The sequence below is a fragment of the Lysinibacillus sphaericus OT4b.31 genome (assembly GCF_000392615.1).
Taxonomy (GTDB): domain Bacteria; phylum Bacillota; class Bacilli; order Bacillales_A; family Planococcaceae; genus Lysinibacillus; species Lysinibacillus sphaericus_B.
In genome coordinates, this window is sequence record NZ_KB933398.1 from 974,419 (window position 1) to 1,032,089 (window position 57,671).

The window sequence follows — 57,671 nt, forward strand, 5'->3', positions numbered from 1 at the left end:
CAATCGAAGTCATGAAAGCTGTTATTGACAAAATGGGGATGACAGATGTGACAATCTGCTATGGGCAAACCGAAGCTTCACCCGTTATTACACAAACGAGAGCAGATGACCCATTCGATTTAAAAGTCGAGACAGTTGGTCGTGCATTACCAAGTCTAGAAGTGAAAATCATGGTTCCTGGCACAGATGAGGAAGCAGCTCCAAATGAGCAAGGTGAGCTCTGTACTAGAGGCTATCACGTAATGAAGGGCTACTACAAAAATCTTGAGGAAACAAAACTTGCTATCGATCAGAAAGGTTGGCTTCACACAGGTGATTTGGCAACGAAGGATGAAGCAGGTTATGTCCGAGTAACTGGTCGTTTGAAGGACATGATTATCCGTGGTGGTGAAAATTTATATCCACGTGAAATTGAGGAATTTCTTTACACTCATCCGAAAATTTCTGATGTACAGGTGGCAGGCGTACCTGATCCAGTTTATGGGGAGGAAGCGGCTGCATGGATAATTTTACGTGAAGGTGAACAGGTAACAGAAGATGAAATTCGAGATTTTTGTAGAGATAAAATTTCGAAACATAAAATTCCAAAGTATATATTCTTTATTGAGCACTATCCAATGACAGCGTCAGGAAAAGTACAAAAATTTAAATTACGTGAGGGCTTTGCTGCAACGGTGAAGTAAAAGGGGGCAGAAAAATGTTTGAGAAAATTTTAATTGCCAATCGTGGTGAAATAGCTAGACGTATTATTAGAACATGTAAACGACTGAATATTCAGACTGTCGCTGTTTATTCAGAAGCGGATGCTGAAAGTTTACATGTTAGGGAGGCAGACCAAGCATTTTGTATTGGAAAGCCACCTGTAGCACAAAGCTATTTAAATATGGAACGTATTCTTGAAGTAGCAAGGGAAAGTGGTGCTGATGCCATCCATCCTGGTTATGGCTTATTATCGGAAAACGCTAAATTTGCTCAACGCTGTACAGAAGAAGGCCTAGTCTTTATTGGACCGAGTGCCGATGTTATTGCGTCAATGGGCAGTAAATTAGAAGCTAGAAAGACGATGAAAGCGGCAGGTGTACCCATTGTAGAAGGTGTAGAAACAGCAGTGCAAGATAGTGCTGAAGCTATTGAAATTGCTTCCCGTCTAGGATATCCCATTATGTTGAAAGCTTCTGCTGGTGGCGGTGGTATCGGTATGCAACTCGTGGAAAATGACGACGAGTTAGCGAAAGCCTTCGAAGGTAATCAAAAACGCGCACAATCGTTTTTTGGTGATGGCACGATGTATATGGAACGATTTATTGCGAATCCCCATCATGTGGAAGTGCAAATTATCGCTGATCATGCGGGTAATGTTGTGCCGTTATTTGAACGGGAGTGCTCTATTCAAAGGCGCAATCAAAAAGTAGTGGAGGAGGCACCATCTCCATTCATCTCAGAAGAAACACGGCTGCGTATGTTAGAAGCTTCTATACAGGCAGTCAAACATATAGGCTATGTCAATGCCGGTACGATTGAATACTTGGTAGATGCTGAGCAAAATTTTTATTTTTTAGAGATGAATACACGCCTACAAGTTGAACATCCAGTGACCGAAGAGATCACGAAGTTGGATTTAGTAGAGGAACAATTAAAAGTTGCAGCTAAGCAGCCATTAACCATTACGCGTGACAGCATTGAAAAAAAGGGGCATGCAATAGAAGTACGAATTTATGCAGAGAATCCAACGACTTTCTTCCCATCCCCAGGTAAGATTACAGCACTTGAGTTGCCAACTGGGGAAGGTATTCGTCATGAATGCGGAGTAGAAACTGGCTCAATGGTGACGCCGTTTTATGATCCAATGATTAGTAAATTAGTCGTCTGGGGTGAAACACGCATGATTGCGTGTGAGCGACTTATTCAAGCACTTAAAGAGTATAAAATAGAAGGCATCCAAACTAATATTTCGATGCTCTTGAAAACTGTAACCCATGAGCAGTTTTTACAAGGAAATACAACGACTAAGTTCGTAGAGGAATATTATTTACCGCAACTAACGGAAACAAAATAACGATACTTGAATGAAGGGCTTCTCTACAGCATTTGCGCCTCATGCCGTATGGCGTTAAAGGTAAATAAGAACGATTTATATGCAGAGCGGAGAATCGTACGCTGTGTACGGCGGCGCAAATGCATACAAAGTTTAAACAAGAGGATGGGGAACATTCCAGGTTGATTCTAGGAGTAGCCTGTTCACTATCAATTATTTGGAGGGATTATGATGGCAATGGTTAAAGCAAGTATGGCAGGAACAGTATGGAAGATCGTAGTAGCAGAAGGCGAGAAAGTAACAGCAGGGCAAGATGTAGCAATCTTAGAATCAATGAAAATGGAGATTCCGATTGCTGCAGAAGAAGACGGCGTTGTGTCAAAAATTGTAGCCAATGAGGGAGATTTCATTAACGTAGATGACGATATTTTAGAAATCGAATAAGGAGGCTTCTGTATGCAGCTACCGAAGCATGTAACGTTAAAGGAAGTTGGTCCCCGTGACGGTTTGCAAAATGAAAAAATACACATTGCTACTGCAGATAAAATACAGCTAGTGAATTTACTTAGTCAGACGGGATTAAATTATATTGAGGTAACGTCATTTGTCCATCCAAAATGGATTCCTCAATTGGCGGATGCGGTAGAGGTATTGCAAGCCATCAAGCGAGAAAAAGATATAACATATGCGGCACTTGTACCAAATATGCGTGGCTTAGAACGTGCATTGCAGGCTGATATTGATGAAGTGAACGTCTTTATGTCTGCAAGTGAAAGCCATAATCAAAATAATATCAATAAAACAATCGCTGAAACATTTCCTATACTACAGGAAGTAGTAACAGCAGCGAAAGCTGAGCATAAAAGCGTACGTGGTTACATCTCAACGGTAATCGGATGCCCATATGAAGGCTACATACAGCCAGAAAAGGTTTTACGAGTAACAGATAAATTACTAGAAATGGGCGTTGATGAAATTTCGCTAGGCGATACAATCGGCGTTGGTGTACCGACACAAGTAGAGTCACTTTTAGAAGAGCTATTCAAAAGGTATCCAGCACAAAAATTTGCCATGCATTTTCACGATACGCGTGGTACAGCACTTGTAAATATCATGAAATCCTTAGAAATGGGGATTACAAAATTTGATAGTGCACTAGGTGGACTTGGTGGATGTCCTTACGCAAAAGGGGCATCAGGCAATATTGCCACAGAGGATGTATTGTATTTATTAGATGGAATGGATATAAAAACGGGAGTGGACATGAGTTCGTTGTTAAAAGCGGCATATTTCATTGAACAAAAGCTAGGGAAATCAGTTGCGTCTAAACAAATGGCAATTGTCCGTAATGAAGGGAGTGCTAATGTGCTATGACACAACTTGTTCGTTTTGAATTATTAGCAGGTAACATAGGACTCATCACGCTATCAAGACCTGAAGCAGCAAATGCAATGTCCGTACAGTTATTGAATGAACTTGGAACTATGCTGGATCAAGTGAACGGAGACCCGGCAGTGCGTGTTGTATTGCTAACAGGCGCAGGAGAAAAGGCATTTTGTGCAGGGGCAGATTTAAAAGAGCGTAAAGGCATGACTGACCGCCAAGTAAAACAAATTGTACACTTAATTGGTGCGACAGTTGCGAAAGTAGAAGCTTTGGCACAACCAGTAATTGCTGTGTTAAATGGTGTTGCATTTGGTGGTGGACTTGAGTTGGCCCTTGCTTGTGATTTACGTATGGCAGCCGCACACACAAAATTAGGTCTTACTGAGACATCACTAGGTATTATCCCGGGAGCAGGAGGCACACAACGTTTACCGCGCCTCATTGGCATCGGAAAAGCGAAGGAATTAATATATACAGCACGTCGATTAAACGCATTGGAAGCAAAGGACTACGGCATAGTAGAGTATGTATTTGACGGCCATGAGCTACAGGAAAAGGCACAGCAACTTGCGCTCGAAATGACGAAAAATGCGCCGTTATCTCTTATGCAGGCGAAAATTGCTATTAATCAAGGTATTGAAGTAGATTTAGCAACTGGCTTGAAAATTGAATCTCTTGCATATAGTGCGCTTATTCCAACGGAGGACCGTTTGGAAGGCTTGCTTGCTTTCCAGGAAAAGCGAGCGCCACAATATTTGGGACAGTAATGTACTTTGATTCATTAATGTCTCGCATTTCGATTGTGGTGAGCATAGGTGTAATGAATTGGGCAAAAGGAGGAATTGGACATGAGCAACGTATCGACAGAAAATACGACAAATACAATGAAAGAACAAATTTTAGCAGGGGGATTGCCGAAATATCACGAAAAAAATGCACAACAAGGTAAGTTATTCGTACGTGAGCGACTCGAGTTATTATTAGATGATGGTCTCCAATCAGAGGATGGCTTGTATGCTAACTGTTTAGCAGGTGATTTACCAGCAGATGGTGTAGTTACAGGTATTGGTAAAATTCACGGTCGCACAGTATGTATTTTGGCAAACGATTCCACAATTAAAGCAGGCTCTTGGGGGAAACGAACTGTAGAAAAAATGATTCGTATACAAGAAACGGCTGAGAAGCTAAACTGCCCATTATTATATTTAGTCGATTCAGCAGGTGCGCGCATTACAGATCAGTTAGAAATGTTCCCAGGGCGTCGCGGGGCAGGGCGTATTTTCTATAATCAGGTAAAGCTCTCGGGCAAAGTACCGCAAATTTGCCTATTGTTCGGTCCTTCTGCAGCTGGAGGGGCTTATATTCCGGCATTTTGTGACATTGTAGTGATGGTTGAGGGCAATGCTTCGATGTACTTGGGCTCGCCACGCATGGCGGAAATGGTCATTGGAGAAAAAGTAGATTTAGAAACAATGGGCGGTGCTAAGATGCATTGTTCTGTATCTGGTTGTGGAGATGTACTGGCAAAATCAGAGCAGGAAGCCATCGCATATGCACGCAAATATTTGAGCTATTTCCCGAATAACTATGCAGAGCGCAGTAAAGTGGCGGAACCGAAACCACCGGCATCTTTTGACAAGTCGATTGAAGAATTAATTCCAAAAAATCAAAACGCTCCTTTTGATATGTATCAGTTAATTGAGCGACTAATTGATGAAGATTCTTTCTGTGAAGTAAAGAAGTTGTTTGCTGCAGAATTAATTACTGGGCTTGGACGCATTAATGGTCAATCTGTTGGGATTATAGCTAACCAACCTCGTGTAAAGGGCGGAGTACTGTTCCACGATTCGGCTGACAAAGCAGCGAAATTTATTTCATTATGCGATGCGTTTAACATTCCACTAATTTTTTTAGCAGACGTACCAGGCTTTATGATTGGTACACAAGTAGAAAAGGCTGGTATTATTCGTCATGGTGCGAAAATGATTTTTGCTATGAGCGAAGCAACTGTGCCTAAACTAACAGTTATTGTACGCAAGGCATATGGGGCGGGGTTATATGCGATGGCGGGACCAGCATTTGAACCTGATTGCTGTATTGCTCTATCAAACGCACAAATTGCCGTAATGGGTCCAGAAGCAGCTGTAAATGCCGTCTATGCAAATAAAATTGCAGAACTTCCAAAAGAAGAGCAGGCAAACTTTATTGCAGAAAAACGTAAAGAATACCAAGAGGAAATTGACATATATCGTTTAGCGTCAGAGCTTATTATTGATGATGTCATTGAGCCGAATGATTTACGTAAGGCATTAGAAACACGTTTAGAATTATATATGTCGAAATATTTGCTGTTCTCACAACGAAAGCACGGTGTAAATCCCGTATAAAGGCATAAAGAAAGAGGACAACGAGGCTACTAGGTGTCGAACAACTGACTGGCAAAGCCTAATTGAAGTTTCACTTTATGACCGTTATTTTTCTTAAGCTATAGGAAAGCACTCCAGATATACGCTGGGGTGCATTTTTTGCTATATTTACCCCCTTGCATGGGCCGAGCGAACATATTAAAATATGGTATGGATAAGAGAAAGTGGGTGGTGAAGGCATGACAAAAAATAATATATCGAATGTTCAAGGTGATGCCAAACTACCATTACCTTATCGAGCTTGGATTGATACATACTATATGCAAGTAAAGATTATAGGCTGGGTGATTTTTAGTGTCTACTCCTTTATTGCGTTTTATAAATTAGTGATTGATCGTTTAGTGAATGTTGTTGTCGTTTTTTTTCATGGCGACTATTCTTTAGGCGAATTAGGCTTATTTGATTATAGTAGTTGGCGAGTAACGACAAATTTTGTGCCTTTTGAAACAATTTTGCGTTATATAAACTACTCACAGTACTTTAATTTAGATTTGATAATAATCAACTTACTTGGAAATTTATTGATATTTACACCGATGGGCTTTTTATTGCCATTACTGTCGAAGAAATTTCGAAAAGCATGGCTAATAATTATTTTAGGCTTTTTCTCCAGTCTTGCGGTAGAGACTGTGCAGTTTATTTTTACAGTTGGCTCTGCCGATATTGACGATTTAATATTAAATACAGTCGGCGCATGGGTTGGCTACTTTGCCTATAAATGCCTTCTAATTATACCTAGGAACAAAAACTAACTTTAAATTGTTAAGACAGTCCGTTTATCAATGGACTGTTTTTTTAGAGGGAAGTAAACACTATTTTACAAGTGTTTAGCATGATAAATATCAATGATAATAAACAATAAAGTAATAGATGAGGTAGGAAATTAGAAAATAATTTAGTTAAACATAAGTCTTTAGGTTTATTTTTTTAAAATTGATTTATTTCTTTAGGATGTTAGTAGTATCTTACTCTTGATTTTAGTTAAGAAAATTCCGATAATTAGTGTACGGAAACTGTTCAGCTGGTATATGTATAGTAATAGAATGTTTAGTCATATCTACTATTTAACTTGCATATTAAGATAAAAAGTTGAGGTGAACCATATGAAATTATCGAATTTAATTAGACAAGAAAGTATTGCAAATAACCATACTCGTAAAAAGATATTACAGCGAAAAGAGGCCGGGGATGCTTATCGAAAAAATGCACAGTATTTCCAACCAAAGAAAAATCCTATATTGCTGGAGCTTGAAAGTCTCTTATTAGGACGTAAAGACCAAGATTTATATGAGCAACATAAAGAAGAGGCGAAGGAAGTAACGCCACAACAGCGAGCGCTAATTAGTGACTTACAGCAAACAGAAAAAAATGTACGTGCGCATGAACAGGTATATAAAGCTGTGGGCGGTGATAAGACCGAAACGTTTTCTTACACACAATCGACCGAACTAGCGGGGAAGCTTAATAGTTCAGATGAGGAAGTGGCTATAACTGACGATGCTGGCATTGCTCCAGATGAAACGCTACAGATTTTAGAGAAAGTTAGAAGTGCTGCACTAGCACCGGTTAATCCATCATCCCAAGATTTGCGCCTGGCAGCGTTTGCAGACGCTCAAATACAGCAAATGCAAACGAAAGTAAATGATTTTAAAGGTGATAATCATGAGCTGATTGAGGAAGAACCTGTTTTTGTACAAGAGATTATTGAAGTAAAGGTACCAGAACGTTTCTCGAATGAATTGAAATTGGACCCATTTGCAGATACAATTTTCGGTAAGAGTTATGAGGAGGCATTCAAGGCACGCTCATTTAAAAATGCGGCGGCTAAGTATGCTACTCATATTCAAATGGCGAAAAATGGCTATCAACCTGGGAATGATTCAATGTTTTCAATGACTGCCTAATGCTGTAGATGGGGGATTTTAAATGTGGCAAAGGCAAAGCATACTAAAACAAATGCTGTAAGATTATTAGAACAGCGAAAAATACCTTTTGATGTTATGGAGTATGAAACGGGAGACGGTCTTGTGGACGGGGTGTCAGTAGCTGAAAAAATTGGTCACCCAGTTTCACATGTTTTTAAAACATTAGTGGCAAAGGCAAGTGCACAAAAGCTCTTTGTTTTTGTTATACCAGTTGCGGAAGAATTGGATTTAAAAGCAGCTGCAAAAGTTGTTGGTGAGAAAAAAATCGAAATGCTTGCTGTGAAAGAGTTACTTGGCTACACAGGCTATGTACGCGGTGGGTGCTCGCCAGTAGGCATGAAAAAACTTTACCCGACAGTCATTGATGCATGTGCACGTGAGCAAGGAAATATTATTGTCAGTGCAGGTAAAATAGGCATGCAAATACATGTGCAACTTGATGATTTGATTGCCGTGACACAGGCACAGATTGCTCCAATCACAACTATCCACGAATAATAATGTGGATAGTTTTTTTATGAAAAGAAACGCTAGGTTGCATTCTTTGCTCATGATCCCAAGTAAACGGAACCTATCGCTCGGATGACTGAAGTAGCTGCTCTGGAAGAGTCAGCCTCCTCGCCTAGTTCTCAATCAAACACGGAGTGCAATCAATCTTTACTCAGGAAACTGCAACAATTTCAAATACTTTGGAGTTCCAAACAGTATTCTTTTATAATCTGGAAAATATGATACAGTTAGAGCAATATCATACATAGAGAGTAGGATTACGAAATGCGAAAAGTTACTGGATGGCGCTGGACGTTCTTTATCGGTGGCATGATGATTATGGCGCTTGGTATTACGATGTCTATAAAGGGGAAAATTATCGGAACGAGCCCATGGGATGTTTTGCATGTCGGCTTGTTTCAAAACTTCGGTTTGACAATTGGGACATGGTCTATTTTAACGGGGTTACTGATTGTTGCTTCGACTTCGTTGGTGTTACGAGAATGGCCAAAAATTGGCACGTGGCTAAATATGCTACTTATTGGTTCTTTTATTGATGTGTTTAATTGGCTACTGCCGTCAACGGATATCTATGGATTGCAGATAACTTATTTTGTGATGGGATTGTTTGTTTTAAGTTTTGGCTGTGGGATGTATATCGCGCCAAATATGGGGGCTGGACCGAGGGACACTTTAATGATGATTCTCGTTGAAAAATTTGGCGGGACTATTAAAACAGCGCGTATGGGGATTGAGGTACTTGTTACGATTCTTGGGTGGCTACTTGGTGGTCCTGTCGGTGTTGGTACAGTATTAATTGCCTTAACGTCCGGCTATATTGTGCAATATTCATTGCCGTATTGCCGAAAGGTTTTAATGAAATGCATCGGCAGTATGGACGGCATGAAGCCGTTTTATTGAAAATTAGCTACTTTTATCGCGATGAAGATAAAAGTAGTTTTTTCATTTTTTAAAGAGATATTTCATATAATGCAGTGCATAAGGCAAAGGGGGAACGACACTGAACGGAAATGTAACCTACTATTTTGGACACGCATTGACAGGGCAAGGGAGAAAACATGTATATAAAGAAATGATGGAAGAAGCAGAGCTAGTTTATGTTCTACAAGGTGCGCCGACTTTTAAAGGATCAGAATTGATGAAAGAACTTGGTTACTTTTATGTGAAGCAGGGGTTTGAAGTGGAGTGGTTTAAACATGCATTATTAGAAGATACCGTAGAGGCTGTTTATGTTAGAGGTTGTAATCGTCTATATGTATGGTCATCGGAGTGGGGGATTGAGCCAACTTTACTCGGCACGAAGCATCGCGTGCTATCCTTTTACGATTGTTTAGAAGAAGAGCAGCTTGAGGGGGTTGGTGAAAAACTTGCTAATGCAATGAGGGACCGGGAGTTATGGCGTGAAAAGTGTATTACAATGCTTGAAATCGCTAAAAAACTCCATGACGATTGGGAGGTTGTGACACAAAGCTATATGGACTGGCAAGCTTTAAATGATCAAGTTGAAAATTTAAAAGCAGCTGTTTTTCAGTCAATAACTCTCAATAAAACCGGTATACGTACACACCGATTACTAGGTACATTAACGCCTCAAGGTGCACAAAATACAGTAGAAAGCATCACGAAAAATTTGGCTAGAAGGTTGATGATTAAAGGCAAGCCTGGCACAGGGAAATCTTCGCTAATGAAAGGATTAGCAGACGAAGCAAACGCAAGAGGGCTAGATGCACAAATTGTGTGGTGTGGTTTGGATGCAGGATCAGTCGATATGGTGATAATTCCAGAATTAAATTTCTGTATTTTTGATAGTACAGAGCCACATGTATATGAGCCACAGGACGGAAGACTAGGTGATGAGATTTTTGATATGGCTAAGCATTGCGCCCTTTCAGAGGAAGCGGAAATGAAAATTGAAGAAATTCGTGTGAAGTACAAAGCTGCATTACAGGATGCGATGGGTTATGCAACACGTTACGAAGAGGCGGAAAACACGATACGCCAGTTAATGGATCGCTGTTTATCGACTGCCATGTGGCGTGAAAAAACGGCACCTTTATTTGAAAGATTAACAAAGTGATTTATTATAATTGTGCGCTTATGCTACACTAGGAGCTAGAATAGATGATTTTCATTCAACAGCCCTCATTTCTGTAGGTAAGGAGATAAATAAGCCTTTTTTACAGGATGTCAAAGCCAACTGAATGTATATCAAACCTCCGGCGGATATCACGGATTTTGGAAGGTTACTGTAAGCTGTTAGCCTTACTTCGTCGAACGGCTAACTGACCTGCATCGGTAAAAACGTCATGTTCTATGACATTACCGACTCCGTGTCAGCTTTGGTGCAGGCCTAACTACGGTTACAATACCACAAATTCGGACATATTTACGTCGAGACGTAATTGATCTTAGAAAGGATGATACACTTGTCTAAAGTATTAAACGCATTTTTAGATGAAAACCTACAAGCCTTACGTGATCAAGGCTTATATAATGAAATCGATGCAGTAGAAGGTGCAAACGGACCAGTTATTCAGGTGCGTGGTCAGAATCTTATTAATTTATCCTCAAATAACTATCTAGGCTTAGCGACGAATGAAGAATTAAAGCGCATTGCAAAAGCAGCAACGGATAAATATGGTGTAGGTGCTGGGGCTGTACGTACGATTAATGGTACACTCGACCTTCATGTGAAACTAGAGGAAAAGCTAGCTGAATTCAAAGGAACAGAAGCGGCTATTTCATATCAATCTGGTTTCAATTGCAATATGGCGGCCATTTCAGGTGTTATGGATAAAAACGATGCCATTCTTTCTGATCAATTAAACCATGCATCTATTATTGATGGTTGTCGTTTATCACGTGCCAAAATCATTGCTTACAATCACTCTGATATGGAGGATTTACGCGCAAAGGCGAAAGCAGCCACAGAGTCAGGTTTATACAATAAAGTGATGGTCATTACAGATGGCGTATTCTCGATGGACGGTGATATTGCCAAACTACCAGAAATCGTTGAAATTGCTAAAGAGTTTGATTTGATTACGTATGTAGATGATGCTCATGGATCAGGCGTAACTGGTAAAGGCAAAGGGACAGTGAAGCATTTCGGCTTAGAAAAAGAAATTGATTTCCAAATCGGCACGCTTTCAAAAGCAATCGGTGTCGTTGGTGGCTATGTAGCAGGTAAGAAAAACCTAATTGACTGGCTGAAAGTACGTTCTCGTCCATTCCTATTCTCAACAGCGTTACCACCAGGTGATGTAGCTGCAATTACAGCAGCAGTTCAAATGCTGATTGACTCTACAGAACTACATGATAAGCTATGGGAAAATGGCCATTACTTAAAAGCGGGTCTTGCGAAGTTAGGCTTTAATATCGGGGATTCTGAAACACCGATTACGCCATGTATAATTGGTGAGGAAAAGCTTACTCAGGAATTTTCGCGTCGTCTATTTGAAGAAGGCGTTTATGCGAAATCAATCGTGTTCCCAACAGTTCCAAAGGGCACTGGGCGTGTTCGTAATATGCCAACAGCGGCCCATACAAAAGAAATGTTAGATGATGCACTAGCGATTTACGAAAAAGTAGGTCGTGAATTAGGGGTTATTCAATAAAAAAGTGGGGCTCCTCAGCTATGAGGTAGCCCCGTTTTCATATAATTTTTTGAAGTGGCGGATAAAATCGTGAAAGTGACGGATAACCTGGTCGAAGTGACGGATAGAACCGCGACACGACGGATAGCACTTCAAAATCGACATTAGGAATGGATAGCGTTCGCTGATTTTAGCTGTTGAATGCGCTCATCTGTCATATTTAATGTCTGTAATATCTCCTCATTATGTTGACCTAATGTAGGTGCGGCACTTGTCAACTGACCTGGTGTTTTAGAGAATTTTGCAGGAAAGCCGAGTGTACGCATTGGACCTGCGATTGGGTGATCATAAGACAGTACCATACCACGTTGTAAAAGATGTGGGTCATACAAAGTTTGATGATATGAATAAATAGGGCTAGAAGGTACGCCATGTTCATCTAAAAGCTCTAACCAATGTGTTGCGCTATGTTTGAAGAGTTCGCTTTCAATTTCAGCTTCTAATGTTTTAACATTTTGCGCACGTAAGTAATTCGTGGCAAATTGCGGATTGTCTAACCAATCTGGTCGATTTACTACGTTGTTTGCGAAAATTTCCCATAGCTTTTGATTGCCAGCACCGATTAAAATATAGTCATCCTTTGTTTTAAAGCCTTGATAGGGTGCAGATACACGGTGTGCGGTACCTGTACGTTCAGGCAATTGCCCTTCACCGAAATAAGCAGCAGCTTCCCAGACTGTCCAAGCAAGACCCGATTCTACAAGTGATACATCCACATATTGTCCTTCACCTGTTCGAAGCTTATAAATATAGGCCATTAATATAGATTGTAGAGCTGTTTGTGCGGCGGCAATATCATTCACGGCAAAACCAACTTTGACAGGTCTGCCATCAGGTTCACCTGTCATGTGCATTAAACCGCTAAGTCCCTGTGCCATAATGTCATAGCCACCTTTTTGACTATAAGGCCCTGTTTGTCCATAGCCAGAAATGGAGCAGTAGATGAGCCCAGGATTAATGGCTTTTAATGTATCATAATCAATACCTAGTTTTTTTGTCACACCGGGACGATAATTTTCTACAAGAACATCTACAGACTGAATGAGTTCTTTGAATAATTCTAATCCTTCAGGCGTTTTTAAATTAATACAAACCCCTTTTTTATTACGGTTGACCATCATATACATATGACTTTCTTCATTAATGAAGGGACCCATTGACCGTGTGTCATCACCATGTGGATATTTTTCAATCTTAATGACTTCAGCGCCCATATCCGCTAACACCATTGTGCAATAGGGACCTGCAAGGACTTGTGATAAATCAACAACTTTTAAGCCTGCTAATGCTTGTTTCATATGCCATCAACCCCGTTATTTTTCACTAAAGTGACATTGCGTAAATCCTTCACAGATGTAGCGCCCGCTAATGCAATTGAAACTTTTAATTCATCATATAAATTCGTCATAACTTTTTCGACGCCTTGTTGTCCGTCAAGTGCTAGGCCATAAACGAAAGGACGTCCAATCGCTACTGCATCAGCACCTAAAGCCAGTGCTTTGAGCGCATCCATACCGCGATAAACACCACTATCTAAAATTACAGGGACTTGTCCTTTCACCACCTCAATAATTGCAGGAAGTGCATCAAGCGAACCAATGACACCGTCTAATTGGCGACCGCCATGGTTGGAAACGATAATGCCATCTATGCCATTGTCTACTGCCAATTTGGCATCTTCAGGATGTAAAATACCTTTTAGCAAAATGGGTAATTTTGTACGGCGCTTTAATTCACGCACATGTTCCCAATTCAATGTAGGATGGAAAACATTTTGTAACACACCTTGCACATACGATTCAAAAGAATCATCTGGTAAAGAGGCCATAAAAACAGGATCATTGACATAATTGCCGCGTGCGTAGCCAAGCTTTAAAGGCGAGAATTGATTACGTACATCTTCTTCACGCCAACCGAGCATCACTGTATCCACAGTCAAGACAATGGCTTCAAAGCCAGCAGCCTCTGCGCGAGCAGCCATACTGTAAGCAATTTCTTCATTAGTAGACCAATATAATTGGAACCATTTCGTCGCATTCGGAGCTGCTTGCGCAACATCTTCAAGTGCGTAACTGGAAACCGTACTTTGAATATAGGGAATTTTTAAACGATTGGCTGCGCGCACAACGGCTAGCTCACCATCCTCATGTGCCATTTTATTCATGCCAACGGGTGCAAATAACAACGGTGTTGGATGTATTTTGCCAAATAATTCAATCGTCGTATCGATGGTTGAAACATTATTTAAAAAGCGTGGGATAATAGAATATTTTTCGAAGGCAGCGCGGTTATTACGTAATGTCTGTTCGCCACCTGCACCAGAGCGCACATAGCCATAAGGACCAGCATCTATTTTATCAGCAACAGCCTTCTCTAAATCAGCAAAGGAAATAGGGAAGGGGGCTTGTGCATTAATATTTTTTAATAGTAAATCGCCATTTGTTGTGTTTGTCATCTTTACTACCTCGCTTATTTATTGAAAATGGGCTTTCTTTTATTTATAAATGCTTGAATGCCTTCGTTATAATCATCAGAGCTAAACGAATCAAGAATTATTTGCGCTAGTTCTTCGCTTTCTTCGGTCTCGCCATCTACAATTGCTTGGATAATTTTTTTACTACCCGCATTGGCAACAGATGATTTACTTAATAAATGATGGGCAAACTGTAATGTTGCATCTTCAATTTGTGCTGGTTCATGTAATGCCGTTATTAAGCCAATGTTTTTACCTTCATCAGCTGTAAAGATATTCGCTGTATATAAAATCTCTTTTGCTTTGGCAACACCAACAATATTAATCAGTCGTTTGGTACTTTCAAGGTTATAGACAATACCAATATTCGCAGCTGTAATACCAAGCTTACTTTTTGGCGTCGCTAATCTGAAGTCACAAGCATTGGCTAGTTCTAAGCCGCCACCAATTGCTAAGCCTTGGATCATCGCAATTGTAGGCTGGGGGAATTTATAAAGTGCATCAATGGCTTTCAAAGCTAAATCGTTGTAGGCTTTCGCATTTTCAGCTGCATAACGAATATCTAAAAATTCACTAATATCAGCGCCAGAGCAAAAGGCAATGTCATTTACTCCGCGCACGATTAATACTTTTACAGAAGAATCCTTACGTAAAATTTCTAGGTTATCTACAATGGCTTGGAACATCGCTTTCGACAAGGAATTACGTTTATCAGGACGATTTAACACTAATGTAGCAATATAGCCAGCTCTCTCTACATATATTTCAGTTGTCATGCGAATCCTCCTATTAGTCTTTTTTTAGTTTTGCAGCAAAGCGGTTACCAAGAGATTGGATACTTTGGACAAGAATTATTAAAATAAAGACAGTTGCATACATCACATCAACTTCATAGCGTAAGTGACCATAACGATATGCTAAGTCACCTAGACCACCAGCTCCAACCATTCCCGCCATTGCAGTTGCTCCGATAAGGCCAACAGTGGCGATAGTTAGTCCTAAAATAATGGATGGACGAGCTTCACGTAGTAATACATGCCAAATTATATGACGACGTTTAATACCCATTGCCGTATAAGCTTCCACGACCCCAGCATCCACCTCTAATAGCGCTGTTTCCATTAAACGAGCAATATAAGGGGCTGTATAAATGACAAGTGGAACAATGACACCCTTTACGCCAATCGTTGTCCCAACGATTATCTTCGTAAATGGTAAGATGAAGAACAGTAAAATGATAAATGGTACAGAGCGAACGATATTAATGAGTAAATTGACAAGTTGATACAAAAATTTATTTTCAAAGGATTGTCCAGGGCGAGTTAAAACAATTAAAAGCCCTAAAGGAATACCGATTAAGATCGAGAAGAATAGGGAAATACCAACCATTTGGAAGGTTTCAATCATAGATTTTCCAATAATGTCAGACCAATTTGTAAAAAAGTTTTGAATGCTATCCATGTAGTTCGCCTCCCAAATCCTCAATGGCTACGCCGTTTTCTGTAAAAAACGTAAGTGCTTTTTGTACGATATGTACTTCACCATGTAAATGAACGACAATATTACCGACAATGCCATTTTTTAATTCAATAATATTGGCTGTTAAAATGTTAGGCTGTACATCGTAAATTTTGCTTACTTCGGCTAGTAAAGGTTTCCCTGTACTTTCGCCTAGAAAAGTTAAACGAATGACACTACCTGAAACATTTAACTGTTCGATTAACGTAGGGGATAAATTCCGTTGTGAAATAGTATTTAAAAATTTTCGAGTCGTTGGATGTTGGGGTCTAGCAAATAGCTCAATAGCGTTCCCAAATTCTACGACTTTACCAGCTTCAAGAACCGATACATCATCGCAAATTTTTTGTATAACATTCATTTCATGCGTAATTAGCAAAATCGTAATGCCAAGCTCACGATTAATTTTTAGCAATAGCTCTAAAATGGCTTCCGTTGTTTCGGGATCGAGTGCACTTGTTGCTTCATCACTTAGTAAAATTTCTGGCTCTTGTGCAAGTGCACGAGCAATCGCAACACGTTGTTTTTGACCACCTGATAATTGACTTGGATAGCTATCTAATTTCTCTGTCAGACCAACAATTTCAGCGTACTTGGCCACACGATTTTTCACTGCCGTATCGTTATAGCCAAGTAGCTTTAACGGTACGGCAATGTTGTTATAGACCGTTGCCGTTTTTAAGAGATTAAAATGTTGGAAAATCATGCCGATCTTTTGGCGTGTTTGGCGAAGATCATTTAATGACAGGGTTGTAATATCTACGTTATTAATGAAGACTTTGCCTGCTGTTGGACGTTCTAACAAATTCACGCATCGAATAAGTGTACTTTTTCCGGCACCACTGTAGCCAATAACCCCATGAATTTCACCTTTTTTCACATGAAGATTAATGCCATCGACTGCTTTGACAGTACCTGTTTTTGTTTTGAATTCTTTTGATATATTTTGTAGTTGAATCATATGTTACTTCTCCTTCCTAAAGGAAAAAGTTACCGTTTAGACGGTAACTTTTGTCGTGTTGTATTACCAGCTTGGAATTACAGAACCATCGAATTCTTCCTCAATAAATTTACGTACTTCGTCAGATTGATAAGCATCTATGAATTTTTTAATCGTTGGGTCTTCTTTGTTTTCAGCACGCACAACAATGTAGTTTACATATGGAGAGTCAGTAGATTCTAAAAGAATGGAATCTGCTTTAGGATTAATGCCAGCTTCAAGTGCGAAGTTCGTATTAATAGCCGCTACATCTACTTCACTTAATTGCTTTGGAATTTGTGCAGCTTCTAATTCAATGAATTTGAAGTTCTTTTTGTTTTCTTCCACATCGTGAATGGATGCTGTCAGGCCAGTGCCTTCTTTTAATTTAATATAGCCTGCTTCTTGCAGAACAAATAAGGCACGGGCACCGTTTGTCGGATCATTTGGCAAACCAAATGTTGCACCGTCAGGAATTTCATCTAATGATTTATATTTTTCAGAGTATACACCCATTGGATTTAAAATTGTTTTTCCAACAGGCACTAAATCTGTATCATGGTCTTTGTTAAAAGTATCTAGAAACGGTTCATGTTGATAGCTGTTGGCATCTAAATCACCTTGTGATAATGCAGTATTCGGTAAAACGTAATCAGAGAAAGATTTTAGTTCAACCTCTAAGCCATTTTCTTTTGCTACTTTCGCAGCAACCTCAGCAATTTGTTCGTGTGGGCCAGATGTTACGCCAACTACGATTTTATTTTCATTAATAGCCTCGCCATTACCTTTGCTGTCTTCCTTACTACCGCAGCCGACTAATGCCACTGCTAATGTGAGACTTGCTAAACCTACTAAAAATTTGCTTTTCTTTTTCATGAAAAATTACCTCCAAAATTGTTTTATCGGTTTTTGAAAATAAAAAAAACTCTCTTACAAACTTAAGAGAGGCTCATGAAAAGATGTCCTCTCTTATCTTTCAAACGGATATCGTTTGCAGGATTTAGCACCTTCCCTAAAAGGGGGGTTGCCGAGCTTCATAGGGCCAGTCCCTCAGCTACTCTTGATAAGAGATTTATAGTATTTTTGTAAATCCGATAGAACTAATATAATTTATAGGTTATATTAAGTCAATGAATATTTTTAATATTTTATAAAATTAAATTATAATCAATGAGGTTTTTGGAGGATAGAAATTGCTGTGAAGACGATGGTGCTGGGCGTGAAGTCTCCTCAGTGATATGTGAATATAATTATTCAGGGAAAGAGGTTTTTTTATGTCTGTAAGGGTTAATTATGGAGTAGGGTCATTTGGTAGAGTTATTAGTGCACGCATTTTAATGGGGACAGATATTGTTGAGGGAATTGAGGCTGTATGTGAAGAGAATGGAATTGAATCAGCAACAATTGTTAGCTGTATCGGTAGTTTTCTAAAAAGTAGCTTTGTTTATTTAGTACCAGATGAAACAGCTAAAATTAACGTACGCTTTAGTGAAATAATTGAAAAGGAAGGGCCGCTTGAATTTATACAAGGTTCTGGCGTTGTCTGTAAGCGTGACGGCATCTATGAAACGCATTTTCATGGATCGATGAGTGATCAATGGGGGTGTGTGTCTGGCGGCCATTTGATTAAAGGTGGCAGTCCAGTTATTACCGCAGATGTTGTTTTAGCAGAGGTGCAGGGCGTACAGCATTTTAGACGTTTGGATGAAGAGACAGGACATGTTCAATTTTATCCGCTAGAAGAAGGATTAAAGAGTCCTCGACAAATAAATAAATAAGAAAAACTGTCCAATCAGTATAAACACGTTGATTGGACAGTTCGTCGTCTAATGAAATAACTTTAATTTCTCAATTCTCATAATGGCTTCACGTAAGCGTTCCTCACTAACAAGTAAGCCAACACGGACAAAGCCTTCACCATAGTCACCAAAGCCATTTCCTGCAGCGACCGCAATATCTGCTTTATCGAGTAACAAATCGGCAAATTGCTCACTTGTATAACCGAATGGAACAGGAAGCCATGCAAAGAATGAACCTTTTGGTGCTGTTACCTGCCAGCCAATTCGTTGGGCTTCGTCAACGAGAACGTTTCGACGCCGTTCATAGGTTGCTCTCAGCTCTATCGTACAATCCTGTGAGGAAGTAAGTGCTATAGCGGCTGCCTGTTGAACGGCAGGGAATTGGCTACAAAATAGATGATCCTGAATAACATTAATCGCTTCAATAATTTTGGGGTTTCCAACGGCAAAACCAATACGCCAGCCGGCCATATTAAACGTCTTAGATAACGTATACATTTCAATGCCGACATCTTTTGCGCCCTCAGCTTGCAGGAAGCTGATAGGCTTATTGCCATCAAAGCCAATTGCGCCATAAGCAAAATCATGTGATACGATAATATTGTGCTCTTTTGCAAAACGAACTGTTTCTTCAAAAAACTCAAGTGTCGCTGTACCACCAGTGGGATTATTCGGATAGTTTAAGTAAAGTAACTTGGCACGGGCTTTTACTTCGTCTGACAAAGCATTATAATCAGGCAAGAAGTCGTTTTCCGCAAAAAGCGGCATGACATCAAAATTAACATCACCTAGTACAACGCCTGATAAGTAATCAGGATAACCTGGATCAGGTAACAGCATATAGTCGCTAGGATTTAAAACAGCCAGTGGTAGTTCAACAAGGCCGATTTTTGTACCTCCGAGAATGGCCACCTCTGTTTGAGCATCAATGTCGACATTGTATTCACGTTTGTAAAAATCAGCTGCAGCTTGACGCAATTCTGCTATACCACGAAATGGAGAGTATTTATGATGTTGCGGGTTTTCAGCTGCTTGTTGTAAGGCTTCGATAATATGTGGAGGTGTAGGCTGATCGGGATTGCCTTGTCCAAGATTAATAACATCTCGTCCTTCTGCAAGGGCCGAGTTGACTTTGTGCACAAGTGCCGCGAAAAATTGAGCTGGCAGTTGCTGTAGTTTTTTAGAGAATTCCATGTACTTTCACCTTTTTCAGAATATAATAATTATTATAGATATGTTGCAAATAGTATTACTTTTTTTACATATTGTCTAGAGGGGGAATGAAAAATGAAAATCGGTTGTATTCAATTAAACGTAGGTTTTGGCAAAGTAGAAGAAAATTTTGCACGAGCAGAGGAAAAGATTCGTGAGGTCGCAAGCCTTGGTGCAGAGATGATTGTATTACCAGAGATGTGGAATACAGGTTATGCGCTTGAAAAATTACCAGAGCTTGCGGACGTCGATGGCGAGCGTACAAAATTATTTTTACAAAATTTAGCGAAAGAGCTAGGTGTACATATTGTTGGAGGTTCAGTATCAACGAAGAAGGGCGATAAGTTTTACAATACAATGTTTACGTTCGATAACAATGGGGTGCAGGTCGGAGAATATAACAAGGCTCATTTATTCCGCTTAATGGACGAGCATTTATATTTAGAAGCAGGAGACGAAATGAATCGCTTCGCACTTGGTGATATTGAGGCGGCAGGTGTAATTTGTTATGATATCCGCTTTCCGGAATGGTTACGTGCTCATGCATTAGATGGCGCGAAGGTCTTATTTGTACCAGCACAATGGCCAACGCCACGCATTGATCACTGGAAAACGCTATTACAAGCACGTGCCATCGAAAATCAATGCTTCGTCATTGCGGTCAATCGTATAGCGAAAAAGGTGGAAAACTTCAACGGACAATCCATGATTATTCAGCCGTGGGGAGAGGTACTGTGGGTTGGTGCAGAGGACGAAGAAGTGGCTGTTATAGATGTTGACTTCTCAATCGTCGATGAAGTACGAGGTAGAATTCCTGTTTATGATGACCGTAGACCTGGATTATATAGTGGCGTTGTCATGAAATGAAATTAAAGAAGGTTCACCATAGAAAGCTGCCTCTTAAAGCCAAAAAACGGTTTAAGGGCAGCTTTTTCTTTTGAATAGGGGAAATGTACAGGTAATTACAGCATAAGAAAGGCTAGACGAAGTATCAGTATAAGCAAAACTACTCCAGTTAATAGTAGTAATAATAAAATGCGCTTTTTTAAAGTACTATTCATTTTCTTCCTCCTATTGCTTATATGTAAACATGTAACCGTTATAGGATTTATGTATAACCATTACAATACCCATTAACATGAAGTTTGATAGAAGAGAGCTACCTCCATAACTTAAAAATGGCAGTGTTACACCTGTTACTGGCAAAAGTCCGAGTGTCATACCAATATTTTGTGTAATTTGGAATGCTAATAAACTGGAAATACCAGCCCCCATTAATGTCATAAATGGATCTCTGGCTTGGACGGTGATAAGTACAATACGATAAATTACAAAAAATAACAATGCAATTACAAAGGCACCACCTGCAAAGCCTAATTCCTCAGCAATAGCAGAAAAAATGAAATCCGTATGCTTTTCTGGAACGTAGACATTGTTGTTTAAGTACCCCTTCCCAGTAGTTTCACCTGATCCAATTGCCAAAAATCCTTGTCGTACTTGAAAAGAGGAGTCGGGATATTCATAAGGTTGCAGCCAACCATAAATACGAGATACTTGATGTCCAGATAATTTTCCTAGTAGTTTTTCTGTAAAAAAATCATTAAATTTTACATAAAGAATAACTACGGTACTGACAATGACCAATGGGATAGTCGTAAAGGCTACCAGTAATTTTGTTTGTATGCCAGAAAAGAAAATCATCGGTAAAATCATCGCCATATATAACATAACCATGCCTGTATCTGGTTGCTTATAAACAACAAGTGTCGGTGGAATAACAATAAGTGCAATTTTAAGTAGTAGACCTAAATCTGTTAAATAAGAAGGACGTACATACTTTTCCTGATGAGCCACAATGACCTTACCGACAACTATTAAAAAAGCAAATTTCAAAAATTCTGATGGCTGCAGAGAACCTAAAAGTGGAATCTGATACCAAGACTTAGCTTCATTCACTGTACGTGCAATACTCTCTGGTGCCACAATTAACCCAACTGTCAACAAAACCATTAATCCGTAAAATGGCCAACCGATTTTCTTTAATTGTTCAACATCAAGTGTAGCAACACCAATCATCATTGAAAAACCGATAAGGTAAAAGATACTTTGTTTTATAATGAAAGAACTTGTGTATTGTTCGAATACTACACTTCCAGAATGTACAAAGAGACAACTAATTACACCGAGCAACAATAGACTAACAACTAAACTCCCATCCAATTTCTTAAGTTGCATCGTGCAAACACCCCCTTCTGTGTAAAAATGTGTATATACATACAAAACGCTGGAAATGTGTGGAAGGTTGCTTGTGAAGGAGATAGCAAAATTCTTCGAGTAATTTTTACAAAAATATAACACTGGCTTTATATCTTCATACTATGATTATTGGTAAGAGTTGGAGAAGGAGCCAAAGATGATGCAATTTTTTCGTTACATTAAGGTAAAGGATAAACTACTGGTTCTAATGATTGTTTGTGTACTATCAAATGTGCTTCTAGGAGTATTTAGTGTAGATTACTTGCGAAAAATGTCATGGCATGCGAGTGAAAGTTATTCGCAGGGGCTTGTACCTATTGGATGGTTGAACGGCTTAGAGGAGGCACAGAGACAATTAGATTTTTTAGTTAGTTCTAATGGTACTAATCAAGAGTTGGCTGCAATCTTTAAAAAAATTGAACAGCCTATAGGTCAATTGGAGAATATAGATATCGATAAAAAGATGAATCACCAAGTGAAAAAGTATAAAGCATTACTAGCACAGCAAGTGGAAATGATCGAAAACTATCAGCAGTTGGATAGCGATGAACGGGAACAATTTTATGAGCAGACATTTTTGTCAGTTAGCCAAGAAAGCCATACACTATTAGAAGAAACACAAAGTTATTTAGTGCAGAGAGCAGAGGAACAGCAGCAAGCCTACCAAAAAGATATGAAATTTGGTTATTGGTTACTAGGCGGCGTATGCCTATTCGTAGTGCTTTTAGTAATTTTCATCAGTTTTATAGCTACAAAGGCGGTTAATGTGCCAACGCGTCAGTTAAAGTCATTATTAAAACGTGCTGAGCAGGGGGATTTCACGGCGAATGCAAGCTATGTGGCACATGATGAGCTCGGGGAAGTTGTGTTGTCCTACAATCAGATGGCTACTGAGGTGAAGCAATTACTTCATACGGTAACACAGAGTGCACAAGAGGTTGAAGGAATGACAGAGATGTTGCAGGTATCGTCGGAACAATCTTCAACAACTACGCTCAAAATTGCAAAGGATGTGCAAACGATTTCTGATGCTACAAGTGCCTCAACTTTAAAATTAGCCTCCAATACAGCCTCGCTGGAAGAGGTGCTAAATGGTGTGCAGGTCATTTTAGAGAAAGTACAACTTGTGGAGAGTTTTGCCCATGAGACCGCGCGAGATGCAGAAAGCGGAACGGAAATAGTCCAAGCGAATTTAGCACAAATACAGGCTATTAAACATGCAGTGGAAAAATCGAATACAGCCATTTTTACCCTTGTTGAGCGGGCGGCAACCATTGATCATATGGTGGAAGTGATAGAGAAAATCACGGCACAAACGAACCTGCTAGCACTGAATGCCTCCATTGAAGCTGCTAGAGCGGGAGAGCATGGCAAGGGCTTTGCAATCGTTGCTAACGAGGTACGCAAACTCGCAGAACAAACAGTGCATTCAACGCAAACGATTACGTCCATTGTACAAAATATTCACGTAGATTCTAACTATGCTGTACAAATGATGGAGGGTGTATTAACAGCGACTGAAAAAGGTGTGAATGTAACAGGACAAACAGCAACCAGCTTTGATCATATTTTAGAAAAAGTACATACTATAAAACCTTATATAGTGGAGGTATCAGCTACGGTTCAAGCAATAGCGAATCATACGAAAAAGGTTAATGAGGATGCGGTCATGTTAACCTCACTTTCAGACACAAATGCCACCTCTACCAAACATGTTGCGAAACTAACGACAGATCAATTAGCAGCACAGCAACAATTTCATAACTATATAAAAGAATTACGAAAAGTATCTAAGGTATTACAAATTGCCGTAAAGCGTTTTTTAATATAATAAAAGTTAGGTAATAAATGGATCGAGAATATAAGGGAACTTTCTTTACGTTATAGAACATAAAGAAAGTTTCCTTTTTTATGCAATAATAACGTTTTTGTGTTTTTGGAGTGAACAATTGTATTTATCAACTTGTTGCTGAACGTTTTTTATTTGAATTCATATACTAATAATAAGGGTTTTTTCGTTAAAGTTTTAAAAGTTATGAACATTTGTATTGTGTTTTTATTATGAACACTTTATAATAAAAATCAGTTAAAATGTTATTAAATCAATGTTTATATGTATAATATTGTGCTTTACAAGAGTACAATTGTTCACAGGTGGAGGTTTGGAGAAATGGAAAAGATTATGGTTACAGGAGCCCTTGGTCAAATCGGTTCTGAACTAGTTGAAAAACTTCGTGGTATTTATGGAGAGGACAACGTGCTAGCTACTGATATTCGGAAGCTTGAACATACAAAGGGTCCGTTCGAAGTACTGGACGTGACGGATGGACAAAGAATGCACGATTTAGCTAAAGATTTTGGAGCAGATACGATGATGCATTTAGCAGCATTATTATCCGCAACTGCCGAAAAAAATCCTTTGTTCGCATGGAATTTAAACATGGGTGGTTTAATGAATGCCTTAGAAGTATCGCGTGAATTAAACTTACAATTTTTTACTCCTAGTTCAATTGGTGCATTTGGTCCTTCAACGCCAAAGGATAATACACCACAGGATACATTACAGCGACCAACTACTATGTATGGGGTAAACAAAGTAGCTGGTGAATTATTATGTGACTATTATTTTGATCGTTTTGGGGTAGACACAAGAGGTGTGCGCTTCCCAGGGCTGATTTCTTATGTGACCCCTCCAGGTGGTGGTACAACAGACTATGCGGTAGAGATTTTCTATGAAGCCATTGCGCAAGGTAAGTACACATCTTACATTCAAGAGGGCACGTACATGGATATGATGTATATGCCAGATGCATTACAGGCTATTGTAGATTTAATGGAGGCAGATAGTAAGAAATTAATTCATCGCAATGCCTTTAATATAACTGCTATGAGCTTTGAGCCATCTCAAATTGCAGCTGAAATTAAAAAGCATCTGCCACATTTCCGTATGGATTATATGGTTGATCCAGTGCGTCAAGCAATTGCTGACAGTTGGCCAAACTCTATAAATATTGAAGCTGCCCAAAATGAATGGGGTTTTAAGACGGAGTATGATTTAGCAAGAATGACAGCAGATATGCTGGAGAAATTAAAAATTAAGCTTCAAAAAAAGGCGATTTCCTAATAAAAGATTGAAGACGACTCTATTGCATGTGGATGCAATAGAGTCTTTTTTTTGTTCGTCACCAAAAGTCGAGGGTGACATTTGTTATAACTTATGCCCAGTAGATAAGTTGATTGGAGTGGCGGCTGGACGTCTCCTTAGGGATCAGCGGCTCATCGGACGCCCCCAGGAAAGCGTTCAGTCGGAACGGAAATCAACCACAAGTTTTGGGGATGAGTCTTTTTTTATAAAAAATACAATTTATCTCCATGAAAAAGAAAGTGTAGGGAATATATAGCGCAAGTACAAATAGCCCCTATTAACGACGGTAGTACGCTACGAGCAACTATTTTCTACCTTTTTTGTCTTTGCCATGTCCAATTAGCTGTCAAGAAAAGAAAAATTGTGTCACTTAATTTCATAAATTCCTACAATAAAAAAAGACGAATCTTGAAGAAGACTCGTCTCTTTATATAGATTACTGGATTAAGTTATATCCAATCTTTGAAGTTTAAACGTTTGTTCAGTATATACATGATTGGTGCACCGACTGCTAGTACAACAAATTCACCTACAGCAACTGTTAGCCATGTCCAGAAAAATGGCAATTCTAAGGCTAAGTTCAATTCAAAGGCGATTATGAACATTGTGCATGTAAATAACAATGTGTTGACGAATAAGCGTGCCCAAATATTTTTTACAAATTTACATATAAGTATGAACAGACCTAGCGTAATCATCGAATGTCCAACGCCGAAAACTAAATCGTAAATGCCAAGAGGTGAAAATATATTTGAGATAAATACGCCAATAATAATTCCTACGGCAAAACGTGGATTAAAGGCAACTAAATGATTAAACATTTCCGATACTCGGAATTGCACTTCTGTAAACCCGAATGGTGCAACAAGCAAAGTGACAGCAATATACAATGCTGCAATAATACCACTTGCTGCTAAAAATTTTACTTTCATCTATTCATTTCTCCTTAGTTTTTTTTCGTGGGATGGTTACGAACCACGGTGCTTTTACACAAATAAATATTTTAGTATAAAACTAACAAGGAAGTCAAATGTCAAAATAATAAAAGTCATTTATAAAAAGTAAAGTCCAAAATTTTACTTCGCAAAATTGTCATAAAATAATTTGAATGGATGCTAAAATTATTACTTTCATTAAAATGGCGTATTTTAGCGGTTTAAAGCGGCAAATTAAATGAAGAAGTAAAATATTTCGTTAAATATAAAAGTCAGAACATTCATAATGTTGTTGACGAACATCAATAATAACGATAATATAGCGATACGTTCACACTTTGCTTGAGTGAAGTGTGATAGATAATAGAGATAATAGTCGGGGGGATTATTTGTGAAGCGCAATATGAAAAAGCTTTCGTTCCTATTATTTGGGTTAGTATTAATGCTTGCTGCATGTGGTGGCGGTGGTTCAAGTTCAACTGAATCAAAGGGTGACGAGAAGAACAATGCAAGTGAAAGCGGCTCTGCAGATGAAAAAACATATAAAATCGGGATTACTCAAATCGTTGAGCATCCATCGTTAAATGCAGCGACTGAAGGCTTCAAAAAAGCCATTGAAGATTCGGGCTTAAAGGTAGAATATGATTCGCAGATTGCTCAAGGCGATAACAGCTTAAACACAACAATCGCAAATAACCTAGTAAGTGCAAATGTCGACTTAATCTTTGCCAACTCTACACCATCTGCACAGGCAGCAGCTACTGCAACTAGCGATATTCCAGTCATCTTTACTTCCGTAACAGACGCAGTTGGCGCACAATTAATTGCGTCAATGGAAGCACCAGGTAAAAACGTAACAGGAACGATCGATTTGCACCCTGATACAATTACCAAAACGGTGGCCTTATTAAAAGATTTAGGTGCTAAAAACGTTGGTATGGTCTACAACGCTGGTGAGCAAAACTCAGTAGCACAGGTAACTGAAGTGAAAAAGATAATGGGCGAGCAGGGCTTAACAGTAAAAGATGCTTCAGCAGCCACTTCAGCTGATGTCAAACAAGCGGCGGAATCACTAATTGGGAAAGTAGATGCATTCTATATTATTACTGATAATACGGTCGTATCTGCCCTTGAGTCAGTGATTGATGTAGCAGCAGCAAACAAATTACCACTTATTGTGGGTGAACTTGACTCGGTAGCACGTGGCGGTTTAGCTGCATACGGCTTTGAGTACTTTGATATTGGCTATGAAGCTGGCCAAATGGCAGTGAAAATTTTAAAAGGTGAAGCAACACCTGCTGAAACACCAGCTCAATATCCACAAAACTTAAAATTATTAGTAAACAAAAAAGTTGCTGATGCTTTAGGTATTGAGATTAAAGATTCTTGGGGTGCTGAGCTTTTAGAAAAATAATGCTCAAAGTGGCATCATAATTAGGTGAAGCGGGGGAGGCTTGTCCCCGCTTTATCTTCATTTTTTACGATAATTTTAGGAGATGATTCGATTATGTTTACAGCAATATTTGGCTCAGTAGAGCAAGGAATCATCTATGCAATTATGGCACTTGGTGTGTATTTAACATTCCGTGTGTTAGATTTTCCGGATTTAACGGTTGATGGAAGCTTTGTAACAGGGGCGGCTACAGCAGCGACGATGATTCTGCTAGGCTACCACCCAATCTTAGCGACTTTAGTGGCAATTGTTGCTGGATTTATTGCTGGATGTATGACAGGAATTCTTCACACAAAAGGAAAGATTAACCCACTTTTAGCAGGGATTTTAATGATGATAGCTTTATATTCTATTAACCTACGTATCATGGGGTTAACTGCAGAAAATACGATAGGTCGTCCGAATATTCCACTACTGAACTCAGAAACATTGTTTTCAAAGTTCCAAGTATTTTGGAGTAATTTAGGTATCGATGCTGCATTAAATAACGTATTAAAAGGCATGGGCATTCAGCAAGTACCGTCAACATGGAGTACGCTGATTGTAGTATTTTTCATCACGATTTTAATTAAAATTATTGCAGACTGGTTCTTAAAAACAGAAGTAGGGCTGGCTATCCGAGCAACTGGTGATAATAAACGTATGATTCGTAGTTTCTCTGCGAATACAGATACACTTATTATTCTTGGGCTAGGTCTTTCCAATGCACTTGTCGCATTTTCTGGAGCTTTAATCGCTCAGTATTCAAAGTTCTCTGATGTCAGTATGGGGATAGGGATGATTGTTATCGGTCTTGCCTCTGTTATTATCGGAGAAGCGATTTTTGGAACAAAAACAATTATGCGTACGACTTTGGCTGTTATTGCGGGTGCTATTATTTACCGTATTATTTTAGCGTTAGCATTACGTGTAGATTTCCTTGATTCTGGGGATATGAAATTAATTACAGCAATTATTGTTATTTTAGCGCTGATCGTGCCGCAGTTTGTGGATAAAAACAAAGAGCGAAAACGTAAAGCAAAGCGTGCTGTAGAACGTGCACAAGTAAAAACGGCTGAGCAAGGGGGGAAAGGTCTTGCTTAAATTGGATGGTATTAACAAAGTTTTTAATGAAGGCACACCAGATGAAAAAATCGCACTTGCTGATATCAATCTGCATTTAAAGCCAGGTGATTTCGTCACAATCATTGGTAGTAATGGCGCTGGAAAATCAACAATGATGAATATGATTTCTGGTGCATTAACACCCGACTTCGGTACAGTACGAATTGACAGTACTAATGTAACAGGGTTACCAGAATATAAACGTTCACACTATATTGGTCGTGTATTCCAAGACCCGATGGCGGGCACTGCGCCGACAATGACTATTGAAGAAAATTTGGCACTAGCTTACTCTCGCAATAAAAGCCGGGGCATACGTGTTGGCGTTGATAAAAAACGGCGTGAATTTTTTAAGGAATCATTAGGCATGCTTGGCTTAAATCTAGAAAATCGCTTATCAGCGAAGGTTGGCTTGCTTTCTGGTGGTGAACGTCAAGCGCTGTCTCTTTTAATGGCAACATTCACGAAGCCATCAATCTTGTTGCTAGATGAACATACAGCTGCCCTTGATCCGTCACGTGCGGAGCTAATTACACGCATTACAAAACATCTAGTTGAAAAAGATAACTTAACGACGTTAATGGTAACGCACAACATGCAACAAGCGTTAGACTTAGGAAATCGCCTCATTATGATGGATAAAGGTCAAATTATTTTAGAAGTTGGTGAGGACCGCAAGCATGAACTTACAATTCCAGATTTAATGGCAGAATTCGAACGCATACGTGGAGAGAAGATGAACTCTGACCGCGCACTGCTAGGATAATTTCAACGCCCATACCTCGGTATGGGCGTTTTTGTCGATATTTTGAGAAGTTGGGCGATAAACTCAAAAAGTTGGGTGATAAAAAAGCAAAAGTTATCGATAAAAGCGACGTTTGTTTCGATAAACTATGTAAAATTATCTGATAATTCACTTATAATAAAAGAAAGGAAGGAGGTGAGCGAATGTTATTGAAGCAGCGAGCAAAGTCTTCTAAGCAATTAATGTTAGAGATGATTGAACGAAGATTATCTAAATCTCATGCCAAATACATCTATTTTCATGAACAATTGAATAGAGCACAAGCAGGGTTTGTTGGTGAGCAAAGAGTCGATCAGCAATGGCTTGATATGCATATCAAGCATAAGCATTTTATATTACACGATGTAGAGCTTATAAATGACAGAGGTTTTTCACATCAAATGGATACATTATTTATATGTCAATATTTTATATGTATTATTGAGATTAAGAATATCGTTGGCCAAGTCGAATATATGGAAGATAATCATCAATTTATTAGAATAACTGCTAATGGAAGAGTAGATGGTTTTAAAAATCCATTTGACCAAGTGAAGCGACATGCTAGATTTTTGCGGCAACTTTTTCATGACATCAATGTAAATATCCCAATTGTTTATATGATTGTGTCGGCAAATCCTAATATGATTATGACATCGAATTTGTTGTCAAAGCCGATTATTCACGTTAGCGGATTAGCTGAAAAAATAGAGCAATTATTTCAACGATATCAACAAATTTGTATGGATGAAAAGAGTTTTCATCAATGTTCACACTATGTTCTGGCAATGCACCGGCCAACGCAATGGGTACCAGATGTTGAAATGGATGACTTAAGAAAAGGTGTATTATGTTCACAATGCAACTTTCAGCATGTAATGCACTATCACTTTGGTAAATGGCACTGCGAGGCTTGTCGATGGAACGATAGAGATTCCATACTAACGGCTTTGCATGATTATCTGTTAATTGTAGGGAATACAGTTTCTAATGGTGAATTTAGAGATTTTTTTGGAATCCCTTAAGAAAAGGTGGCTTATTATTTACTAAAACACTTAAAGTTTGAGGTTATGGGTGCAAATAAAAATAGACGATATATTATTCCAGAGAGCGTGTTAGATTATTGATAAGGCGACAAAGAGCTATCAGAGCGGTCAGGTAGTGTCGCATGTAAGATAGATGTCGATATTTTTTTAAAGTTGGGTGATAAACAAACAAAAGTTATCGATAAAATCGAAGTTTGTTGCATAAATAAAGAAATGCTGAAATCCACAAAAAAATCACACTCGCATACAAGCAAGTGTGACGAAAAATCTTATACTAACAAGCCAAACAATTGAAGGTCATTATTAACTTCTTTATAATTGAAGCCAAACTCTTTCATGCGAGCAAGTAGTCCTTCATAGTCGTTTCGGTTGCCGAGTTCAATACCAACTAGTGCAGGTCCACTTTCCTTGTTGTTTTTCTTCGTATATTCAAAAGTGGTAATATCATCATTCGGCCCTAGGACACTTGTTAGAAATTGGCGAAGAGCACCAGCTCGTTGAGGGAAGCTCACAATGAAGTAGTATAGTAAGCCTTCATGAATTAGAGATTTCTCTTTAATCTCTTGCATACGACCGATATCATTGTTGCCGCCACTGATGATGACAACGACTGATTTCCCTTTAATTACTTCTTTATAGTTATCAAGTGCAGCTACTGATAAAGCACCAGCAGGCTCTGCGATAATGGCATGTTTATTATATAAATCTAATATAGTTGTACATACTTTTCCTTCAGGAACCAACACGATGTCGTCTAAATAACGGCGACAAACATCATATGTGTGGTTGCCGACACATTTTACCGCAGCACCATCGACGAATTTGTCGATCCAGTCAAGTGCCACAGCACCACCGTCTGCAAACGCCGCTTTCATACTACCTGCACCAGCAGGTTCAACACCAATAATTTTACTATTTGGAGATAGGTTTTTCACATAGGCAGAGACACCTGACATTAAACCTCCACCGCCGATGCTACCGAATACATAGTCGATTGGCTCCTCCATGTCATTCATGATTTCAACGGCAACAGTTCCTTGGCCTGCAATAACATCAAAATCATCAAATGGGTGGATAAAGATTTTTTCTTGCTCCTCACAGTAAGCGAATGCACTCTCGGCAGAATCATCAAATGTATCACCAGCTAGCATAATTTCTACGTATTCACGACCAAACATACGCACTTGGTCGATTTTTTGTTTTGGTGTTGTTTGAGGCATAAAAATACTCGCCTGTATTTTCAGTTGAGCACAGGCATAAGCAACACCTTGTGCATGATTACCTGCGCTTGCACAGACGACTCCCGCAATACGTGCCTCTTCTTCAATTTTTTTGATTTTATAGTAGGCACCGCGAAGTTTAAATGAGCGTACATGCTGCAAATCCTCGCGCTTAAAATAAATACTAGCACCATACTTCTCTGATAAATAATCGTTTTTTTGTAGTGGCGTATGCACAACTACATCTTTTAAGAAATGATGTGCAATTAAGATATTCTCAACTTGCACAGTTTTAGTTTCAGCAACTTCCATGGCATTCATCCTCCGTTTTACGTATAAAACATTCATTTATGATAGCATATTTTATCAGGTTTTTGTTATTAATTTTTAGTAAATTCTAAATTTTCGGTGTCTATTTTGAGGACACAGTAAATTCAATAAACGTGTATTGTAGAATAATTTATTGTGTTCGAGAATAATTGATTGTTTATCGAGTTTTATTGAACTATCATTACGATGCAAGTTGCGCAGAAAATACCTAACGATCATAAAGAAGAACGCTAAGCATATATTAGACTAGCTTAGCGCAAGTAGGGGGTAAGGTATTGGAAATCATTCATGGAATTCTATCTACATATATGCAATTTTTCGATTGGGAGATGTGGCGGGAAGTTTTAGCTGATCCTGTGTCGTGGGGATTAATATCATCACTAGTGATAATTGAGGGATTGCTATCAGCTGATAATGCGCTCGTACTAGCGGTACTTGTTAAACATTTACCAAATAAGCAACGGAAAAGAGCATTAATGTATGGAATGCTAGGAGCATATTTTTTCCGTTTCTTATTTATTGGAATAGGCGTTTATCTTGTAGAGTTTTGGTATATCAAAGTGTTAGGAGCAATGTATTTAGGTTGGATTTGTATTGCCCATTTCTTAAAAATAGGGGAAGAGGATAGTTTAAAGGAAGTAAAAAAGTCGGGGATAATGGTTCGGTTGTTTGGCGTTTTCTGGGCGACTGTTATTTCTGTAGAACTCATGGATATTGCATTTTCAATCGATTCTATTTTTGCTGCCTTCGCGATATCCGATCAAGTGTGGGTATTATTAGTTGGAGGAATGCTAGGCATTTTAATGATGCGCACAATTGCAGGTGCATTTTTAATCATCATTGAAAAAATACCTGAACTAGAGTCAACGGCATTTATCATTATTGGTATTATTGCACTCAAAATGCTCGTTACCGTATTTGGCGTGCACATTCCGCATTATATGTTTTTTGTCGTATTGCTCATCGCGTTCGTGATGACAATGATTGTGCATGTGGTCAATAAATTAAAAGTGGCTTAATTGAAAAGCGGTTCTGTCCTCATTTACTAAAGAGGACAAAACCGTTTTTTATTTTACATATTGATCGGGGTTAATAATATAGAACCTTTCAACATTGAGCCAGCTTTCGCTCATTGGCTCGCCGTCATCAATGCGTTTTTCTGTTTCTTGCATCATCCAACCTGTTTGAGAGGCATGAGCTTGTAACGCTTTTAATTTATCCATCTTCATTTCACTTATATCTAATTGAATATGTGGTTCACCATTTTTTTCGATTGTATCATTGGCAAAGGCACAGCCTAAAATTTGTGGACGCGCTGCTGTTGGCATGCGACGAACGGCTTCCACTACAGCACGTGCAGTTGCTTCGTGATCTGGATGTACCGCAAAGCCAGGGAGGAAAGTGAAAATAAGTGATGGCATTAATTCTTCAATCAAGCCCTCAACAAGTTTCACCATTTTTTCGTCATCTTCAAACTCGATTGTTTTGTCTCGGAGGCCAAGCATGCGCAAGTCTTGAATACCCATCGCCTCTGCAGCAGCTACAAGCTCCTTGCGACGAATTTCTGGCAATGATTCACGCGTTGCAAATGGTGGATTACCTAAATTACGACCCATCTCACCTAGTGTTAAACAGGCATATGTAACAGGCGTATTCATTTTCTTTGTATAATAAGCTATTGTTCCAGCAACTGAGAAAGCCTCATCATCAGGGTGAGGGTAAACAATTAAAATATGACGCTGTGGTTGTAAATTCAAATAGTCGTCCCCCTTAATAAGTAAATGGCGTTTCGCTAATTTCAAGTGCAATCGCCAATTTGCCAGAGTAGTCTAGTCCAGCCATTAACAAACGGCCTAAATCATCTAATTCATAATGTGTGATGCCTTGGGCGTAAACCCATCCATGGACCATTTTTAAACCAACACGATGCGGTGAATCATCCACCACTTTCGCTAGTTCATAATTGATTTTTGCATTGCGAATAAAAGCACCAGCATTAAAAAAATTTTCGTCATAGTGTGCTGCATAAGAACCGTTTGTCGTCTCAAGATGAATGTAAACGTCTTTATTGGCGAAAGAATTCAATAATTCCTGCAACGTCTCTACCTGTATTTCCTGCATCTTAACACTCCTTTCACGATCGTTTCCCTTTTAAGTATAGTTAAAAAAGGTCACAAAGGGAAATTGAATGCCCTATTATCCATCAAATGATAATTTCTTCTCTGGATGAATCTGTGGTTTCTATATATTAAGATAATTATGTAATTCAATAAAGTTAGTTTTTTTAAGTTCAAATACTTGAATTAATTATATTAATGTAGCAATATAGGACACATGAAAGTTGATTCATATAAATCGAGTCGCTTGTCGCTTCGATTTATATTGTATGCGGTTTCATAATTTATAATGTTGGGAGATTTAAACTATGATTTATGCAAATCCTAATACTCCAGGAGCAGTTGTAAATTTCAAAGAGAAATATGATAACTTTATCGGTGGCGAATGGGTCGCTCCTGTAAAAGGTCAATATTTCGAGAATAAAACACCTGTAACAGGTCAAGTATTCACAAAAGCAGCTCGTTCAACTGTTGAAGATATTGAGTTAGCACTTGATGCGGCACATGCGGCGAAAGATGCATGGGGGAAAACTTCTGCAACAGAACGTGCAGCTATTTTAAATAAAATTGCTGATCGCATTGAAGAGAACTTAGAAATGATTGCTGTCGCAGAAACTTGGGACAACGGTAAAGCCGTGCGTGAAACATTAAATGCTGATATTCCTCTTGCAGCTGACCACTTCCGTTATTTCGCAGGTGCCATCCGTGCGCAAGAAGGACATACAACTCAATTAGATAACGACACAGTCGCTTATCACTTCCAAGAGCCACTAGGTGTAGTTGGTCAAATCATTCCTTGGAATTTCCCAATATTAATGGCAGCTTGGAAAATCGCGCCAGCACTTGCGGCAGGTAACTGTATCGTCATGAAACCCGCTGAGCAAACACCAGTTTCATTATTAGTTTTAATCGAAACAATCCAAGATGTTTTACCAAAAGGTGTACTAAATATCGTGAACGGTTTCGGTGTTGAAGTGGGTAAACCACTTGCAACAAATAAGCGTATCGCTAAAATTGCCTTCACTGGTTCTACTGCTGTTGGTCGTCAAATTATGCAATACGCAACTGAAAACATTATTCCAGTAACATTAGAACTTGGTGGTAAATCACCAAACGTATTTTTTGAAGATGTGATGGCTGCTGATGATGAATATTTAAATAAAGCAATTGAAGGCTTCGTTATGTTCGCTTTAAACTCAGGCGAAATTTGTACTTGTCCTTCTCGTGCTCTTATTCACGAATCCATTTACGATCAATTCATCGAACGTGCTTTAGAACGCGTAAAAGCTATTAAAATCGGTAACCCTCTGGATACAGAAGTGATGATGGGCGCTCAAGCGTCAGAGCAACAAAAACAAAAAATCCTTTCTTATTTACAACTAGGTAAAGAAGAAGGAGCTGAATGTTTAATCGGTGGGGAAGAAAATGTTCTTGACGGTGACCTTGCTGGTGGTAACTACATTAAACCAACAGTATTCAAAGGTCATAATAAAATGCGCATTTTCCAAGAAGAAATTTTTGGTCCAGTACTTGGTGTAACGACATTTAAAGATTTTGATGAAGCAATGGAAATCGCAAATGATACAGAATACGGTTTAGGTGCTGGTGTTTGGTCACGTTCTGGTGACACAGCATACCGCGCTGGTCGCGCTATCCAAGCTGGTCGTGTATGGACTAATACGTATCACCAATATCCAGCTGGTGCTGCATTTGGCGGTTTCAAACTTTCAGGTATCGGCCGTGAAAATCATGCGATGATGCTTGATCACTATCAACAAACCAAATGTATACTAGTTAACTATAAAGAAGAGGCGCAAGGTTTCTTCTGAGTTTAAAGGATGGATAAGTACATGGTAGAACAAGTGATTGCCACTAAAGAGGCTTTAAAATTAATTGAGCTTATTAAGAGTAGACATGGCGCTATCATGTTTTATCAATCTGGCGGCTGCTGTGAAGGCTCTGTACCGATGTGTTATGTAGAAGGAGATTTTAAGCTTGGAGACAACGATATCTATCTTGGTACAATAGGTGACGTTCCTTTCTACATTCACAGGGCACAATATGAGTATTTCAAACATACGCAATTGATTATTGATGCGATGGTAGGTAGAGGTGCAAGTTTTTCTTTAGATAGTGTAGAAGAAATGCATTTTATCACGAAATCAAAAGTGTTCACAGCAGATGAGTATGAAGAAGTTAAGAAACTATTTTAATATAGCAAAGGAAACCACGATTCTCTTTTATGACGGAGAATCGTGGTTTTTTATAGATAATGGGTATGTATCTTCTAAAACCGATGGAGTTTTTGTTCAATTGAATCTAAACGATCATTAACAGACTGTAATTGTTTACACATCTGTTTAAATTGCTGATGTTGATCAAGTGAATTAGACGATTTTAATTGTGCTGCTTCTTCTTCCTCCTGTAAGGCTAATATTGTGGCGAGGGTTGATAGCGAATAACCGAGCGTTAAAACAATTGAAGCGATTACTTCCACTTTAGAGGCGGTTAATTCATCAAAAAGCAATCTTGATTCTTCGGTTGTATCTTCAAGTTTACGTTTTTTCATATTTCTCCCTCCCATATACAGCTAATATATGGTATGTAATGCACTAAGGTATCTTGTCCAAGTTTTTTCTCTGTGCATAAAATTCTTAATTTTCAGTAAATAAAATTGATTTTCCTAGAAAAATATAGGATTATAAAAAGACAAAAAGATAATTTTGAGGAGGAAATGTTGTGAATAAAGAGTTTAAATATTGTAAGGAATCAAGAGTGATGCGGACAAGCCGAGTTTTTCCGAATGATGTTAACAATCATAATACGCTTTTTGGTGGGCGTTTAATGAGTGATATTGACCAAGTAGCCTCAATCTCTGCTGCAAAGCATAGTCGTAAAGATTGCGTCACAGCTTCGACGGATTCTGTGGATTTTTTGCATCCGATTCGCCCGACAGACTCAGTGTATTTCGAATCTTATGTTACATGGACTGGAACTTCTTCAATGGAGGTCTTTGTAAAGGTTATTTCGGAAAATTTAAAAACTGGAGAACGTAAAGTGGCTGCAACTGCTTTATTAACCTTTGTGGCATTAGATGAAAATAATCGACCAGCAGCAGTTCCGCGCGTTATACCTGAAACTGTTGAAGAGACGAAATTACATGAAACTGCGTCTGAACGGGCAAAGGCACGAACTGAGCGTAAAAAAGAAAGTAAGGCCATGGCTCGTTTTATTTCAATGAACGATCCATGGGATTATCGGCTCGAACTGATGGAGAACTACATGTAAAAAGGCATCTGATTAGTATTAAGATTCACTAATCAGATGCCTTTTTGTTTTGTTATATTGATGAGTTAGCCATTATAGTTTAAAAATATGTGCGCTTATGAATCAGATTTCAGTTACTGTTACTTCTGGTGCGCCGAAGCGTGATTTTGCACCATGCATAACTGGACCAACATAGTCATTTAACGCCCAACCATGAGCAATTGCAGCTGATACGAATTCTTTAGCTTCAATAACAGCTTCTTTTACAGATAGACCGTTTGCTAGGTTCGCTGTAACAGAAGCAGCAAACGTACAACCTGCTCCGTGATTAAAAGTGGAAGCTACTTTTTCCGATTCCAACAAGTAGAATGTAGTGCCATCGAAGAATAAGTCTGTAGCTTTTTCAGTCGCTAATGCTTTACCACCTTTTATCACGACAGCTTTAGCACCTAGTTCGTTAATTTTACGAGCAGCTACTTTCATGTCCTCGATTGTTTTTGGTGTACCAGTACCAGCTAATTGACCAGCTTCGAAAAGATTTGGTGTTGTGACAGCAGCAAGTGGTAATAGATGTTGAATCATGGCATCTGTGTTACCAGGGTTTAACACCTCATCATCTCCTTTACATACCATAACTGGGTCAATGACAACGTTTGAAGTGCCAGACTTTGCAATAGCGTCGCCAGCAATACGAATGATTTCTTCTGTTGAAAGCATCCCTGTTTTCACAGCATCAATGCCTGTCGATAGTGCTGTATCAATTTGTTTTTGTAAGAGCTCTGTTGGTAGTGGTGTAACATTGTGTGTCCAACCGTTTGGCTCCATTGTTACGACTACTGTTAGTGCAACCATACCGTATGTGCCATGTTCTTGGAATGTTTTAAGATCGGCTTGCATACCTGCGCCGCCTGATGTATCTGAACCTGCAATTGTTAATGTTTTTTTTAGAGCCATGTGAAAGATCTCCTTTATAATAAAAGTTTAAAGTTACCGTCTAGTATAGTCTGATTCTGATTCTATAAAAATAGTCAGAAATCAATATTTTTATAAGGTCAGCTTTATCTTAAACTTGAATTAGGCATTATTTTTTTGTACGGTTGTAATATAAAGAAAGGGGCTTTTATTTGCAATGAAACAAGTTTTCCCGAATGATTGGCAAACAATACTTGCTGATGAATTAGAAAAACCATATTATCAAGCACTCCGTCAATTTGTAGCATTCGAAAATTCAACCCAAACAATATATCCACCGTTGAACGATGTTATGAATGCGTTTTATACCACAGCTTATCGTGATGTGAAGGTCGTGATTTTAGGACAAGATCCTTATCATGGTCCCAACCAAGCACATGGTTTAAGTTTTTCTGTGAAGCCAGGTATTTCACATCCACCAAGTTTACGTAATATGTTACAAGAATTACAGGACGATATGGGTTGTCCCATTCCACAGGATGGCACGTTAACAAAATGGGCACAACAGGGTGTTATGCTCTTGAATACAGTTTTAACAGTACGGGCAGGTCAGGCGAATTCCCATAAGGAGCAAGGATGGGAGCAATTTACAGATGCAGTGATTGAAAAACTAGCATCAAGACAAAAGCCAATTATTTTTGTGCTATGGGGTAAACCAGCGCAGCGAAAAAAACAATTAATTTGTAATTATTCAACTCCCCATATCATCTTAGAAGCACCACATCCGAGTCCACTAAGTGCATACCGTGGTTTTTTTGGGAGTAAGCCCTATTCCAGGGTAAATGAACAACTAGTAGCGTGGGGGGAGAAACCAATCGACTGGTGTTTAGTGTAGATTGGCACAAATCGTTTACTTTATACACATTAAAAATCATGGTACAGTTAATATAGAAGAAAGAGAGGGACAACGATGCAGGTGAATTGTTTCAAATGTCAATATTTTAAAGTAACATGGGACCCGCAAACACCACGAGCCTGTGTGGCATACGGCTTTAAGACAAAACAAATACCATCCGTTGTTGTCAAACAATCCTCTGGAATGAACTGCTTAAAATTTGTGCCAAAAGAAGAAAGTGGGAGAGCGCAATGATTTCTTATCAAGCCGTACTACAGCAACTTGAAAAACAATTAGCCGATGCAAAAAATGCAGCAAGTGAACAACAAATACGTGAGACACTAACGGCTATTCGTGCGTTATGTGATGTAGTGTTAGATCTTCCTGCAGAAGCTCCAAAGGCACCAACAAAACATTTGCCACAAATGTTAGCTACGGGGTCTACACCATCGAGCATATACACAGCGAAGATTGAAGAGGATGACGGTGCAAACGGCGATTCGATTTTTGATTTTTAAGCCAAGATAATGAACAATTGGGTTTTACTTAAAGTGTTAAGGAAACTCAAATATGAGACTATCGAGTAAATAAAAGGCAGGGTAAACGACATGAAAAGATTTATTGTCACAGGCGCACTTCACGGCTTTTTAGCAGTAGCATTTGGTGCATTCGGTGCACATGCATTAAAAGAAAGATTAGACGATTATGGCCAAGGTATTTGGGAAACGGCAGTACAATACCAAATGTTTCATGCGACAGGCTTACTTGTGATTGGTCTATTAATGAGCACAAAATTACTAGGTGAAGTAAAACAATTAAATGTAGCTGGTATCTTCTTTAACTTAGGTATAGTCTTCTTTTCCGGCAGCCTATATGTGTTAGCATTAAGCGGCATAAAAGTGTTAGGTGCTATTACACCAATTGGTGGGGTGCTATTTTTAACAGGATGGGTACTTATTATACTAACAGTCCTTAAACAAGCAAGATAACAATTTCAATCACTCCCTCACATAAAAATGTAAGGGAGTATTTTGCTTTTATTGGTCATTACTTGGGTAACCGGTAGAACCGCACGGGTGTATCAATATCAAAAAATTAGCCAATCACTCTCCTCTCTATACTAGATACATATTAAATTCAATTCCTATTGTTTTTGTAAGGATTTATGAGGTACACTATGATTACCAGAAAAATTCGACAATAAGAAAATGGGGAGATGCTATATGGAAAGATTATTTACATTACTCGATGAAAACTATGAAGAAATAGTAGCAATCCGTCGTCATTTACATGAGTATCCTGAGTTATCTTTTGAAGAAGTGGAAACACCAGCATATATTGCTGCTTTTCATAAAGCATTAGGGCATGAGGTACGCGAGCAGGTGGGAGAACGTGGCGTTGTTGCTACATTGTATGGTGCGAAACCAGGAAAAACGGTGGCGCTACGTGCGGATTTTGATGCATTGGCGATTCAGGAGGAAAATGAAGTTCCTTATAAGTCAAAGATAGCTGGTAAAATGCATGCATGTGGACATGATGGACATACAGCTACTTTGCTTGGGCTCGCAAAGGCGTTAAATGCCATGAAGGGTGAGCTTGCCGGTAATGTGGTGTTTATTCATCAGTACGCGGAGGAAATTGCACCGGGTGGGGCCAAACCGATGATTGAAGATGGTTGTTTAGACGGAGTAGACGTGATTTTTGGTACACATTTATGGGCGCCAACACCGCTCGGTGATATATTGGTGCGCGATGGTGCTATTATGGCCGCTGCCGATAAGGCGGAAATCCTTATTCAAGGAAAAGGTGGTCATGGTGCGGAGCCACATCATTCAATTGATGCTGTTGTGCTTGCTTCACAGTTTGTCATCAATGCTCAGCAACTTGTCTCTCGCCGTATTGATCCATTAAAATCTGCAGTTTTAACAATTGGTCATTTTGAAGCGATTAACCCGTTCAATGTCATTGCAGAACGAGTTGCATTGACGGGGACAGTTCGTACATTTGAGGAGCAGGTACGTACGCAAATGGAACAGGAGTTGGAGACTGTATTAAAGGCGACTTGCCTTGCCTTTGGTGCAAGCTATGAATATCGTTATACTAGAGGTTATCCACCTGTCTATAACCATGTAAAAGAAACAGCATTTGTTGCACAGCTTGCAGTTGATGTACCGGGGGTTGAAAATGTCATTACATGTCCACCATTCATGATAGGTGAAGACTTTGCATATTATCTCGAAAAAGTACCAGGTACATTTTTCTTCACAGGTGCAAAAAAGCCTGAGTGGGATACAGCCTATCCACATCATCATGCACGTTTTGATTTTGACGAACGTGCAATGTTAATTGCGGCAAAAACATTAGGAAAAGCAACATTGCAATATTTACAAAATCATCATTAAAAAATGAGCTGTCCAATTTTATGGACAGCTTATTTTTTTGTTATGGATTTTGGTTAAAATAAGACATTTCCTCATCATATTCGGCAAAGTCAAAATAAATCATTGGGAATAAGAACCGGTGATTGGATTTCAGCTCACGTAATATCACATGATCCCGTCCAGCAGCTTCTACCACACCTCGTACTGTTTTCGTGTTCTTTCCTTGTTCTACAGCATGCTCAAAAGAAAAGTGGAAAGTTCCAGGCTTACCGCGATTCAATCGTAAAATGTTTTCGATATACGATTCTTCACGTCCGGGTGGCCGTCCGCTTGGAAGCGTCACTGCTGGAGGTGTCATTTGTTGCTGAGGTGTCGGTGTCCAATAGTAAGGCATCATAAGTAACAACCTTCTTTCAATTAAATTTGTGGACAATCACTTTCAGTTGGTGAGAAAAAGCAATGCGATTTAAAACGACCTGTGTTCCATTGACCGTACCATTGCGCAGGGCAGTCACCCGGTGGCATGAAAAACCAAAGAGAGCGGGTAGATGGATGAAATCTTTCACCTTGAATAACTCTTTTCGCTAATTTGAGATCTTGTGACCGTGCACGTTGATAAAAATAGCCCTTTGTTGTTGCCTCAAAGCCTCCAGGACGCTGAAAAACCATTTGCTCAAGCGTTCGAATATCACCAAAATCAAGACAATCTGCTCGGACACGATTGACGCCAACATTGCCGACCATGAGCATACCTAAATCTCCGTCACCTTCTGCTTCGGCACGCATTAGCCTTGCGAGCAGAGCTGTCTGTGCATCATTCGTCTTTATAACAGCGATTTTCATACCTCCTCGCAGACAGTATATGCATGAAGGTATTGTAGACATGTTTGATTTTGATGAGAAAGAAATTCACCTTTTGAAAATATTAAGCATATATTAGTAATAACGAGTGGTCTGTAATACAGGGTAGGGATGTCCACAGTAAGCGATTTTTTTGATATAGGGGTAAATATAGAGTAAGAAGATGTTTGGGGAAACCGGAGATAGTTTGCATGTGTATTGAATACATGTGAGGTGACAGAGAGATGGGGATTGGTATATGGGTTGGTATTTTAATAAGTGCTGTGCTGGCTTTTTTGCTCGGCGGTTTTTACGGCCAGCCACTCCATTGGTATCTATTCATTCTAATCATTGTCGTGGGCTTTTTCATTCATACGATTATTTTAATTTTGAAAGTAAAGAATGAAAGTTCATGACATACCGTGTAAGGAATGAATGTCTTATTTATGAGACAATCCCCTTTGTGTACCCAAGGAAAAAGAAAGCGAAAAAGTGCCATCGTAGAGGGATGGCTCTTTTTTGTTTTTTGTTATTTGTGATGAAGATTTGGAAATATCAATATTTTGTAAGTATATTGAAAATGTATTGTGACATACTAATGTGGGATTTATCATTGCTTTCATGAAGGAGTGTTACAATGCGTATTATTGGTATGTTTGTAGCAATTTTCGTAAGTGCATTCATAGCCATTGGAATAGCAGAGTACTACCATCAACCGTATAGTTGGTATTTAATTATTCTAATGGTACTTACGGGATTTTTTATCCATACAATTATTTTAATCTTAGAATCGGAGAACGGTGAGGAAAACGGAGCCTAAACCTAAAAAATGCGAGCCCACTTATATGGACTCGCACTTTCATTTAGCGATTGTCGTGCAGTACGCTTGATGCATGGTTAACGCTCACAGCAAAATGTTCTTTTGCTGCAAGAGACTAGCAGAAGCGTAAAGACGTGACATTCTTTTCGACAAGCACTTTTCTAATTATACAGTTAAGAATTTCACTAATTTTTCGTTATCAAGTAAGTTACCAACGAAGAATGCACCAAATTCGCCATAGCGAGCAGAAACTTCGTCAAAGCGCATTTCATATACTAATTTTTTAAATTGTAATACGTCGTCTGCGAATAATGTTACGCCCCATTCGTGATCGTCGAAGCCAACAGAACCAGTGATGATTTGTTTTACTTTACCAGCATAGCCTCGGCCAATCATACCGTGAGAACGCATTAACGATTTGCGATCGTCCATTGAAAGCATATACCAATTATCATCGCCCTGGCGACGCTTGTCCATTGGGTAGAAGCAGACATATTTAGAACGTGGAAGTTCAGGATATAGTCGTGCACGTACATGTGGATTTTGGTATGGGTCTTCATTTGACTCCCCAGCTAAGTAGTTTGAAAGCTCCACAACAGATACATAAGAATATGTAGGAATTGTAAAATCAGCAATTGCTAATTTGTTAAATTCAGCTTCAATCTCTTGTAGCTCATCCATTGTTTCACGTAATGTCATAATCATAAAGTCAGCTTTTTGACCTACAATTGCGTAAAATGCATGAGCACCTGTTTTAGCAACATCTGCATCATTCAATTTGTCTAAATAAGCAATAAATTCTTCAACTGCTGCTTGACGTTCTTCAGTAGAAACTAGTTTCCATGAAGCCCAGTCAATTGAGCGGAAATCGTGTAAAGCGTACCAACCATCTAAAGTAATTGCTGCTTCATTCATTATTCAAACACTCCTTCATAAATGAAAATCATTCACATTTAGTTTATCACAGTTTGCTCCAAATCCCTAAGTTCATGATAGCGATTTCACTAATTTGACACCTTCAATAGATAATGTATGCTAAAGAGAAGAGATGTAAATAGAGGAGCACTACAAAATGAACAGTATTTTACAACAACCGATTTGGCGTTTCTACGATCAATCCATCAGCATGAAAAATAACTCGCCACTTGAATCTTTTGCAACAGATGATACTTTATGTCAACTGGTGGGACAACTTGTATCTCCACCAACTATACGTACATGGGTACATGACGCTGCAGTTGTACTTGGTATTCAAGATCATCGTTTACCATATGTGCAACAAGGCATGACATTGCTCGAAGCGCGGGGCTATCATCCGATTGTTCGTAATTCTGGTGGTCTAGCAGTTGTTCTTGATGCAGGTGTCCTTAATATTTCAATTGTTTTATCAGAACAAACAGAAGCGCTGAGCATTGATGCTGGCTACGATGTCATGGTTGCGCTTGTGAAAGCATTATTCCCCGAAGTAGCCGATAAAATTGAAGCCTATGAAATTGTGGGGTCCTATTGTCCAGGTTCCTATGATTTAAGTATGCAAGGGAGAAAATTTGCCGGTATTTCGCAGAGACGTTTACGGCAAGGTGTTGCCGTGCAAATTTATTTATGTATTGAAGGGAGCGGTGCAAAACGAGCGGCCCTTATTCGCGATTTTTATGAGGAAAGCTTACAGGGCGAGGAAACAAAATTTACGTATCCCCAAATTGTGCCCACAGTTATGGCCTCATTAAGCGAACTAGTGGATGCATCATTAACCGTTGACACTGTTGTTATTCGTTTACAACAAGTACTTCACGGTTTAGCCCATGAAGTTCATATGGCACCCTTTCACGATGAAGAATTAGCGTTATATTCATTTTATTTACAACGTGTTTTACAACGAAATGCAAAAATGCTAGAACCAAAGTAAATGGGTAACTAGCATGTCTCCATAAAAAAAGGCGATGTTGCTAACTAAGCACATCGCCATTTTCGTTTTGATACGGACTACTCGTAACGAGATTTCCGTTTTTCTCCATTTTGAAAACAGGAGCAATGTATTCTTCCTCTTCATCTAGTGTTACGAGTCGTCTAGCTCGGTTCATAATTTGCACAAATTGCTCATAATCTCTACGAATGGATCTGTTTTCTTCTTCTAACTGTGTAATGGTCTTCTCTAGTTTTTTATTTTTCTCAGATGTTACGTGTACAAGTTGTCTCCATTTCGAAGACTCATTACCTATTTCACCAGAATGTTGTAAACGTAGCAAGTACGCTATAACAATATCAAGAGATAGTGCTGATAAAGGAATGGACTTGCTTTCTGTATCACTACCACTTACTGCAAAAATATTAGAGGAACGACGTCTTGCAGGAGCGCCTAACACTCGCATTCTCTCTTTTCTTTCTTTTTTTGCATCTGCTAATTGTTCCTCATAAGTCTTACGAACAACAGCATTCCAACGGAAACCACATGCAGCAGCAGTACGGTTCAGTGCATCACCAGCTTCTTCAAAGGCATTTAACTGTGTACTTCCTTCTGTAACATGACGAATTACCGCCTCTGCTAACAATTCATCATTTTCTTCTAACCAAGCATCTTGTCTTATTTTACTCATTTTAAAACCTCCCACCTTAATTTGGTACTACTTATTTATCTCTAGCATGACCAATCTTTTAACCTTTTATTCATCTATGTGGGAGGAATTATGCTTGAATACAAGGTGAAAAATGCGATACAATACCCGATGTAGGTTTGTGCGTATGCTACATACTTAAATATGTGAAGGTCATACGTACATTAGAATCGTTTATTTTTGAAAAAATACTATATAGAAAGGGTTGTTGACAAAATGGCAAACGAATTTAAAGTTTGCGATGAATGTCAGGCCGTTAACTTAAAAACCTTAATTCCAAAATTAAAGGAAATCGATCCTGATGCAACCATCGAAATTGGCTGTCATTCTTATTGTGGCCCAGGTCGTAAAAAAACATTTACCTTTGTAAATAGTCGCCCTGTAGCTGCACTCACTGAAGAAGAGCTAATGGAAAAAGTTTTAGTGAAATTGAAAAGTAAGTAATAAGAAGCTATCTTCACATTGTTGAAGGTAGTTTTTTGTATAATGGTAAATATTAATAAAGTCCAGGTATTTGCGCCGCATATGGATGTAGCGGTGATGAATACGCCTAGCTATTAGGTCGATAGAAACCTAAAATAAGTCAATAATACGTTGAATTAGGTTGATAGTCGCTATAATTACAGAGTAATGTATATGCTAGTCCTACAAGTATTGCATATAATAGAAGAAATACGAAATGGGAGGTGCTGTACAAATGACACATTATGCAAACGCAAAATTGCAAGAAGAGAAAGTATTCAAGGATCCAGTTCATCGTTATGTACACGTACGAGACCAAGTAATTTGGGATTTAGTGGGTACAAGAGAATTCCAACGATTGCGCAGAATTCGCCAGCTCGGTACAACGTTTTTAGTATTCCATGGAGCAGAGCATAGCCGTTTCAGTCACTCACTGGGTGTTTATGAAATTGTGCGCCGCATTGTTGATGATATTTTTACAGGTCGCCCAGAATGGGATGAAAGCGAACGATTGCTTGTACTTTGTGCAGCCCTTTTACATGATTTAGGGCACGGTCCTTTCTCACATGCTTTTGAAAATGTCTTTGAGCTTGATCATGAATTCTTTACAAGGCAAATATTACTTGGTGATACAGAAGTCAATGCCGTGCTGAAAAAAGTTGCACTAGACTTCCCAGAAAAAGTTTCACAAGTAATTGAAAAAACTTATCCAAATAAGCAAGTCGTAAGTTTAATTTCTAGTCAAATAGATGCCGACCGTATGGATTACCTACAACGAGACGCCTATTTTACAGGTGTGAGCTATGGCCATTTCGATATGGAGCGTATTTTACGGGTAATGCGCCCTCGCAAAAATCAGGTAGTGATAAAAGCGACCGGCATGCATGCGGTAGAGGATTACATTATGAGTCGCTATCAAATGTACTTACAAATTTATTTCCATCCTGTATCACGTAGCGCGGAGGTTATATTAAATAATATTTTAAAAAGAGCTAAACAATTAAGTATGGTAGGCTACAAGTTTAAGCACGAACCTACACACTTTTTGGCTTTTTTCCGTAACACGATTACGTTGGAGGACTATTTAGCACTAGATGAAAGTATCCTTTTTACTTATTTTCAATTATGGATGCAAGAGGAAGATGCTATTTTAAGTGACTTAAGTCGTCGTTTTGTAAATCGCAAGTTATTTCAATACATCGATTTAGATCCCGGCGTTGAATTGGACAAATACCAAAAGCTACAAGAGTTATTTAAGCAAGCTGACTTAAATCCCGACTACTATCTTGTGCATGATACTACCGCCGACTTGCCTTATGATTTTTATCGACCAGGAGAGGAAGAAGTACGTGTCCCCATTTTTCTAGAAATGAAAAATGGCGAGTTACGTGAACTCTCACGTGAATCCATAATTGTGGATTCTATTTCTGGGCGTATGAAACGCGATCATAAAGTATACTTTCCACTAGATTTCTTAGAGGATAGTAGTACAAATTCGATTGTGAAGAAACAAATATTGACACTCTTACAAGGTCGATGAAATATTTGTGATGACAAAAAAAATTTTTTTAATAAAGAATGAATATTAGATAGAAGACGATAAATTACTCATAGTCATATATTAATGATAAAAAAGCACTAAACCTACTCGGAGTGAGGACTGGATTAGTGCTTTTTGTAATGTATAAAAACACGTCAACCGGAAGAATTACAAATTACTATAGGGATTTGTTAACGAAAATTATGGAATTGTTTAGAATTTGTTCAGTACTGTTTACTATAATGTATCTAAAATCTAAAAGGGGGTGAGGTCAATTATAAAAGGCGTCACACCAGTTATTTTGGATACATGCAATTGTGTACATACACAATAAGAAGTCACCATGATAGTCTACCGCGTGTAGTATTGTTTTTGATGTATTCGCCATGACGACAAGTTATTTGGAGGGAAGAGGGACAAACCTAATGTTTGTAGCATACCTTTCCTAGATTTAGAAAGGATGCATGTCGTCAACAAACACCTACAGGTAACTCTCTGAACTTAAAAAGGAGAGAAACATGAAGAAAATAAATTTAGCAATCATCACAATGTTGCTCGTATTCCAAACGGTGCTATCACCAATTTCAGTGTTTGCGGAAGAACTAAATCCTCCAGCAACAACTGATCTGGTACCTGAAGAAACAGCGACACCAGAAAGTGGGGCACCTACACCTACCACTGGAGGCACTAGTACTAGTGAAGGGACAGTAGAGGAAGAGGTTACAGGTGAACAAACACCAGGACAGCCGGATGGTTCAACTTCAATTGATTCTGAGACAAATGGTAATGGTGAAGCAACAACTGAGGGAGAGGACACTGTAACAGAAGAGAACGACCCAACAACAGAGGGTGCGGCTAAAGATGCAATTTTACCAAATCCTCCAGATGTGCCAGCGATATTAAATGCTGGTGTACCACAGGAAATACCAGTATCTGCAGTAGATTTTGAAATGCTAATTAATGGAGAAATGGTCACAGCGCCATCTTATGACAAAGAACTCCAACAGGGTCAAACAGCAACAATTACATTTACATTTACAGCAAACTTAGAGAATACGCATGCAGCGGGAGATTATTTTACGTTTGATTTACCAGCGTCTATTATAGACTACCAAAAAAACTTCCAAGGATTTAAGTCGGCAGGTCCAAATAATCCGGCGTTTTCTTACACAACAGTTGGTCAAACAGTAACTGTTAAATTAGATGAAACCATTACTGATCCAAACTTAATAGGTAGTGATGTAAAGCTTATTGCCACATTTGAATCAGGCTTTAATCTATATGATGATAGCTTAGAGCAAGAAGTAGTCATTCCTGATGGTAAAGGTGGAGAGGAAACCGTTACAATTACATTCCTTCCATCAACAAGCAATCAGAAGATTTCAAAAGAAAGTAAAGGTGTTAAATCAGTAAACGGTGAAAGAATCATCGATTGGGAAGTTTGGGTTAACCGAGCTGGCAAGGACTTAAATGGTGCTACTCTAACAGATAATACGAGTGTTAGCAATAGCGCTATGCATGAAGTTATACTAGGCTCTGTTCAAGTGACTCAATACGAAATAGGTTTAAATGGATATAAAGAGGATACAGCAAATCCTACTTACCTAGAAAATGCTAACTTCGCTGATATTTCATTAAATGGTAAATATGCATATAAAGTGAACTATCAAACAAAAGTAATTGAGACTAATCCAGAGGGAGAAAAATCTTTTAATAATACTGTTACATTAAATAATGGTAGTGATTCAGAAACTTCGGATGTTGCCACACAGAAGATCAAATACGGTGATGCACTTAAGAAAAGTCTAGTATCAGGGGATAACTACAAATCTTCATGGGAAATTAAATACAACTATAATGAAGTGAAGATAGACAATCCTGTTATTGTAGACACACTGCCAGGTGCACATAAAATTGATACAGATACTATTTTAGTTTACAAAGTGCAGGTAGATGAATATGGCAATGAAATAGGAACACCTATTGAATTTAGTAATTACTCCGTCAATAAGATTTCAGATGGCTTCGAGCTAAAATTTGATGACTCAGTAACAGAAGCCTATAAAATCAAGTATGATGCTTACTATACTAAAGATTTCTACACAGGGACTGGGGAATCGCTAACGAACACAGTGACAAATGGAACGATTACAAAAACAGCTCCTCACACAATGACAGAAAACATTTTAAGAAAATCACGTTCCATAAACTTTGACACAAAAGAAATTACTTGGACGATTACAGTAAAAGCCGATAATAAAGCTATTAACGGATTGAAAATCGCCGATACGTTTGAAACAGCTAATAAAAAAGGTAAGCATACACTTGTTGGTGGAGTCCATGATATTACTATAAACAATATGACGGGGCACACTATTGCGCTTATCGATGAACATGACTTAAGCAAAGGGTTCACTTTAACAGATGGTACTATTGCAAAAGGTCAAACAGCGACAATTACCTATAAAACATCATTTGCTATTGCAGATGACGGCTCTGTTGTAGATGGTGGATACGGTAATACAGCTACAGCTAAGTGGACTAGTGACGAGACATATGAAATCACTAAAGAAGCTGATTATACACCAGCCACTACAACTCAAAATAATGGTAGCAAGTCAGGGGAATTCAACTATTTAGATCAAGAATTCACTTGGGAAGTTAAAGTGAACATTAATAAGAAAGATATTAATGGAGCGCTATTAACCGATGTGCTAGGTGATGGGCATGAAATCAACGATACGTCATTTACTGTCTATCATTATACGCTTACAACAGGTGATGATAATGCTGGGACTAGAGGAGACATATTAGACTCTAGTAAGTATGACTTAACGGTGGCACAAGATAAAAAGGGTTACACGCTAAGATTCAAAGGTTTAGATGCAGCAACAAATAATAATGTGTACCTTATAGAGTATAAAACAAAGGATTCCAATCATATTGTAGGCATTGAATCGAATAATGCTAATGAAAAAGGTGACACTTATACCAATACAGCTAAATTTAAAACATTGGGCGAGACGAAAACTTATGAACTAACAGCATCAGTTAAGGTCGATGTAGCGAATGATTTATTATCGAAGAATATCACATCGTCAGGTAATAATAGTAATCAAACAATTACTTGGAAAATAGATGTAAATAAATCACATTCTACTTTAAAAAATGTTGTCTTAACAGATACACCATCTGGTAATTTAATGCTTATTCCAGATTCTATTCAGATTCGACCTTATGTTGTGAATGCAACAGGTATCTCTGAAGGGGCATCTTCGACTTGGAAAAACCCATCCGAGTTTGGTGTAACAGTAGATTACGATAAAGTGACTGGTGGCTTTTCACTTAACTTTGGTGACCTAACGAAAAAAGGCTACCAAGTCCAGTACAAAACAATCGGATTAGGTCAAAATGGTCAAGCGTTTAGCAATAGTGCGAAAATAACGTTTAATGATGCTACAAGTAAAAACCAAGAAACAGGATCAGGTGAACAGAATACTTTCAGTTTCAGTAGCTCAGATACCGACTTCCAATTAACAAAAGGAAACGCAAAATTTAAAAAAATAGGTTTTAATCCATCAACAGGTGAAAAACATGCACTTGCTGGCGTAGAGTTTGAATTAACCAAAAAAGTTGGAAGTAATGTATATGTTATTGCTAAAGCTACTTCTGGTGTTGATGGTTACTTTGAATTCAATTCCATTAATTACGGCACATACTATGTGAGAGAGGTTGCGGCACCTGATGGTTATTCGAAAATGGACGATCAATTATTTAAATTAGATGCAACTACTGACACCATTTTAGTACCAGATAAAGGAACTGAAGTAGAAAATGTTAAAGTTGTTAATTCTGGAGAGATGTGTCCAAACTTTACACTAACTATCAAAGATATTGATGGTGAGCTTGTTGTTAATAAAGAAATCACATTACAAGATGATAAGGGCAATGTGAAATTTACAGGTACAACAATTAGCGAGGGGAAAGTAATTATCCCACGTGAAGGTTCTAAGGCAGTTAAAGCAGGTTCATATAAAGTATTTGATGGTACTGAAGAACTTGGAAATGTGACTGTGAAATACGGTAAAAATGAATGCCATGCTGAATTACAGCCTACTAATTCATGCACACAATTCACAATTACATTAAAAGACAAGGATGATAATCTACGTGTAAATGTAGCAGTGACATTAAAGGATAAGGCAGGAAATGAGATTATCTCAACAACAACTGACGAGAACGGAAAATTTAAAGTTCTACCAAATATTCCATCAGGAAAGTACGATCTTTATGAAGGCAAACAATTCCTTAGCGAAGTAGTAGTTAGTTATAAAAATGGTTGTGAAACAGAAGTAAAACAAGCACCTACATGCCCTGTATTTACATTAACTGTGAATGATGTAGATGGTAAACCACGTGAAGGTGTGACTGTTACAATTAAAAATGTAGATACGAATACTAATATTACACAAACTATCAACCCTACTGATAAAGAGGGAAAAGTGAAAATTACTAATCTGGAACCAGGAAAATATGTGGTCTATGATGGGGCAAAAGAAGTTGGAGAGTTTACAGTAACTACAGATTGTGAAGCAACAGTCCAACCAGTGCCAGCATGTCCACAATTTACATTAACGGTGAAACATGAAAATGGTAATGTACGCGCTAACGTTAACAATATAACAATAAAAGATAAAACGGGCGCAACTATTGCTACAAACAAAACGACAAATGAATTAGGTCAAATTAATATTCCTTCTACAGATATTCCATCTGGTGAGTACAATGTATATCAAGGTGAATTATTCATTGGCCAAATAACAGTTCAGTATTCAGTAAATTGTGAGGCAGAAGTAGTAGCAGCACCTACATGTCCATCATTTACATTAACAGTGCAAACTGAATTTGGAACACCACTTGCGAATGCAAAGATAACAATAAAAGACGCAGCTAGTAACAGTATTAAAGATGCAGACAACAATGAAATTCTAACAACTAGTGTAGCAGGAACAATTGTCTTACCAAACAAAGCCATTAAACAAGGTACGTACTATGTATATGAGGGAAGTCGTTTAATTGGCTCGTTTACAGTAAAAGATACATGTTCAGCACTAGTAAAACCTACATCAACAGGTGGTGGTTGGACGCCAGACCCAGAAAAGCCAGTAGATCCAAGCAAACCAACACCAGATCCGGAGAAGCCAGTAGATCCAAGTAAGCCAACACCAGATCCGGAGCAACCAGTAGATCCAGAAAAGCCAACACCGGAATCGGAGAAACCAGTTGACCCAGAAAAGCCAGTGACACCTGGAAAACCAGAAACGTCTAAACCATCTGTACAAGATGTCATTGACCAAGGGAAAAACTTACCGCCATATAATCCTTCTACGGCAACTAAAGACACGTTAGATGAGTATAAGGATTTCCTCAATAAATTTAATAATTTACCTAAAGAGGAACAGGCAGTAGTAGCACAGTCTCTTGATATTGACAAGATCAAAGCGGCTGCTAAACAATTGGAAGCGCAATTAAATACGAAAGGCAAGCTTCCACAAACAGATGGAGCAGATCAAAAAGTCCTAACACTAATTGGTTTACTTCTCGTTTTAGGTGCAGTGTTCTTCTTGCGTCGTCGCACTGCTGGAATGAAATAATTCTGCATAAGAAACCCCAAGATTTTACAGTCTTGGGGTTTTTTCTATAGGTATTGTTAGATTATTGTCATTAGAACGACTCTGATAGTTTTGACGATGCTTCGTCGAAAGGATATTGCTCTATATAGTCGGCTTGAACTGCAAGTCGTTTTGTACCATTATCAGCACATGTAATGAGAGTCAAAATAGTTTTATCAGGAATATCATCAATAACGAAAACATCTGTAGCTGAGATGATTTCCTTTGTAGTTAATTTATATTCATAAACATTCGTTAAATCTGATAAATAAATCGTATCGCCGACTTTAGCATTGTACAATGGGCTGAATAAAATATCCTTTTCTTCAAAGTAATGGCCTGCTAATGCATAGTTCCCTTTTCCGAGCTTTTGATTAGGCTTCATAGTTCCTGCGCCAACAGCAAGTGAGACATTACCAACACCTTTGACGATAGGCAGTTGCATTCCAACACTTGGTACAGCAATACTACCAATGACAGGCATTTTATCTAACTTCGTTTGAGCCTTTAAAACCTCACCAATGGAAAGAGATTGCACCGCTTCAAATTCAAAATCTGCAGTTGCATTTTTGTTTTCTTCAATATCTTCAGTGCTGTAATCAGTTGTAGTTAATTGTTCGCTCAAATGAGCAATAATAGCATTTTGTATAGGATTAATAAATATCAGTAGAAGGCCGATGATTAGCATACAAATCAGGAGTGTCAGTTTAAGTTTCTTCATTAAAATGGTCACCTCCAAGTGTGTTTTATGTAATGAAGAGCAAACACCGCTGATAGGTCTAAGGAAAGCGCCAATAAGAGTATAACTTCGCTGATAGAACCTAACTTTGCGCTGACAGTCTTCAGTGGATTTTAAAAAAGGAAAGCGCGTTAAGTTGCTCTACCCGTATCACTTATTATTTATCGCTAAAGCGAACGCCTGCAACGCCAATATGGTTTTTAGACATTTCTTCGATGAAAACTGTCACGGTTTCAGCAGGTGCGTTGACTGTGCGAGAAACGGCTTCTGTTACTTCCTTTACTAGGGCGCGTTTTTGTTCGTCTGTACGACCTTCAATCATTTTCACTGTTACGTATGGCATAATATTGCCTCCTTTATGGAATTATGTTGTATAGTTAGTTTATAAGGAAATATAAACTTCTTACTTAGTGTTTAGGCATTCGCGTGACAAGTAAAAGTCGCTTTAATCAAGGTTTCCGATATACCTCGGATGGCGTGGCGACGTCAGGAAAGTGCGCGAATATGCTTTCCTTTATAATAGCAGAATGGAGGAAATTAAAGTATGGCAAATGAAGAAAAACCAAAACCAAAAATGGGTTTTACTATTATAAAAAATGACCCAACGGATGGCCATAAAGGCTTTGGTGTCGGCTCGCTTTCACTGGAAAACGTGTCACCAGTCATTATTGACATAGAAGAGGGTAGAGCATCGGTTGAAATTGGTGCTATGCATGCACGTAGTGATGTAGAACGAGGTATTAAATTTACGACTGATCGTGCCGATTCTGAGGGTGGAAAGCCATACTGGTTAGTATGGGTGACAATTGATCATAAACAGGATGGACCTTACTATGCGGGAGTGACAGCCTGTGAAATGGTGGTAAATCGAGAAAAACGTCGTGGATATAAAATTTTAGCTGATCACGTTAACAAAATGGATAAGTCAATGAAGCGTCATATACTGGTAGAACATATGGATGCGCCTTCTAAAAAAATACTTGCTTCTTTCCTTGAAGAGCTCAATCCAGAGCTTTGGACACGTAGTGAGGAGCAATTACGTCAAGACTTATTTGTATAAACAACCTGCAATGATTGAACAATCTGTGACATTTTACGATCGCTTTCGATATAAGGTTGAAAGTGGTTGTGAAAAAAAGTACACTTGATGCAGAGCTTACATTTTAGTAAGCTAGGACACTTGGTCTCGCGAATTGAGATGAGCGCTATGCGGCATTTGAACAACCCAAGCCGAATGCCCCATGATTCTCATCCTTTCCGCTGACCATAAAACAAGAAAAGCTTTCTGTTCCCACGGACACGTCTCCGGGGAAGAGAAAGCTTTTTTTTATTTATAATTTTTGTCGAGAGCGTTCACTAATTATAACGTGTCTTACCCATAAAAAGTTCCTTGTGCCTTGCATTTTTATCCTTGTCCTTTAAAAATGGAGAACGGTAGCATATTCCAAAACTCTCCCCATGTATTGCTATCGAGAATATCGAAGTTCGTACACTTTTCTGTCGGAACATCTTGAGTATTGAGATAAACGAGACGTTGTTTTGGACAGGCATCTGTTGCCAGTTTACCTGTTTCAATATCGATTACGACACCTTTAACATCCTTTGGTTTTGAGAAATCTACATTTTTAGTGCCTTTGTTGACATTTTCCATGAAGTCTATCCATATTTGCTTTGTAGCAGCCATGTCTTCTTTTGCAGATAGGTTTTTGCCCTGATCATAGCCGTTCCAAACGCCAGCTGTTAAATTCGGGGTATAGCCGATTAGCCACTGATCACTATTGGTAGAACCTGACTTTGCAGCATACGTATGTGTCATACGAGAGCGGATCGCAATCCCTGTAGCAGGCGAATAATCACTAAACACTGGATCGAAAATACCTGTCATCATTTCAGTTAGAACATAGGCATCTTCTTTGGAAATTACTGTCTCTGCTTTTTTGTCGACTTCTTTATTTTCGTAGATAATATCACCATTAGCATTTTTAATGGAAATAATGGTTGTCGGTAACGTTTTTTGACCTTGAGACGCTAGAATATTATAAGCATTAGCCATCTCATATAACGTTGTTTCAACGGTCCCAAGAGCAAGCGATAAATTGTCTTTAGCACCAATACTCACACTAAAACGGTTTGCCATATCATGGAAGTTTTTGAATCCGATATCTTCTAGTGTCTTGACCGCATAGATGTTATCGGAAATCGCTATGGCTTGTGCCATCGTCATATCATGCTCTGCAAATTCACCGTTCACGTTTTTAGGTGCGTAGGTTGCACGGCCATTATCATAGGTGAAAGTTGTTTGTCCAACATCTAAGAAAGTCAGTGGTGTATAGCCATTTTCTAAAGCAGCGGCATACAAAATTGGTTTAATAGTTGAGCCTGGCTGCCTTTTTGCTTGTGTGACCCGGTTAAAGGAACTTGTTGCATAATCCCGACCACCGACGAGCGCTGTGACAGCACCTGTTTTAGATTCCATACTGACGAATGCGGCTTGTAAGTCGTTAGCAGGCATATTACTAGCAACTGCTTCTTCAGCTGCCTTTTGGTGTCCTTGGTTGAGCGTTGTTTGAATGGTCCAGCCACCTTCACTGATGTCTAGATTTTTTGTTTTCAGGATTTCACTAGCTTCTTGCCAAGCAACGTCTAAGAAATAGGGCGCGATGGACTTAGAAGCTACCCACATTTCATTTTTTAAGACCAGTTGTTCATCTTCAGCACGTGTCTTTTCGGCTTGGGTAATGGCACCTTGATCGGCCATAAGTTTTAAAATAACATGTTGACGATTGGTCGCCTTTTCAAGATTGGCGATGGGCGAGTAAATACTTGGTCCTTTGGGGACACCTGCTAACATAGAGGCTTCAGCTAGCGTCAAATCACTAGCAGACTTCCCGTAGTAATACCTACTAGCTGCTTCTACACCATACATGCCATGTCCATAGTACACTGTGTTTAAATAGCCCTCTAAAATTTCATCCTTGTCATAAAAAACTTCTAATCTATAAGCATATATTGCCTCATTTGCTTTCCGTGTCCATGACTTCTCATGGGATAAATACAGATTTCGAGCGTACTGTTGGGTGATTGTACTTGCACCCTGTACTTTACTACCTGCTTTAATATCAACTAAAATCGCGCCAGCAATACGGGAAAAGTCAAAGCCGTTATGCTTATAAAAATCTTTATCTTCAACGGCAACGGCTGCTTTTACTAAATAGGGTGACA

General features: G+C 38.8%; 57 protein-coding genes and 2 riboswitches (2 of these 59 only partly in view). Of the genes, 36 read left to right on the forward strand and 21 right to left on the reverse strand.

Annotated features, from left to right (window positions below; translation table 11 throughout):
* From H131_RS04415 to H131_RS04470, 12 genes are all read left to right on the forward strand, one after another.
* Positions 1 to 683 carry the 3' portion of an AMP-binding protein gene (locus H131_RS04415; RefSeq protein WP_010857862.1) on the forward strand. 952 nt of this gene lie to the left of the window's left edge, so the window shows 683 of its 1,635 coding nt (coding positions 953-1,635); the start codon falls outside the window, past its left edge; it ends in the stop codon at positions 681 to 683.
* A gap of 14 nt (positions 684 to 697) precedes the next feature.
* Positions 698 to 2,056 (forward strand): acetyl-CoA carboxylase biotin carboxylase subunit, encoded by a 1,359-nt coding sequence (locus H131_RS04420; protein ID WP_010857863.1) that lies wholly within the window; start codon positions 698 to 700, stop codon positions 2,054 to 2,056.
* Between the two features lie 210 nt (positions 2,057 to 2,266).
* On the forward strand, positions 2,267 to 2,479 hold the full coding sequence (locus H131_RS04425; protein ID WP_010857864.1) for an acetyl-CoA carboxylase biotin carboxyl carrier protein subunit: 213 nt from the start codon (positions 2,267 to 2,269) through the stop codon (positions 2,477 to 2,479).
* A gap of 12 nt (positions 2,480 to 2,491) precedes the next feature.
* Entirely contained in the window at positions 2,492 to 3,409 is a 918-nt protein-coding gene (locus H131_RS04430; protein ID WP_010857865.1) for a hydroxymethylglutaryl-CoA lyase, read from the forward strand.
* Complete coding sequence (locus tag H131_RS04435) at positions 3,406 to 4,188, forward strand: enoyl-CoA hydratase (RefSeq protein ID WP_010857866.1); 783 nt, start codon at positions 3,406 to 3,408, stop codon at positions 4,186 to 4,188. The genes H131_RS04430 and H131_RS04435 overlap by 4 nt, the downstream gene beginning before the upstream one ends.
* Before the next feature lie 81 nt (positions 4,189 to 4,269).
* Positions 4,270 to 5,808: an acyl-CoA carboxylase subunit beta gene (locus H131_RS04440; RefSeq protein WP_010857867.1), complete on the forward strand. Its 1,539-nt coding sequence runs from the start codon at positions 4,270 to 4,272 to the stop codon at positions 5,806 to 5,808.
* Between the two features lie 218 nt (positions 5,809 to 6,026).
* Entirely contained in the window at positions 6,027 to 6,599 is a 573-nt protein-coding gene (locus tag H131_RS04445; protein WP_036131061.1) for a VanZ family protein, read from the forward strand.
* 351 nt (positions 6,600 to 6,950) lie between these two features.
* On the forward strand, positions 6,951 to 7,751 hold the full coding sequence (locus H131_RS04450; RefSeq protein WP_010857869.1) for a putative metalloprotease CJM1_0395 family protein: 801 nt from the start codon (positions 6,951 to 6,953) through the stop codon (positions 7,749 to 7,751).
* A 24-nt stretch (positions 7,752 to 7,775) separates the two neighbouring features.
* The gene (gene ybaK, locus H131_RS04455; protein ID WP_010857870.1) at positions 7,776 to 8,270 is read left to right on the forward strand and encodes a Cys-tRNA(Pro) deacylase; all 495 of its coding nucleotides are present in this window, start codon (positions 7,776 to 7,778) and stop codon (positions 8,268 to 8,270) included.
* A 276-nt stretch (positions 8,271 to 8,546) separates the two neighbouring features.
* Positions 8,547 to 9,182, forward strand: coding sequence for a YczE/YyaS/YitT family protein (locus tag H131_RS04460; protein ID WP_010857871.1), 636 nt, complete (start codon positions 8,547 to 8,549; stop codon positions 9,180 to 9,182).
* A gap of 172 nt (positions 9,183 to 9,354) precedes the next feature.
* Positions 9,355 to 10,359 (forward strand): nucleotide kinase, encoded by a 1,005-nt coding sequence (locus H131_RS04465; protein WP_230491820.1) that lies wholly within the window; start codon positions 9,355 to 9,357, stop codon positions 10,357 to 10,359.
* Between the two features lie 340 nt (positions 10,360 to 10,699).
* Positions 10,700 to 11,899, forward strand: coding sequence for a glycine C-acetyltransferase (locus H131_RS04470; protein ID WP_196228862.1), 1,200 nt, complete (start codon positions 10,700 to 10,702; stop codon positions 11,897 to 11,899).
* A 143-nt stretch (positions 11,900 to 12,042) separates the two neighbouring features.
* Here the strand turns inward: H131_RS04470 and H131_RS04475 are convergent, their stop codons facing one another.
* The 6 genes from H131_RS04475 to H131_RS04500 all read right to left on the reverse strand — a co-directional run bounded on the left by H131_RS04475 (position 12,043) and on the right by H131_RS04500 (position 17,784).
* Positions 12,043 to 13,236, reverse strand: a complete 1,194-nt coding sequence (locus tag H131_RS04475; protein WP_010857874.1) for a CaiB/BaiF CoA transferase family protein — start codon at positions 13,234 to 13,236, stop codon at positions 12,043 to 12,045.
* Positions 13,233 to 14,393, reverse strand: coding sequence for an alpha-hydroxy acid oxidase (locus H131_RS04480; protein ID WP_010857875.1), 1,161 nt, complete (start codon positions 14,391 to 14,393; stop codon positions 13,233 to 13,235). The genes H131_RS04475 and H131_RS04480 overlap by 4 nt, the downstream gene beginning before the upstream one ends.
* A gap of 14 nt (positions 14,394 to 14,407) precedes the next feature.
* Entirely contained in the window at positions 14,408 to 15,187 is a 780-nt protein-coding gene (locus H131_RS04485; RefSeq protein WP_010857876.1) for an enoyl-CoA hydratase/isomerase family protein, read from the reverse strand.
* Positions 15,188 to 15,200: 13 nt separating this feature from the next.
* On the reverse strand, positions 15,201 to 15,872 hold the full coding sequence (locus H131_RS04490; protein WP_010857877.1) for a methionine ABC transporter permease: 672 nt from the start codon (positions 15,870 to 15,872) through the stop codon (positions 15,201 to 15,203).
* A complete protein-coding gene (locus tag H131_RS04495; RefSeq protein WP_010857878.1) occupies positions 15,865 to 16,890 on the reverse strand; it encodes a methionine ABC transporter ATP-binding protein in 1,026 nt (341 codons plus the stop codon). The genes H131_RS04490 and H131_RS04495 overlap by 8 nt, the downstream gene beginning before the upstream one ends.
* Before the next feature lie 63 nt (positions 16,891 to 16,953).
* Positions 16,954 to 17,784: a MetQ/NlpA family ABC transporter substrate-binding protein gene (locus tag H131_RS04500; protein ID WP_010857879.1), complete on the reverse strand. Its 831-nt coding sequence runs from the start codon at positions 17,782 to 17,784 to the stop codon at positions 16,954 to 16,956.
* Positions 17,785 to 17,874: 90 nt separating this feature from the next.
* Positions 17,875 to 17,978, reverse strand: a riboswitch (SAM riboswitch).
* Between the two features lie 204 nt (positions 17,979 to 18,182).
* Here H131_RS04500 and H131_RS04505 point away from each other — a divergent pair.
* A complete protein-coding gene (locus H131_RS04505) occupies positions 18,183 to 18,686 on the forward strand; it encodes a PPC domain-containing DNA-binding protein (protein ID WP_010857880.1) in 504 nt (167 codons plus the stop codon).
* 48 nt (positions 18,687 to 18,734) lie between these two features.
* Here the strand turns inward: H131_RS04505 and H131_RS04510 are convergent, their stop codons facing one another.
* Positions 18,735 to 19,901: a pyridoxal phosphate-dependent aminotransferase gene (locus H131_RS04510; protein ID WP_010857881.1), complete on the reverse strand. Its 1,167-nt coding sequence runs from the start codon at positions 19,899 to 19,901 to the stop codon at positions 18,735 to 18,737.
* A 93-nt stretch (positions 19,902 to 19,994) separates the two neighbouring features.
* Here H131_RS04510 and H131_RS04515 point away from each other — a divergent pair, with 93 nt between their 5' ends.
* Positions 19,995 to 20,786: a carbon-nitrogen family hydrolase gene (locus tag H131_RS04515; RefSeq protein WP_010857882.1), complete on the forward strand. Its 792-nt coding sequence runs from the start codon at positions 19,995 to 19,997 to the stop codon at positions 20,784 to 20,786.
* A gap of 204 nt (positions 20,787 to 20,990) precedes the next feature.
* On the opposite strand, the gene H131_RS04520 is transcribed toward H131_RS04515, so the two are convergent.
* On the reverse strand, positions 20,991 to 22,154 hold the full coding sequence (locus H131_RS04520; RefSeq protein ID WP_010857883.1) for an FtsW/RodA/SpoVE family cell cycle protein: 1,164 nt from the start codon (positions 22,152 to 22,154) through the stop codon (positions 20,991 to 20,993).
* Positions 22,155 to 22,332: 178 nt separating this feature from the next.
* On the opposite strand from H131_RS04520, the gene H131_RS04525 reads away from it, so the two are divergent.
* Positions 22,333 to 24,006 (forward strand): methyl-accepting chemotaxis protein, encoded by a 1,674-nt coding sequence (locus tag H131_RS04525; RefSeq protein WP_230491821.1) that lies wholly within the window; start codon positions 22,333 to 22,335, stop codon positions 24,004 to 24,006.
* A gap of 339 nt (positions 24,007 to 24,345) precedes the next feature.
* Positions 24,346 to 25,299, forward strand: a complete 954-nt coding sequence (locus H131_RS04530) for an L-threonine 3-dehydrogenase (protein ID WP_010857885.1) — start codon at positions 24,346 to 24,348, stop codon at positions 25,297 to 25,299.
* Between the two features lie 470 nt (positions 25,300 to 25,769).
* On the opposite strand, the gene H131_RS04535 is transcribed toward H131_RS04530, so the two are convergent.
* The gene (locus tag H131_RS04535; RefSeq protein ID WP_010857887.1) at positions 25,770 to 26,252 is read right to left on the reverse strand and encodes a QueT transporter family protein; all 483 of its coding nucleotides are present in this window, start codon (positions 26,250 to 26,252) and stop codon (positions 25,770 to 25,772) included.
* A gap of 8 nt (positions 26,253 to 26,260) precedes the next feature.
* A riboswitch (PreQ1 riboswitch) is annotated at positions 26,261 to 26,305 on the reverse strand.
* A 341-nt stretch (positions 26,306 to 26,646) separates the two neighbouring features.
* Between H131_RS04535 and H131_RS04540 the strand changes: the two genes are divergently transcribed.
* The 4 genes from H131_RS04540 (at position 26,647) to H131_RS04555 (ending at position 30,621) form a co-directional block, all read left to right on the forward strand.
* On the forward strand, positions 26,647 to 27,669 hold the full coding sequence (locus H131_RS04540; RefSeq protein WP_010857888.1) for an ABC transporter substrate-binding protein: 1,023 nt from the start codon (positions 26,647 to 26,649) through the stop codon (positions 27,667 to 27,669).
* A 93-nt stretch (positions 27,670 to 27,762) separates the two neighbouring features.
* A complete protein-coding gene (locus H131_RS04545) occupies positions 27,763 to 28,791 on the forward strand; it encodes an ABC transporter permease (RefSeq protein ID WP_010857889.1) in 1,029 nt (342 codons plus the stop codon).
* The gene (locus H131_RS04550) at positions 28,784 to 29,578 is read left to right on the forward strand and encodes an ABC transporter ATP-binding protein (RefSeq protein WP_010857890.1); all 795 of its coding nucleotides are present in this window, start codon (positions 28,784 to 28,786) and stop codon (positions 29,576 to 29,578) included. Before H131_RS04545 ends, H131_RS04550 begins: the two co-directional genes overlap by 8 nt.
* A 182-nt stretch (positions 29,579 to 29,760) precedes the next feature.
* Positions 29,761 to 30,621, forward strand: a complete 861-nt coding sequence (locus tag H131_RS04555; RefSeq protein ID WP_010857891.1) for a nuclease-related domain-containing protein — start codon at positions 29,761 to 29,763, stop codon at positions 30,619 to 30,621.
* A gap of 290 nt (positions 30,622 to 30,911) precedes the next feature.
* On the opposite strand, the gene ilvA is transcribed toward H131_RS04555, so the two are convergent.
* Positions 30,912 to 32,174, reverse strand: a complete 1,263-nt coding sequence (ilvA, locus tag H131_RS04560) for a threonine ammonia-lyase IlvA (RefSeq protein WP_010857892.1) — start codon at positions 32,172 to 32,174, stop codon at positions 30,912 to 30,914.
* Between the two features lie 293 nt (positions 32,175 to 32,467).
* Between ilvA and H131_RS04565 the strand changes: the two genes are divergently transcribed.
* Positions 32,468 to 33,211 carry a TerC family protein gene (locus H131_RS04565; RefSeq protein ID WP_010857893.1) on the forward strand — a complete coding sequence of 248 codons (744 nt, stop codon included), beginning with the start codon at positions 32,468 to 32,470 and terminating at the stop codon, positions 33,209 to 33,211.
* A gap of 48 nt (positions 33,212 to 33,259) precedes the next feature.
* Here the strand turns inward: H131_RS04565 and bshB2 are convergent, their stop codons facing one another.
* Both bshB2 and H131_RS04575 read right to left on the reverse strand, forming a co-directional pair.
* Positions 33,260 to 33,949 (reverse strand): bacillithiol biosynthesis deacetylase BshB2, encoded by a 690-nt coding sequence (gene bshB2, locus H131_RS04570; protein ID WP_010857894.1) that lies wholly within the window; start codon positions 33,947 to 33,949, stop codon positions 33,260 to 33,262.
* Positions 33,950 to 33,962: 13 nt separating this feature from the next.
* Complete coding sequence (locus H131_RS04575) at positions 33,963 to 34,313, reverse strand: YojF family protein (protein ID WP_010857895.1); 351 nt, start codon at positions 34,311 to 34,313, stop codon at positions 33,963 to 33,965.
* Positions 34,314 to 34,617: 304 nt separating this feature from the next.
* Here H131_RS04575 and exaC point away from each other — a divergent pair, with 304 nt between their 5' ends.
* Together exaC and H131_RS04585 are read left to right on the forward strand one after the other, a co-directional pair.
* On the forward strand, positions 34,618 to 36,138 hold the full coding sequence (gene exaC / locus H131_RS04580) for an acetaldehyde dehydrogenase ExaC (RefSeq protein ID WP_010857896.1): 1,521 nt from the start codon (positions 34,618 to 34,620) through the stop codon (positions 36,136 to 36,138).
* A 21-nt stretch (positions 36,139 to 36,159) separates the two neighbouring features.
* Positions 36,160 to 36,522, forward strand: a complete 363-nt coding sequence (locus H131_RS04585) for a DUF779 domain-containing protein (protein ID WP_010857897.1) — start codon at positions 36,160 to 36,162, stop codon at positions 36,520 to 36,522.
* 74 nt (positions 36,523 to 36,596) lie between these two features.
* Here the strand turns inward: H131_RS04585 and H131_RS04590 are convergent, their stop codons facing one another.
* A complete protein-coding gene (locus H131_RS04590; protein WP_010857898.1) occupies positions 36,597 to 36,878 on the reverse strand; it encodes a hypothetical protein in 282 nt (93 codons plus the stop codon).
* 170 nt (positions 36,879 to 37,048) lie between these two features.
* On the opposite strand from H131_RS04590, the gene H131_RS04595 reads away from it, so the two are divergent.
* Positions 37,049 to 37,597, forward strand: coding sequence for an acyl-CoA thioesterase (locus tag H131_RS04595; RefSeq protein ID WP_010857899.1), 549 nt, complete (start codon positions 37,049 to 37,051; stop codon positions 37,595 to 37,597).
* Between the two features lie 102 nt (positions 37,598 to 37,699).
* Here H131_RS04595 and thiD read toward each other — a convergent pair whose 3' ends face one another.
* On the reverse strand, positions 37,700 to 38,530 hold the full coding sequence (thiD, locus tag H131_RS04600) for a bifunctional hydroxymethylpyrimidine kinase/phosphomethylpyrimidine kinase (RefSeq protein WP_010857900.1): 831 nt from the start codon (positions 38,528 to 38,530) through the stop codon (positions 37,700 to 37,702).
* Positions 38,531 to 38,705: 175 nt separating this feature from the next.
* On the opposite strand from thiD, the gene H131_RS04605 reads away from it, so the two are divergent.
* The 5 genes from H131_RS04605 (at position 38,706) to H131_RS04625 (ending at position 41,785) form a co-directional block, all read left to right on the forward strand.
* The gene (locus H131_RS04605) at positions 38,706 to 39,383 is read left to right on the forward strand and encodes a uracil-DNA glycosylase (protein WP_010857901.1); all 678 of its coding nucleotides are present in this window, start codon (positions 38,706 to 38,708) and stop codon (positions 39,381 to 39,383) included.
* Between the two features lie 75 nt (positions 39,384 to 39,458).
* Positions 39,459 to 39,638: a hypothetical protein gene (locus H131_RS25200; RefSeq protein WP_010857902.1), complete on the forward strand. Its 180-nt coding sequence runs from the start codon at positions 39,459 to 39,461 to the stop codon at positions 39,636 to 39,638.
* Positions 39,635 to 39,901, forward strand: a complete 267-nt coding sequence (locus H131_RS04615; RefSeq protein ID WP_010857903.1) for a YwdI family protein — start codon at positions 39,635 to 39,637, stop codon at positions 39,899 to 39,901. Before H131_RS25200 ends, H131_RS04615 begins: the two co-directional genes overlap by 4 nt.
* 90 nt (positions 39,902 to 39,991) lie before the next feature.
* Positions 39,992 to 40,372, forward strand: coding sequence for a DUF423 domain-containing protein (locus tag H131_RS04620; RefSeq protein WP_010857904.1), 381 nt, complete (start codon positions 39,992 to 39,994; stop codon positions 40,370 to 40,372).
* A 234-nt stretch (positions 40,373 to 40,606) separates the two neighbouring features.
* Positions 40,607 to 41,785, forward strand: a complete 1,179-nt coding sequence (locus H131_RS04625) for a M20 family metallopeptidase (RefSeq protein ID WP_010857905.1) — start codon at positions 40,607 to 40,609, stop codon at positions 41,783 to 41,785.
* A gap of 40 nt (positions 41,786 to 41,825) precedes the next feature.
* Here H131_RS04625 and gerQ read toward each other — a convergent pair whose 3' ends face one another.
* Entirely contained in the window at positions 41,826 to 42,161 is a 336-nt protein-coding gene (gerQ, locus tag H131_RS04630) for a spore coat protein GerQ (RefSeq protein WP_010857906.1), read from the reverse strand.
* A gap of 20 nt (positions 42,162 to 42,181) precedes the next feature.
* Positions 42,182 to 42,607, reverse strand: a complete 426-nt coding sequence (locus tag H131_RS04635) for a cell wall hydrolase (RefSeq protein ID WP_010857907.1) — start codon at positions 42,605 to 42,607, stop codon at positions 42,182 to 42,184.
* Between the two features lie 242 nt (positions 42,608 to 42,849).
* Here H131_RS04635 and H131_RS24910 point away from each other — a divergent pair, with 242 nt between their 5' ends.
* Both H131_RS24910 and H131_RS04645 read left to right on the forward strand, forming a co-directional pair.
* Positions 42,850 to 43,020 (forward strand): hypothetical protein, encoded by a 171-nt coding sequence (locus H131_RS24910; RefSeq protein ID WP_010857908.1) that lies wholly within the window; start codon positions 42,850 to 42,852, stop codon positions 43,018 to 43,020.
* Positions 43,021 to 43,241: 221 nt separating this feature from the next.
* Positions 43,242 to 43,424: a hypothetical protein gene (locus H131_RS04645; protein WP_010857909.1), complete on the forward strand. Its 183-nt coding sequence runs from the start codon at positions 43,242 to 43,244 to the stop codon at positions 43,422 to 43,424.
* 165 nt (positions 43,425 to 43,589) lie between these two features.
* Here the strand turns inward: H131_RS04645 and hemQ are convergent, their stop codons facing one another.
* Entirely contained in the window at positions 43,590 to 44,339 is a 750-nt protein-coding gene (hemQ, locus tag H131_RS04650) for a hydrogen peroxide-dependent heme synthase (RefSeq protein WP_010857910.1), read from the reverse strand.
* 157 nt (positions 44,340 to 44,496) lie between these two features.
* On the opposite strand from hemQ, the gene lipL reads away from it, so the two are divergent.
* On the forward strand, positions 44,497 to 45,330 hold the full coding sequence (gene lipL, locus H131_RS04655; protein WP_010857911.1) for an octanoyl-[GcvH]:protein N-octanoyltransferase: 834 nt from the start codon (positions 44,497 to 44,499) through the stop codon (positions 45,328 to 45,330).
* Between the two features lie 40 nt (positions 45,331 to 45,370).
* Here lipL and H131_RS04660 read toward each other — a convergent pair whose 3' ends face one another.
* Positions 45,371 to 46,018, reverse strand: a complete 648-nt coding sequence (locus tag H131_RS04660; protein ID WP_010857912.1) for an RsfA family transcriptional regulator — start codon at positions 46,016 to 46,018, stop codon at positions 45,371 to 45,373.
* Between the two features lie 234 nt (positions 46,019 to 46,252).
* On the opposite strand from H131_RS04660, the gene H131_RS04665 reads away from it, so the two are divergent.
* The 3 genes from H131_RS04665 to H131_RS25820 all read left to right on the forward strand — a co-directional run bounded on the left by H131_RS04665 (position 46,253) and on the right by H131_RS25820 (position 53,692).
* A complete protein-coding gene (locus H131_RS04665; protein ID WP_010857913.1) occupies positions 46,253 to 46,480 on the forward strand; it encodes a YuzB family protein in 228 nt (75 codons plus the stop codon).
* 253 nt (positions 46,481 to 46,733) lie between these two features.
* Positions 46,734 to 48,038, forward strand: a complete 1,305-nt coding sequence (locus H131_RS04670; protein ID WP_036131064.1) for an HD domain-containing protein — start codon at positions 46,734 to 46,736, stop codon at positions 48,036 to 48,038.
* Between the two features lie 518 nt (positions 48,039 to 48,556).
* Positions 48,557 to 53,692 carry a collagen binding domain-containing protein gene (locus tag H131_RS25820; RefSeq protein ID WP_010857915.1) on the forward strand — a complete coding sequence of 1,712 codons (5,136 nt, stop codon included), beginning with the start codon at positions 48,557 to 48,559 and terminating at the stop codon, positions 53,690 to 53,692.
* Between the two features lie 70 nt (positions 53,693 to 53,762).
* Here H131_RS25820 and H131_RS04680 read toward each other — a convergent pair whose 3' ends face one another.
* Entirely contained in the window at positions 53,763 to 54,431 is a 669-nt protein-coding gene (locus H131_RS04680) for a class A sortase (RefSeq protein WP_010857916.1), read from the reverse strand.
* Positions 54,432 to 54,606: 175 nt separating this feature from the next.
* Complete coding sequence (locus H131_RS04685) at positions 54,607 to 54,792, reverse strand: 2-hydroxymuconate tautomerase (RefSeq protein WP_010857917.1); 186 nt, start codon at positions 54,790 to 54,792, stop codon at positions 54,607 to 54,609.
* A gap of 201 nt (positions 54,793 to 54,993) precedes the next feature.
* Between H131_RS04685 and H131_RS04690 the strand changes: the two genes are divergently transcribed.
* Positions 54,994 to 55,509: a YwhD family protein gene (locus H131_RS04690; protein WP_010857918.1), complete on the forward strand. Its 516-nt coding sequence runs from the start codon at positions 54,994 to 54,996 to the stop codon at positions 55,507 to 55,509.
* A gap of 345 nt (positions 55,510 to 55,854) precedes the next feature.
* Here H131_RS04690 and H131_RS04695 read toward each other — a convergent pair whose 3' ends face one another.
* Positions 55,855 to 57,671, reverse strand: the 3' portion of a protein-coding gene (locus H131_RS04695; RefSeq protein ID WP_010857919.1) for a transglycosylase domain-containing protein. The gene runs 244 nt beyond the window's last position; the window shows 1,817 of its 2,061 coding nt (coding positions 245-2,061); its start codon lies off the right edge, out of view — the gene reads right to left on this strand; its stop codon occupies positions 55,855 to 55,857.

Bases quoted from the DNA above. Each gene is read 5' to 3' on its own strand.
- exaC (WP_010857896.1), top strand. From the start codon at position 34,618: ATGATTTATGCAAATCCTAATACTCCAGGAGCAGTTGTAAATTTCAAA.
- H131_RS04555 (WP_010857891.1), top strand. From the start codon at position 29,761: ATGTTATTGAAGCAGCGAGCAAAGTCTTCTAAGCAATTAATGTTAGAG.
- H131_RS04590 (WP_010857898.1), bottom strand. From the start codon at position 36,878: ATGAAAAAACGTAAACTTGAAGATACAACCGAAGAATCAAGATTGCTT.
- thiD (WP_010857900.1), bottom strand. From the start codon at position 38,530: ATGGCTCTAAAAAAAACATTAACAATTGCAGGTTCAGATACATCAGGC.
- H131_RS04485 (WP_010857876.1), bottom strand. From the start codon at position 15,187: ATGACAACTGAAATATATGTAGAGAGAGCTGGCTATATTGCTACATTA.
- H131_RS25820 (WP_010857915.1), top strand. From the start codon at position 48,557: ATGAAGAAAATAAATTTAGCAATCATCACAATGTTGCTCGTATTCCAA.
- lipL (WP_010857911.1), top strand. From the start codon at position 44,497: ATGAACAGTATTTTACAACAACCGATTTGGCGTTTCTACGATCAATCC.
- H131_RS04440 (WP_010857867.1), top strand. From the start codon at position 4,270: ATGAGCAACGTATCGACAGAAAATACGACAAATACAATGAAAGAACAA.
- H131_RS04670 (WP_036131064.1), top strand. From the start codon at position 46,734: ATGACACATTATGCAAACGCAAAATTGCAAGAAGAGAAAGTATTCAAG.
- H131_RS04510 (WP_010857881.1), bottom strand. From the start codon at position 19,901: ATGGAATTCTCTAAAAAACTACAGCAACTGCCAGCTCAATTTTTCGCG.
- H131_RS04515 (WP_010857882.1), top strand. From the start codon at position 19,995: ATGAAAATCGGTTGTATTCAATTAAACGTAGGTTTTGGCAAAGTAGAA.
- H131_RS04445 (WP_036131061.1), top strand. From the start codon at position 6,027: ATGACAAAAAATAATATATCGAATGTTCAAGGTGATGCCAAACTACCA.
- H131_RS04575 (WP_010857895.1), bottom strand. From the start codon at position 34,313: ATGCAGGAAATACAGGTAGAGACGTTGCAGGAATTATTGAATTCTTTC.
- H131_RS04585 (WP_010857897.1), top strand. From the start codon at position 36,160: ATGGTAGAACAAGTGATTGCCACTAAAGAGGCTTTAAAATTAATTGAG.
- H131_RS04605 (WP_010857901.1), top strand. From the start codon at position 38,706: ATGAAACAAGTTTTCCCGAATGATTGGCAAACAATACTTGCTGATGAA.
- H131_RS04665 (WP_010857913.1), top strand. From the start codon at position 46,253: ATGGCAAACGAATTTAAAGTTTGCGATGAATGTCAGGCCGTTAACTTA.
- H131_RS04645 (WP_010857909.1), top strand. From the start codon at position 43,242: ATGCGTATTATTGGTATGTTTGTAGCAATTTTCGTAAGTGCATTCATA.
- H131_RS04685 (WP_010857917.1), bottom strand. From the start codon at position 54,792: ATGCCATACGTAACAGTGAAAATGATTGAAGGTCGTACAGACGAACAA.
- H131_RS04620 (WP_010857904.1), top strand. From the start codon at position 39,992: ATGAAAAGATTTATTGTCACAGGCGCACTTCACGGCTTTTTAGCAGTA.
- H131_RS04470 (WP_196228862.1), top strand. From the start codon at position 10,700: ATGATACACTTGTCTAAAGTATTAAACGCATTTTTAGATGAAAACCTA.
- H131_RS04435 (WP_010857866.1), top strand. From the start codon at position 3,406: ATGACACAACTTGTTCGTTTTGAATTATTAGCAGGTAACATAGGACTC.
- H131_RS04475 (WP_010857874.1), bottom strand. From the start codon at position 13,236: ATGAAACAAGCATTAGCAGGCTTAAAAGTTGTTGATTTATCACAAGTC.
- H131_RS04505 (WP_010857880.1), top strand. From the start codon at position 18,183: ATGTCTGTAAGGGTTAATTATGGAGTAGGGTCATTTGGTAGAGTTATT.
- H131_RS04425 (WP_010857864.1), top strand. From the start codon at position 2,267: ATGGCAATGGTTAAAGCAAGTATGGCAGGAACAGTATGGAAGATCGTA.
- H131_RS04500 (WP_010857879.1), bottom strand. From the start codon at position 17,784: ATGAAAAAGAAAAGCAAATTTTTAGTAGGTTTAGCAAGTCTCACATTA.
- hemQ (WP_010857910.1), bottom strand. From the start codon at position 44,339: ATGAATGAAGCAGCAATTACTTTAGATGGTTGGTACGCTTTACACGAT.
- H131_RS04635 (WP_010857907.1), bottom strand. From the start codon at position 42,607: ATGAAAATCGCTGTTATAAAGACGAATGATGCACAGACAGCTCTGCTC.
- H131_RS04615 (WP_010857903.1), top strand. From the start codon at position 39,635: ATGATTTCTTATCAAGCCGTACTACAGCAACTTGAAAAACAATTAGCC.
- H131_RS04530 (WP_010857885.1), top strand. From the start codon at position 24,346: ATGGAAAAGATTATGGTTACAGGAGCCCTTGGTCAAATCGGTTCTGAA.
- H131_RS04520 (WP_010857883.1), bottom strand. From the start codon at position 22,154: ATGCAACTTAAGAAATTGGATGGGAGTTTAGTTGTTAGTCTATTGTTG.
- H131_RS04450 (WP_010857869.1), top strand. From the start codon at position 6,951: ATGAAATTATCGAATTTAATTAGACAAGAAAGTATTGCAAATAACCAT.
- H131_RS04490 (WP_010857877.1), bottom strand. From the start codon at position 15,872: ATGGATAGCATTCAAAACTTTTTTACAAATTGGTCTGACATTATTGGA.
- H131_RS04660 (WP_010857912.1), bottom strand. From the start codon at position 46,018: ATGAGTAAAATAAGACAAGATGCTTGGTTAGAAGAAAATGATGAATTG.
- gerQ (WP_010857906.1), bottom strand. From the start codon at position 42,161: ATGATGCCTTACTATTGGACACCGACACCTCAGCAACAAATGACACCT.
- H131_RS04480 (WP_010857875.1), bottom strand. From the start codon at position 14,393: ATGACAAACACAACAAATGGCGATTTACTATTAAAAAATATTAATGCA.
- H131_RS04525 (WP_230491821.1), top strand. From the start codon at position 22,333: ATGATGCAATTTTTTCGTTACATTAAGGTAAAGGATAAACTACTGGTT.
- H131_RS04680 (WP_010857916.1), bottom strand. From the start codon at position 54,431: ATGAAGAAACTTAAACTGACACTCCTGATTTGTATGCTAATCATCGGC.
- H131_RS04545 (WP_010857889.1), top strand. From the start codon at position 27,763: ATGTTTACAGCAATATTTGGCTCAGTAGAGCAAGGAATCATCTATGCA.
- H131_RS04460 (WP_010857871.1), top strand. From the start codon at position 8,547: ATGCGAAAAGTTACTGGATGGCGCTGGACGTTCTTTATCGGTGGCATG.
- H131_RS25200 (WP_010857902.1), top strand. From the start codon at position 39,459: ATGCAGGTGAATTGTTTCAAATGTCAATATTTTAAAGTAACATGGGAC.
- H131_RS04465 (WP_230491820.1), top strand. From the start codon at position 9,355: ATGATGGAAGAAGCAGAGCTAGTTTATGTTCTACAAGGTGCGCCGACT.
- H131_RS04430 (WP_010857865.1), top strand. From the start codon at position 2,492: ATGCAGCTACCGAAGCATGTAACGTTAAAGGAAGTTGGTCCCCGTGAC.
- H131_RS04420 (WP_010857863.1), top strand. From the start codon at position 698: ATGTTTGAGAAAATTTTAATTGCCAATCGTGGTGAAATAGCTAGACGT.
- H131_RS24910 (WP_010857908.1), top strand. From the start codon at position 42,850: ATGGGGATTGGTATATGGGTTGGTATTTTAATAAGTGCTGTGCTGGCT.
- ilvA (WP_010857892.1), bottom strand. From the start codon at position 32,174: ATGGAAGTTGCTGAAACTAAAACTGTGCAAGTTGAGAATATCTTAATT.
- H131_RS04690 (WP_010857918.1), top strand. From the start codon at position 54,994: ATGGCAAATGAAGAAAAACCAAAACCAAAAATGGGTTTTACTATTATA.
- H131_RS04495 (WP_010857878.1), bottom strand. From the start codon at position 16,890: ATGATTCAACTACAAAATATATCAAAAGAATTCAAAACAAAAACAGGT.
- H131_RS04625 (WP_010857905.1), top strand. From the start codon at position 40,607: ATGGAAAGATTATTTACATTACTCGATGAAAACTATGAAGAAATAGTA.
- H131_RS04535 (WP_010857887.1), bottom strand. From the start codon at position 26,252: ATGAAAGTAAAATTTTTAGCAGCAAGTGGTATTATTGCAGCATTGTAT.